General features: G+C 67.5%; 52 protein-coding genes and 1 riboswitch (2 of these 53 running past the window's edge). Of the genes, 21 read left to right on the forward strand and 31 right to left on the reverse strand.

Translation table 11 applies throughout. The annotated features are described in order from the left end of the window. Together ACFC4D_RS42765 and ACFC4D_RS42770 are read left to right on the forward strand one after the other, a co-directional pair. Positions 1-1170: the 3' portion of a glycosyltransferase family 39 protein gene (locus ACFC4D_RS42765; RefSeq protein WP_376072192.1), read on the forward strand. It extends 912 nt beyond the left edge of the window; the window shows 1170 of its 2082 coding nt (coding positions 913-2082); the start codon falls outside the window, past its left edge; its stop codon occupies positions 1168-1170. 386 nt (positions 1171-1556) lie between these two features. After that, complete coding sequence (locus ACFC4D_RS42770) at positions 1557-1709, forward strand: hypothetical protein (protein ID WP_376072195.1); 153 nt, start codon at positions 1557-1559, stop codon at positions 1707-1709. 1 nt (position 1710) lies between these two features. Here ACFC4D_RS42770 and ACFC4D_RS42775 read toward each other — a convergent pair whose 3' ends face one another. The 7 genes from ACFC4D_RS42775 to ACFC4D_RS42805 are packed head-to-tail and all read right to left on the reverse strand — an operon-like array spanning position 1711 to position 10798. Continuing rightward, complete coding sequence (locus ACFC4D_RS42775; RefSeq protein ID WP_364649708.1) at positions 1711-2325, reverse strand: TetR/AcrR family transcriptional regulator; 615 nt, start codon at positions 2323-2325, stop codon at positions 1711-1713. Between the two features lie 6 nt (positions 2326-2331). After that, positions 2332-3117, reverse strand: a complete 786-nt coding sequence (locus ACFC4D_RS42780) for an enoyl-CoA hydratase family protein (RefSeq protein WP_376072197.1) — start codon at positions 3115-3117, stop codon at positions 2332-2334. A gap of 31 nt (positions 3118-3148) precedes the next feature. Beyond that, positions 3149-4312, reverse strand: coding sequence for an acyl-CoA dehydrogenase family protein (locus ACFC4D_RS42785; RefSeq protein ID WP_364649713.1), 1164 nt, complete (start codon positions 4310-4312; stop codon positions 3149-3151). Positions 4313-4315: 3 nt separating this feature from the next. Further along, positions 4316-6313: an acetyl/propionyl/methylcrotonyl-CoA carboxylase subunit alpha gene (locus ACFC4D_RS42790; protein WP_376072200.1), complete on the reverse strand. Its 1998-nt coding sequence runs from the start codon at positions 6311-6313 to the stop codon at positions 4316-4318. Between the two features lie 8 nt (positions 6314-6321). Continuing rightward, a complete protein-coding gene (locus ACFC4D_RS42795; RefSeq protein WP_376072202.1) occupies positions 6322-7926 on the reverse strand; it encodes an acyl-CoA carboxylase subunit beta in 1605 nt (534 codons plus the stop codon). Beyond that, entirely contained in the window at positions 7923-9071 is a 1149-nt protein-coding gene (locus ACFC4D_RS42800; protein WP_364649845.1) for an acyl-CoA dehydrogenase family protein, read from the reverse strand. The genes ACFC4D_RS42795 and ACFC4D_RS42800 overlap by 4 nt, the downstream gene beginning before the upstream one ends. A gap of 11 nt (positions 9072-9082) precedes the next feature. Next, a complete protein-coding gene (locus ACFC4D_RS42805) occupies positions 9083-10798 on the reverse strand; it encodes an acyclic terpene utilization AtuA family protein (RefSeq protein WP_376072205.1) in 1716 nt (571 codons plus the stop codon). A gap of 165 nt (positions 10799-10963) precedes the next feature. Here ACFC4D_RS42805 and ACFC4D_RS42810 point away from each other — a divergent pair, with 165 nt between their 5' ends. Next, positions 10964-11119 (forward strand): hypothetical protein, encoded by a 156-nt coding sequence (locus tag ACFC4D_RS42810; protein ID WP_364649725.1) that lies wholly within the window; start codon positions 10964-10966, stop codon positions 11117-11119. Positions 11120-11129: 10 nt separating this feature from the next. On the opposite strand, the gene ACFC4D_RS42815 is transcribed toward ACFC4D_RS42810, so the two are convergent. From ACFC4D_RS42815 to ACFC4D_RS42840, 6 genes are all read right to left on the reverse strand, one after another. Next, entirely contained in the window at positions 11130-11897 is a 768-nt protein-coding gene (locus ACFC4D_RS42815; protein WP_364649848.1) for an adenylate/guanylate cyclase domain-containing protein, read from the reverse strand. Between the two features lie 565 nt (positions 11898-12462). Next, positions 12463-13224, reverse strand: coding sequence for an ABC transporter permease (locus ACFC4D_RS42820; RefSeq protein WP_364649728.1), 762 nt, complete (start codon positions 13222-13224; stop codon positions 12463-12465). Continuing rightward, the gene (locus ACFC4D_RS42825) at positions 13224-14168 is read right to left on the reverse strand and encodes an ABC transporter ATP-binding protein (RefSeq protein ID WP_376072209.1); all 945 of its coding nucleotides are present in this window, start codon (positions 14166-14168) and stop codon (positions 13224-13226) included. Before ACFC4D_RS42825 ends, ACFC4D_RS42820 begins: the two co-directional genes overlap by 1 nt. A gap of 101 nt (positions 14169-14269) precedes the next feature. Beyond that, positions 14270-15022, reverse strand: a complete 753-nt coding sequence (locus tag ACFC4D_RS42830; RefSeq protein WP_375963724.1) for a thiazole synthase — start codon at positions 15020-15022, stop codon at positions 14270-14272. 4 nt (positions 15023-15026) lie between these two features. Next, positions 15027-15239 (reverse strand): sulfur carrier protein ThiS, encoded by a 213-nt coding sequence (gene thiS / locus ACFC4D_RS42835; RefSeq protein ID WP_364649737.1) that lies wholly within the window; start codon positions 15237-15239, stop codon positions 15027-15029. Then, a complete protein-coding gene (locus ACFC4D_RS42840; protein WP_376072211.1) occupies positions 15236-16420 on the reverse strand; it encodes an FAD-dependent oxidoreductase in 1185 nt (394 codons plus the stop codon). Before ACFC4D_RS42840 ends, thiS begins: the two co-directional genes overlap by 4 nt. A gap of 193 nt (positions 16421-16613) precedes the next feature. On the opposite strand from ACFC4D_RS42840, the gene thiE reads away from it, so the two are divergent. Further along, the gene (thiE, locus tag ACFC4D_RS42845) at positions 16614-17318 is read left to right on the forward strand and encodes a thiamine phosphate synthase (RefSeq protein ID WP_375960913.1); all 705 of its coding nucleotides are present in this window, start codon (positions 16614-16616) and stop codon (positions 17316-17318) included. 3 nt (positions 17319-17321) lie between these two features. On the opposite strand, the gene ACFC4D_RS42850 is transcribed toward thiE, so the two are convergent. Together ACFC4D_RS42850 and ACFC4D_RS42855 are read right to left on the reverse strand one after the other, a co-directional pair. Then, on the reverse strand, positions 17322-19502 hold the full coding sequence (locus ACFC4D_RS42850; RefSeq protein ID WP_376072214.1) for a molybdopterin-dependent oxidoreductase: 2181 nt from the start codon (positions 19500-19502) through the stop codon (positions 17322-17324). Between the two features lie 3 nt (positions 19503-19505). Continuing rightward, positions 19506-20171 (reverse strand): NUDIX domain-containing protein, encoded by a 666-nt coding sequence (locus ACFC4D_RS42855; protein ID WP_376072216.1) that lies wholly within the window; start codon positions 20169-20171, stop codon positions 19506-19508. A gap of 133 nt (positions 20172-20304) precedes the next feature. Here ACFC4D_RS42855 and ACFC4D_RS42860 point away from each other — a divergent pair, with 133 nt between their 5' ends. From ACFC4D_RS42860 to ACFC4D_RS42870, 3 genes are read left to right on the forward strand one after another with little or no spacing between them, the layout of a single operon-like run. Beyond that, positions 20305-21636 (forward strand): hypothetical protein, encoded by a 1332-nt coding sequence (locus tag ACFC4D_RS42860; RefSeq protein WP_376072219.1) that lies wholly within the window; start codon positions 20305-20307, stop codon positions 21634-21636. Continuing rightward, on the forward strand, positions 21633-22607 hold the full coding sequence (locus ACFC4D_RS42865) for a glutamate ABC transporter substrate-binding protein (protein WP_375960921.1): 975 nt from the start codon (positions 21633-21635) through the stop codon (positions 22605-22607). Before ACFC4D_RS42860 ends, ACFC4D_RS42865 begins: the two co-directional genes overlap by 4 nt. Beyond that, entirely contained in the window at positions 22607-24922 is a 2316-nt protein-coding gene (locus ACFC4D_RS42870) for a tetratricopeptide repeat protein (protein ID WP_376072221.1), read from the forward strand. The genes ACFC4D_RS42865 and ACFC4D_RS42870 overlap by 1 nt, the downstream gene beginning before the upstream one ends. 238 nt (positions 24923-25160) lie before the next feature. Here ACFC4D_RS42870 and ACFC4D_RS42875 read toward each other — a convergent pair whose 3' ends face one another. The 3 genes from ACFC4D_RS42875 to fgd form a co-directional block, all read right to left on the reverse strand. Further along, positions 25161-26357 (reverse strand): acetate kinase, encoded by a 1197-nt coding sequence (locus ACFC4D_RS42875; protein ID WP_376072224.1) that lies wholly within the window; start codon positions 26355-26357, stop codon positions 25161-25163. Further along, complete coding sequence (pta, locus tag ACFC4D_RS42880) at positions 26354-28432, reverse strand: phosphate acetyltransferase (protein WP_375960927.1); 2079 nt, start codon at positions 28430-28432, stop codon at positions 26354-26356. The genes ACFC4D_RS42875 and pta overlap by 4 nt, the downstream gene beginning before the upstream one ends. A gap of 102 nt (positions 28433-28534) precedes the next feature. After that, positions 28535-29575, reverse strand: a complete 1041-nt coding sequence (fgd, locus tag ACFC4D_RS42885) for a glucose-6-phosphate dehydrogenase (coenzyme-F420) (protein ID WP_375960929.1) — start codon at positions 29573-29575, stop codon at positions 28535-28537. A 163-nt stretch (positions 29576-29738) separates the two neighbouring features. On the opposite strand from fgd, the gene ACFC4D_RS42890 reads away from it, so the two are divergent. Beyond that, positions 29739-30497 (forward strand): HAD-IIA family hydrolase, encoded by a 759-nt coding sequence (locus ACFC4D_RS42890; RefSeq protein ID WP_375963727.1) that lies wholly within the window; start codon positions 29739-29741, stop codon positions 30495-30497. A 12-nt stretch (positions 30498-30509) separates the two neighbouring features. Here ACFC4D_RS42890 and ACFC4D_RS42895 read toward each other — a convergent pair whose 3' ends face one another. The 5 genes from ACFC4D_RS42895 to ACFC4D_RS42915 form a co-directional block, all read right to left on the reverse strand. Further along, a complete protein-coding gene (locus ACFC4D_RS42895; protein ID WP_376072227.1) occupies positions 30510-30956 on the reverse strand; it encodes a MarR family winged helix-turn-helix transcriptional regulator in 447 nt (148 codons plus the stop codon). Then, entirely contained in the window at positions 30953-31591 is a 639-nt protein-coding gene (locus ACFC4D_RS42900; protein WP_376072229.1) for a type 1 glutamine amidotransferase family protein, read from the reverse strand. Before ACFC4D_RS42900 ends, ACFC4D_RS42895 begins: the two co-directional genes overlap by 4 nt. A 99-nt stretch (positions 31592-31690) precedes the next feature. Further along, entirely contained in the window at positions 31691-32905 is a 1215-nt protein-coding gene (locus ACFC4D_RS42905; RefSeq protein WP_375960935.1) for an O-succinylhomoserine sulfhydrylase, read from the reverse strand. Beyond that, a complete protein-coding gene (locus ACFC4D_RS42910) occupies positions 32902-33324 on the reverse strand; it encodes a rhodanese-like domain-containing protein (protein ID WP_375960937.1) in 423 nt (140 codons plus the stop codon). The genes ACFC4D_RS42905 and ACFC4D_RS42910 overlap by 4 nt, the downstream gene beginning before the upstream one ends. Before the next feature lie 16 nt (positions 33325-33340). Then, positions 33341-33456, reverse strand: a riboswitch (SAM riboswitch). Positions 33457-33516: 60 nt separating this feature from the next. Then, positions 33517-33954: a hypothetical protein gene (locus ACFC4D_RS42915; RefSeq protein ID WP_375960939.1), complete on the reverse strand. Its 438-nt coding sequence runs from the start codon at positions 33952-33954 to the stop codon at positions 33517-33519. 289 nt (positions 33955-34243) lie between these two features. On the opposite strand from ACFC4D_RS42915, the gene ACFC4D_RS42920 reads away from it, so the two are divergent. Together ACFC4D_RS42920 and ACFC4D_RS42925 are read left to right on the forward strand one after the other, a co-directional pair. Then, entirely contained in the window at positions 34244-35632 is a 1389-nt protein-coding gene (locus tag ACFC4D_RS42920; RefSeq protein ID WP_375960941.1) for an FAD-dependent oxidoreductase, read from the forward strand. A gap of 90 nt (positions 35633-35722) precedes the next feature. Continuing rightward, positions 35723-36601 carry an amidohydrolase family protein gene (locus tag ACFC4D_RS42925; RefSeq protein WP_376072232.1) on the forward strand — a complete coding sequence of 293 codons (879 nt, stop codon included), beginning with the start codon at positions 35723-35725 and terminating at the stop codon, positions 36599-36601. On the opposite strand, the gene ACFC4D_RS42930 is transcribed toward ACFC4D_RS42925, so the two are convergent. Continuing rightward, complete coding sequence (locus ACFC4D_RS42930) at positions 36588-37070, reverse strand: DUF456 domain-containing protein (RefSeq protein WP_364649792.1); 483 nt, start codon at positions 37068-37070, stop codon at positions 36588-36590. The genes ACFC4D_RS42925 and ACFC4D_RS42930 overlap by 14 nt on opposite strands. A gap of 120 nt (positions 37071-37190) precedes the next feature. Here ACFC4D_RS42930 and ACFC4D_RS42935 point away from each other — a divergent pair, with 120 nt between their 5' ends. Together ACFC4D_RS42935 and ACFC4D_RS42940 are read left to right on the forward strand one after the other, a co-directional pair. Further along, entirely contained in the window at positions 37191-38288 is a 1098-nt protein-coding gene (locus ACFC4D_RS42935) for a CaiB/BaiF CoA transferase family protein (protein ID WP_376072234.1), read from the forward strand. 227 nt (positions 38289-38515) lie between these two features. After that, positions 38516-39079, forward strand: coding sequence for a hypothetical protein (locus ACFC4D_RS42940; protein WP_375960947.1), 564 nt, complete (start codon positions 38516-38518; stop codon positions 39077-39079). A 153-nt stretch (positions 39080-39232) separates the two neighbouring features. Here ACFC4D_RS42940 and ACFC4D_RS42945 read toward each other — a convergent pair whose 3' ends face one another. Beyond that, a complete protein-coding gene (locus ACFC4D_RS42945) occupies positions 39233-39778 on the reverse strand; it encodes a YceI family protein (protein ID WP_364649801.1) in 546 nt (181 codons plus the stop codon). A gap of 101 nt (positions 39779-39879) precedes the next feature. Between ACFC4D_RS42945 and ACFC4D_RS42950 the strand changes: the two genes are divergently transcribed. The 4 genes from ACFC4D_RS42950 (at position 39880) to ACFC4D_RS42965 (ending at position 45932) form a co-directional block, all read left to right on the forward strand. Then, on the forward strand, positions 39880-40701 hold the full coding sequence (locus ACFC4D_RS42950; protein WP_376072236.1) for a helix-turn-helix transcriptional regulator: 822 nt from the start codon (positions 39880-39882) through the stop codon (positions 40699-40701). Positions 40702-40767: 66 nt separating this feature from the next. Next, positions 40768-43392 (forward strand): LuxR C-terminal-related transcriptional regulator, encoded by a 2625-nt coding sequence (locus tag ACFC4D_RS42955; RefSeq protein ID WP_375960951.1) that lies wholly within the window; start codon positions 40768-40770, stop codon positions 43390-43392. Between the two features lie 184 nt (positions 43393-43576). Next, the gene (locus ACFC4D_RS42960; RefSeq protein ID WP_376072238.1) at positions 43577-44434 is read left to right on the forward strand and encodes a hypothetical protein; all 858 of its coding nucleotides are present in this window, start codon (positions 43577-43579) and stop codon (positions 44432-44434) included. A 427-nt stretch (positions 44435-44861) separates the two neighbouring features. Next, complete coding sequence (locus ACFC4D_RS42965; RefSeq protein WP_376072241.1) at positions 44862-45932, forward strand: hypothetical protein; 1071 nt, start codon at positions 44862-44864, stop codon at positions 45930-45932. A gap of 17 nt (positions 45933-45949) precedes the next feature. On the opposite strand, the gene ACFC4D_RS42970 is transcribed toward ACFC4D_RS42965, so the two are convergent. From ACFC4D_RS42970 to ACFC4D_RS42980, 3 genes are all read right to left on the reverse strand, one after another. Next, the gene (locus ACFC4D_RS42970; RefSeq protein ID WP_375960957.1) at positions 45950-46441 is read right to left on the reverse strand and encodes a hypothetical protein; all 492 of its coding nucleotides are present in this window, start codon (positions 46439-46441) and stop codon (positions 45950-45952) included. 154 nt (positions 46442-46595) lie between these two features. After that, on the reverse strand, positions 46596-47156 hold the full coding sequence (locus tag ACFC4D_RS42975) for a methylated-DNA--[protein]-cysteine S-methyltransferase (RefSeq protein ID WP_375960958.1): 561 nt from the start codon (positions 47154-47156) through the stop codon (positions 46596-46598). Positions 47157-47239: 83 nt separating this feature from the next. Then, positions 47240-47551, reverse strand: coding sequence for a hypothetical protein (locus ACFC4D_RS42980; protein WP_376072244.1), 312 nt, complete (start codon positions 47549-47551; stop codon positions 47240-47242). 61 nt (positions 47552-47612) lie between these two features. On the opposite strand from ACFC4D_RS42980, the gene ACFC4D_RS42985 reads away from it, so the two are divergent. Then, positions 47613-49106: a PLP-dependent aminotransferase family protein gene (locus ACFC4D_RS42985; RefSeq protein WP_375960962.1), complete on the forward strand. Its 1494-nt coding sequence runs from the start codon at positions 47613-47615 to the stop codon at positions 49104-49106. A 98-nt stretch (positions 49107-49204) separates the two neighbouring features. Here the strand turns inward: ACFC4D_RS42985 and ACFC4D_RS42990 are convergent, their stop codons facing one another. Continuing rightward, positions 49205-50494 carry an adenylosuccinate synthase gene (locus ACFC4D_RS42990; RefSeq protein ID WP_364649829.1) on the reverse strand — a complete coding sequence of 430 codons (1290 nt, stop codon included), beginning with the start codon at positions 50492-50494 and terminating at the stop codon, positions 49205-49207. Between the two features lie 273 nt (positions 50495-50767). Here ACFC4D_RS42990 and ACFC4D_RS42995 point away from each other — a divergent pair, with 273 nt between their 5' ends. Together ACFC4D_RS42995 and ACFC4D_RS43000 are read left to right on the forward strand one after the other, a co-directional pair. Continuing rightward, a complete protein-coding gene (locus ACFC4D_RS42995; protein ID WP_364649832.1) occupies positions 50768-51430 on the forward strand; it encodes a hypothetical protein in 663 nt (220 codons plus the stop codon). Between the two features lie 39 nt (positions 51431-51469). Beyond that, complete coding sequence (locus tag ACFC4D_RS43000; protein ID WP_375960967.1) at positions 51470-52252, forward strand: site-2 protease family protein; 783 nt, start codon at positions 51470-51472, stop codon at positions 52250-52252. A gap of 6 nt (positions 52253-52258) precedes the next feature. Here the strand turns inward: ACFC4D_RS43000 and ACFC4D_RS43005 are convergent, their stop codons facing one another. Then, the gene (locus ACFC4D_RS43005; protein WP_376072308.1) at positions 52259-53353 is read right to left on the reverse strand and encodes an aromatic acid exporter family protein; all 1095 of its coding nucleotides are present in this window, start codon (positions 53351-53353) and stop codon (positions 52259-52261) included. A 58-nt stretch (positions 53354-53411) separates the two neighbouring features. Continuing rightward, positions 53412-53846: a DUF3151 domain-containing protein gene (locus ACFC4D_RS43010; RefSeq protein WP_376072247.1), complete on the reverse strand. Its 435-nt coding sequence runs from the start codon at positions 53844-53846 to the stop codon at positions 53412-53414. A gap of 81 nt (positions 53847-53927) precedes the next feature. On the opposite strand from ACFC4D_RS43010, the gene ACFC4D_RS43015 reads away from it, so the two are divergent. Further along, on the forward strand, positions 53928-56261 hold the full coding sequence (locus ACFC4D_RS43015) for a hypothetical protein (protein WP_376072250.1): 2334 nt from the start codon (positions 53928-53930) through the stop codon (positions 56259-56261). Between the two features lie 249 nt (positions 56262-56510). After that, positions 56511-57157, forward strand: partial view of a fused (3R)-hydroxyacyl-ACP dehydratase subunits HadA/HadB gene (locus tag ACFC4D_RS43020; protein ID WP_364636192.1) — the 5' portion only. It continues 400 nt past the right edge of the window; only the first 647 of its 1047 coding nucleotides appear in the window; its start codon is at positions 56511-56513; its stop codon lies beyond the right edge, outside the window.

The raw sequence follows: 57157 nt of genomic DNA on the forward strand, positions 1-57157 counted from the left end.
CGCATGTTCGAACCGCAGCAGGGCGGGCAGATCGCCTGGCTCATCCCCGCGGCGCTCGTGCTCATGGTCGCGGCACTCGTCCTGCGCGGCAAGGCCGCTCGCACCGATCAGCGGCGCGCGGGGCTCATGCTGTGGGGCGGCTGGCTGCTGGTGACCGGACTGGTCTTCAGCTTCATGAAGGGCATTTTCCACCAGTACTACACGATCGCCCTGGCTCCGGCGATCGCCGCATTGGTCGGCATCGGCGCGGTCATGCTGTGGCAGGAACGCGAAAAGCGCTGGGTGCGTGTGGCATTGGCACTCGCCCTGGGCGTCACCATCGCCACGGCGTGGATGCTGCTGTCCCGCAGCAGCTCCTTCCAGCCCTGGCTGCGCTGGACCGTGGCGACGGTAGGCGTCGTGGTCACCCTGGCGCTACTGGTCCGGCTGCCCCGCAAGGTGGAAATCGCGGCCGCGAGTGCCGCGGTGCTCATCGGCCTGGCCGGACCGATCGCCTACACGGTCGACACCCTCGGCACCGGCCACGAGGGACCGATCCCCAGCGCGGGCCCGAATGTGCGCGGCGGCTTCGGTTTCGGCGGCGGACGGCATGGCGGAGGTGGCGGGCCCTGGCAGAACGGCGGCACGGCCCCCGGCCAGAACGGCGGCATGCGCGGTCAGAACGGCACCGCACCGGGTCAGAACGGCGGTATGCCGGGCATGAACGGTGGGATGCATTCCGGTGGAGCCCGGAACGGCAGCGGTATGCCGGGTGGCGAAATGGGCGGTGGCGCGGGCAATTTCATGATGGCCAGCAAGCCGAGTGCGAAGGTCACCGCGCTGCTGTCCGCCAATGGGGATCAGTTCACCTGGGTGGCGGCGACCATCGGCTCGAACAGCGCCGCGGGATTCCAGCTCGCCACGCAGCTGCCGGTCATGCCGGTCGGCGGGTTCAACGGCAGTGATCCGTCGCCGACGCTGGAGCAGTTCCAGCGGTACGTGACCGATGGGGATATCCACTACTTCATCGGCGGCGGCGGTATGGGTGACGGCGGTGAGGGCCGGATGGGCGGTTCGAACCGTTCCGGCTCGCACAGTTCCGAGATCACCAAGTGGGTGCAGGAGCATTACACGGCGCAGGAGGTGGACGGGGTGACCCTCTACGACCTGACCGCGCCGAAGCCCGCCTAGCCCCGCATACGAAAGAGCCCGTTCCGCGCGATTGCGGGACGGGCTCTTTCGTTTGCTACGCCTGACTCAGGCGAGGCACTGCGCCTGGATCAGGCGAGGCCCCACGCGTGCAGCAGGTAGGTGATGTTCGACGCGATGCTGGTGACAACGTTCGCGAGATTCAGTGCGGCAGAGCCGAGATCGATGATGGGCACAACAATGTCCTTCGCGGATCGGGTTCAATTCAACCCTGCACGCTAGGCTCCCGGACAAGCGTCCAGCAATGATGCAGTTCACGTATTTCCGCTGATCAGCCGCGATGTCGCCCACTCGAAAACAATATTGTGACCCGCGCCACTCCCCTACCCTGAAATCGGCACCCGGCAATCCGATCCAGGGACTGTCATATGAACGATCCACTCCCCCTCAGCGATGAACGCCGCGAAGCCTTCTGGCGGCGAGCCGGTTGGACACCGGACCTGCCGGATCTCGAACGCGAGCGCATCGAACACCGCTGGGATGACGAATCGATCGATATCGCAGAGGTTTTCGGCTGGTAGCTCAGCGCGGCGCGTGCAGCGCGATATGCAGCGTGGCGGCCCACTGCTGCACGATCTCCTTGCGGCGCAACGAGTCGTCGGTGAGGATATCGGCCAGTCCGAGACCGCGCGCCAGATCCAGCGTGGCCTGAACCAGATGGTGCGCAACGGGATCGGAGTCGTCCACGCCCAGCGCCTCCACCGCCATGCGATGCGAGACCCGGCCGAAGCGCGCCTCCATCGGCACGATGAGCTCGCGCAGCGCGGGATCGGCGGCGGCATGCGTCCACACCTGGAGCGCCGCCTTGAAGAACGTGGTGGTGTAGCCCTCCACCAGCGCGGTCACCACGGCCTCGGTGCGGCCCTGCCCCTCGGCCACCTCACCGATGGCCTGGGCGTCGGCGAGCGATTGCGCCATGCGGGTGTCGAACATGTAGTCCAGCGCGGCGGTGATCAGATCCTCGCGGGTGGGGAAGTGATGCTGTGCCGCGCCGCGGGACACCCCGGCGCGCTCCGCCACCACGGCGACCGTCGCCGCCGCCCAGCCGGTCTCGGCCAGGCAGTCGATGGTCGCCTCCAGCAGCCGCTGCCGGGTGGCCCGGCTGCGGTCCTGCTTGGGTTCGTGGGGTGTAGCCATGAGTAGTTATTCTGCCCAGCTCGGCGGGCGACGCTGAAAGAAGGCCGTCATGCCCTCGATCACATCGGGGGTGCCGAAGAAGCTGCCGGACCGCTCGGCCAGGGCCTGCGCGGAGCGGTCGACCTCGGCCAGGATGGCGGCGGTGGCGAGTTTCTTGCTCTCCGCCAGACCCTGCGGGGAACCCTTGCGCAGCTCTCCCACCAGGCGTTTCACCTCGGCTTCCGGATCATCGGCGGCAATGCTGATCAGGCCGGTGCGCTCGGCTTCGGCGGCGTCGAAGGTCTCCCCGGTCTGGAAGTATCGGGCCGCCGCGCGTGAGGTCAGGCGCGGCAGCAGCGTCAGCGAAATCACGAACGGCGCGAGCCCGAGCCGGGCCTCGGTGAGGGCGAAACTGCTGCCGCGACCCGCGACCGCGATATCGCACGCGCCCACGATGCCCATACCGCCCGCGCGCACATTGCCGTCGATCTGCGCGATCACCGGCTTGGGCAGGTCAAGGATGTCGCGCAGTACCCGCACCATCCAGCCGGTGCGGATACCGGCGGCGGCCGCCGGATCGGCGTCCAGCGCTTCCTTGAGATCCGCTCCGGCACAGAAGGTATTGCCGGTGTGGGTGAGCACCACCCCGCGCACCGCAGTGTCCGCGGCGGCCTGTTCCAGGCCCGCGAGCAGCTCCGTCACCAGTTTCGAGGACAGGGCGTTGCGATTGTGCGGGGAGTCCAAGGTCAGGACGGCGAATCCGTCCCGTACCTCGTAGCCCACGTACGGCGCGTCGGGGGTGGCGTCACTCATCGAATTTCCTTACGGGTCAAGAGAAGACGGCTCAGTACGACCGGGGCAGGCCGAGTGAGTGCTGTGCGACGAAGTTCAGGATCATCTCGCGGCTGACCGGGGCGACGCGCGCGATGCGCGAGGCCGCCAGCATGCCCGCCAGCCCCACATCGGAGGTGAGGCCGGAACCGCCGTGCGTCTGGATCGCCTGATCCAGCGCCTTGATACTGGCTTCCGCCGCAGCGTATTTCGCCATATTGGCGGCCTCGGCGGCACCGAAGTCGTCGCCCGAGTCGTACAGGAACGCGGCCTTCTGCATCATGACCTTGGCCAGTTCCAGTTCGATCTTCACCTGTGCCAGCGGATGCGAAATGCCCTGGTGCGCACCGATCGGCACGCCCTTCCACACCGCGCGCTCCTTGGCGTAGGTCACCGCGCGATCGATGGCGTAGCGGCCCATGCCGATCGCCATGGCCGCGCCCATGATGCGCTCCGGGTTCAGTCCCGCGAACAGCTGCGCGATGGCGGCGTCCTCCTGGCCGACCAGGGCGGTGGCGGGCAGGCGCACATCATCGAGGAACAGCGTGAACTGGTTGTCCGGTTCGATGATGTCCATCTCCTGCTTCGTCTTCACGAAGCCGGGGGCATCGGTGGGGACGATGAACAGGGCGGGCTGGAGGTTGCCGGTCTTGGCGTTCTCGGTGCGCGCCACGATGAGCACGGCCTCGGCCTGATCGACACCGGAGATGTAGACCTTGCGACCGCTCAAGATCCAGTCCTCGCCGTCCTTGCGGGCGGTGGTGGTGATCTTGTGCGAATTGGAGCCGGCATCGGGTTCGGTGATACCGAAGACCATCTTGCCGGTGCCGTCGGCCAGCTTGGTCAGCCAGTACTGCTTCTGCGCGTCGGTGCCGTACTTGGTGATGATGGTGCCGCAGATGGCCGGGGAGACCACCATGAGCAGCAGTCCGCAACCCTGTGCGGCGAGCTCCTCCTGCACCAGCGCCAGCTCGTAGATGCCCGCGCCGCCACCGCCGTACTCCTCCGGCAGGTTCACACCGAGGAAGCCGAGTTTGCCCGCCTCATCCCACAATTCGTCGAACGGCTCACCCTTGCGGGCCTTGGGTCCGGCGTAATCGCGGAAGTTGTATTTGGCGGCCAGCTTGGCCACGGCCTCGCGCAGGGCCTTCTGCTCATCGGTTTCGATGAAGCTCATCGTCTACTCCTGGTTTTCGCTGTCATCGGACTGGACCACGGCGAGCAGGGCGCCCACTTCGACCTGCTGACCGACCGTCACATTGAGTTCGGTGAGCACACCCGCGGCGGGCGCGGCGATGGTGTGCTCCATCTTCATCGCCTCCAGCCACAGGATGGGCTGGCCCTTCTCGACCCGGCTGCCCAGCTCCGCACCGAGGCGGATGACCGCGCCCGGCATGGGAGCGAGCAGTGAACCCTCGGCCACCTGATCGGCCGGATCCTCGAAACGCGGCAGGCGGCGCACCGAGACCGGGCCGAGCGGGGAATCCACGGCCACCAGATCGCCGTAGCGGGCGATCTCGAAGCGGCGGCGCACGGCACCGCGCTCACCGGGCACCAGCAGAATCACCAGATCCGGTGTGGCCTCGACCAATTCGAGACCCGGATGGCCCTCGACATCGAGACCGGCGCGCGTGATGCGGTAGCGCACCTCATGCTTACCGCTCACGCGACTCTCGTAGGACTTGGACTGCGGTTGCGACGGCAGATTGCGCCAGCCGCTCGGCACCCCGAAACCGACCTTGGCGTTCCTGCGGTTCGCGGCCGAATCCGCCAGTGCCGCAGCCACAATGGAGAGCTGCTCGGATTCCTCGGACACCAGCGGCGCGGACAGCTTGTCCAGGCCGTGCGTGGCGAAGAAGGCGGTATCGGTGTCACCGGCCAGGAAGGCCGGATGCCGCAGCACCCGCACCAGCAGATCGCGATTGGTCACCAGACCGTGAATCTTGGCGCGTTGCAAGGCCGAAGCCAGGATGTGCGCGGCCTCGTCACGGGTCTCGGCGAACGAGATGACCTTCGACAGCATCGGGTCGTAGTGCACGCCGACCACGGAACCGTCAACCACACCGGTGTCCAGGCGCACGCCCGGTTCGGTCAGCACGGTGAATTCACCCGTGGTGCCCGGGATGTCGAGCTTGTGCACCGGACCGCTCTGCGGCTGCCAATCGTGCGCCGGATCCTCGGCGTACAGGCGCACCTCGATGGAGTGCCCACGCATGCCCGGCTGCGTCGCCGGCAGCGGGCGACCGGCGGCGACCTGCAATTGCAGGCGCACCAGATCCAGGCCGGTGACCTGCTCGGTGACCGGATGTTCCACCTGGAGACGGGTATTCATCTCCAGGAAGAAGAAATCGCCCTTCTCGTCGGCCAGGAATTCGACGGTGCCCGCACCCTCGTAACCGATGGCCTCGGTGGCGAGCTTGGCGGCCTCGAACAGGCGCGCGCGCATCCCGTCGATCTTCTCGACCAGCGGGGACGGGGCCTCTTCGACGACCTTCTGATGGCGGCGCTGAATCGAGCACTCGCGCTCGCCGACCGCCCACACCGTGCCCTGGGTGTCGGCCATGACCTGCACCTCGATATGGCGGCCGGTCTCCAGGTAGCGCTCACAGAACACGGTCGGATCACCGAACGCCGATTCCGCCTCGCGCCGTGCGCCTTCCAGCTGTTCGGTGAGGTCGGCGAGATCGCGCACCACGCGCATACCGCGCCCGCCGCCGCCCGAGGACGCCTTGATGAGCACCGGCAGCATATCCGCGGTGACCTCGGCCGGATCGAGCTCGGCCAGCACCGGGACACCGGCGGCGTCCATCATCTTCTTGGACTCGACCTTGGAGCCCATCTGCTCGATGGCGGCGACCGGCGGGCCGATCCAGGTCAGACCGGCTTCCAGTACGGCGCGCGCGAATTCGGCGTTCTCGGAGAGGAATCCGTAGCCGGGGTGGATGGCGTCCGCACCGGCGGCCAGCGCGGCCTCGATGATCAGTTCACCGCGCAGGTAGGTCTCACCAGGAGTGTTTCCGGGCAGTCGAATGGCCGAATCCGCTTCCGCCACATGCGGTGCGGCGGCGTCGGCGTCGGAATACACGGCGGTGGTGGCGATTCCCATGCGGCGGCACGTGGCGAATACGCGCCGCGCGATCTCACCGCGGTTCGCGACCAGAACGTTCGTTATGTCCATACCGGCACTCACATTCGGAAGACGCCGAAGCCCTCGGCGCCCTTGATCGGGGCATTGTGGATGGCGGACAACGCCATTCCCAATACCGTGCGGGTGTCGCGCGGGTCGATGACGCCGTCGTCGTACAGGCGGCCCGACATGAACATGGGCAGCGATTCGGCCTCGATCTGCGCCTCGATCATGGCGCGGATACCGGCGTCGGCCTCCTCGTTGAACGGAATGCCCTTGGCCTCATTGGCGGCCCGGCCCACGATGGAGATGACGCCCGCCAGCTGCGCACCGCCCATGACGGCGGATTTGGCGCTGGGCCAGGCGAATACGAAGCGCGGATCGTACGCGCGACCGCACATGCCGTAGTGCCCTGCGCCGTAGGACGCGCCCATGAGCAGCGAGATATGCGGGACCTTGGAGTTCGACACCGCGTTGATCATCATCGCGCCGTGCTTGATGATGCCCTTCTGCTCGTACTCCTTGCCGACCATGTAGCCGGTGGTGTTGTGCAGGAACAGCAGTGGCGTGTTCTTCTGATTGGCCAGCTGGATGAACTGCGCGGCCTTCTGCGCTTCCTCGGAGAACAGCACGCCGCGCGCATTGGCGAGAATGCCGACCGGGTAGCCGTGCAGTTCGGCCCAGCCGGTGACCAGGCTGGAGCCGTACAGCGGTTTGAACTCGTCGAAATCGGAGCCGTCGACCACGCGGGCGATGACCTCGCGCGGATCGAACGGGATCTTCAGATCCGTCGGCACGATGCCGACCAGCTCTTCCTGATCGAACAGCGGCTCGATCACCTCGGCGACCGGACGCGGAGCCGGACCCTGCTTCTGCCAGTTCAGGCGGCGAATAATGGAGCGGCCCAGGCGAATAGCGTCCTGCTCGTCGGCGGCAAGGTAGTCCGCCAGACCCGAGACGCGGGCGTGCATCTCCGCACCGCCGAGCGATTCGTCATCGGATTCCTCACCGGTCGCCATCTTCACCAGCGGCGGACCGCCCAGGAACACCTTGGAACGCTCCTTGATCATGACCGTGTAATCGGACATGCCCGGGATGTACGCGCCACCGGCGGTGGAATTACCGAAAACCAGTGCGATGGTGGGGATTCCGGCCGCCGACAAACGGGTGAGATCGCGGAACATGCGACCGCCCGGAACGAAGACCTCTTTCTGCGTCGGCAGATCCGCGCCACCGGACTCCACCAGGCCGATGACCGGGAGCCGGTTCTCCAGCGCGATATCGTTCATGCGCAGGTTCTTGCGCAGCGTCCACGGGTTCGAGGTGCCGCCGCGCACGGTCGGATCCGGTGCGACGATCATGCATTCGACGCCCTCGACAATGCCGATACCGGCGATGACGCTCGCGCCCACGTGGAAGTCGCTGCCCCAGGCGGCCAGCGGGGCCAGCTCCAGGAACGGTGAATCCTCGTCGATGAGCAGTTCGATGCGCTCGCGCGCGGTCAGCTTGCCGCGCTTGCGATGTCGCGCCATCTTGTCCGGGCCGCCGCCCGCGACATTCTTGGCGTATTCGGCCTCGACCTCGCCGAGCTTGGTCGCCATGGCCTCGGCGGCGGCCTGATAGTCCGCCGACTTCGGGTCTACGGTGCTGCGCAGAATGCTCAAGACTGGAACCCCAATCGCTTTGCCGCCAGGGCGGTCAGGATCTCATTGGTGCCGCCGCCGATACCGAGAATGCGCACATCGCGGTACTGGCGCTCGACCTCGGACTCGCGCATGTAGCCGAGCCCGCCGAACAGCTGAACCGCCTGGTGCGCAACCCATTCCGCGGTCTCGACGGCGGTGTTCTTGGCGAAGCACACCTCGGCGATGAGATCGGTCTCGCCCTGTGCGGCGCGCTCGGCGATATGCCGGGTGTAGACGCGGGCCACATCGATGCGGCGCGCCATCTCCGACAGCGTGTTCTGCACGGACTGGCGGCTGATCAGCGGGCGGCCGAAGGTCTCCCGGTCGCGGGTCCACTGGAGGGTCAGGTCCAGGCAGCGCTGCGCCTGCGCGTACGCCTGGACCGCCAGGCCGACGCGCTCGCTCACGAAAGCACTTGCGATCTGGGCGAATCCGGAGTTCTCCGCACCGACCAGGTTCGACACCGGTACGCGCACATCGACATACGAGAGTTCGGCGGTATCGGAGGCCAGCCAGCCCATCTTCTCCAACTTGCGGCTGACCGTGAAACCGGGCGTGCCCTTCTCCACGATGAGCAGCGAAACACCGGCCGCGCCACTGCCTCCCGTGCGCACGGCCGTCACGACGTAATCGGCGCGCACACCCGAGGTGATGTAGGTCTTGGAGCCGTTGACGATGAACTCGTCACCGTCGCGCACCGCGGTGGTGCGCAGATGTCCGACATCCGAACCGCCGCCCGGTTCGGTGATGGCGAGCGAACCGATCTTCTCGCCCGCCAGGGTCGGCTTGGCGAAACGCTCGATATGGTCGGCGTTCCCCGAGGCGATAATGTGCGGCACCGCGATACCGCAGGTGAACAGCGAGGCGAACAGACCACCCGAACCGCCCGCGTAATGCATTTCCTCGCACACGATGGCGGCGTCGATGGGATCGCCGTCCGAACCGCCGCCCGATTCCGGGAACTGGATGCCCAGCAGGCCCAGCGCGCCCGCCTTCTTGTGCAGTTCGCGCGGGATCTCACCGTCCCGCTCCCAGCCGTCCAGATACGGGAGCACCTCGCGCTCGGCGAATCCGCGCACGGTGGCACGCAATTCGCGCCGCTCCGGCGTCTCCCAGGGGTTCACGTAGGTCGTGCTCATGGCAGCAGCTCCACAGGAATTTCGATGTGCCGAGCCCGAAGCCATTCCCCGAGCCCCTTGGCCTGCGGATCGAAACGCGCCTGATAGGCCACGCCCTCCCCGAGCAGACCCTCGACAATGAAGTTGATCGCGCGCAGATTCGGCAGCACGTGCCGGGTGACCGGCAGTTTCGCGGTTTCCGGCAGCAGCAGGCGCAGCTCGTCCACGGTGAGCGCGTGCACCAGCCAGCGCCACTGCTCATCGGTGCGCACCCAGACGCCGATATTGGCATTGCCGCCCTTATCGCCACTGCGCGCCAGCGCGATGGTGCCGAGCGGGACGCGCTTGGTCTCACCCCGCGGAAGCGGCTGCGGCAGTGCGGGTTCGGGCACCTCGGCCAGTTCCAGGGTTTCCCCCGCGGGCGCGATGTCCACCGTGCCGCCATCGGGCAGCACCGCGATATGCGGAACTTCCTTCGCATCCACGTAGCCCGGTGTAAATACGCCGTACGGGCCGCCGTTTCCGGGCGGGGCCGTCAGCGAGAAGCCCGCGTAGCTGGCCAGGGCCAATTCCACTGCCACGCTGGAGAATCCGCGCCCCACCTTGTTCGGGTCCGGATCGCGCACCACACAGCGCAGCAGCGCGCTGGCCTGCTCCTCGGTCTCGGCGTCCGGCCGGTCCAGGCGGGCCAGGGTCCAGTCCAGTTCGGCGGGCCGCACCGGCAGCCAGGCTTCCAGCTGTCGTTGCGCCAGTTCGGCTTTGGCCTCGATATCCAGGCCGGTGACGATGAACTCCATCTCATTGCGGAAACCGCCGATGGTGTTCAGCGAGACCTTGGTGCGCGGCGGCGGCGCTTCACCCTTCACACCGCTGATGAGCACCCGATCCGGGCCGTCCTGGGAGAGTTCGATGGTGTCCAGGCGCGTGGTCACGTCCGGTCCGGCGTAGCGCGCGCTCTGGATCTCGTACATGAGCTGGGCTTCGACGGTGTCCACGGTGACCGCGCCGCCGGTGCCGTCATGCTTGGTGATGACACTGCTGCCGTCGCGGCGCACCTCGGCGAGCGGGAAGCCCGGCCGGTTCAGATCCGCGATCTCGGTGAAGAAGGCGAAATTGCCGCCGGTGGCCTGGGTGCTGCATTCGATGACGTGCCCCGCCACCACCGCGCCCGCCAGCGCGTCGTAATCGGTTCGGCCCCAGCCGAAATGCGCGGCGGCCGGGCCGACCACCAGGGCGGCGTCGGTGACGCGCCCGGTCACCACGATGTCCGCGCCCGCGTTCAGGCTTTCGGCGATACCCCACGCGCCCAGATAGGCATTGGCGGTGAGCGGCGCGCCGAGGCCGAGTTCGCCCGCGCGCGGCAGCAGATCGTCACCGGTCACATACGCGACCTTCGGTGCGAGACCGAGCTTTTCGGCCACCTCGCCGACCCGCTGGGCCAGTCCGGCCGGATTCAATCCGCCCGCGTTGACGACGATCTTCACGCCCTTTTCCAGGGCCAGTCCGAGATTGCTCTCCAGCTGTCGCACAAAGGTTTTGGCGTAGCCGAGATTGGCGTCCTTCATGCGATCCCGGCCCAGGATCAGCATGGTGAGTTCGGCCAGATAATCGCCGGTGAGCACATCGAGCTGCCCGCCCTCGAGCATCTCGCGCATGGCGCTCATCCGGTCCCCGTAGAAGCCGGAGCAGTTGCCGATCCGAATGAGGTCCGGATCGTCGCCGAGCTGACTCATTACTGGGCCTCCCTGTGCACCCGCATGGCGCAGCGCCATCGCTGCGGTCGGTTACAGGGTCACATCGCCCCAGAAAAAAATCAAGCCTGCGTGCTTGTTAATTGGCTGAGAGCTTCGGCCGGAGCCCCCGAGACCGGCCCGAACCCCGCCAGGCACACTATTGCGGTGTCCAAAGACGTCGCCATGATCGTGCTGCTAGCCCTGGCCGGATTCCTCTACGGCGGGGCCTACTCGACCTGGAAGACCGCACGCCCGCTCGCGATCGCACTCGGCGTGGCCGGAGTGCTGGCGACAGCGGGCGCAGTGCTCTATCTCCTCTAGATACCGCCTACTACTCCGCCTCCAGGCGGAAGATGCGCAGATCCTCCGGCACACCGCTGAGCGGGGCCGCGAAAAAGCTGCGCCGATACGGCCGGACACCGAAACCGAGCTCCTCGAGCGTCTCGGGCTTCAGGGACTCCAGCGTCACCGCCGACATCATGGTGTTGCCGTTACCGCCCGCCGCCATCACCCGCGCGGCGATCGTGACATCCACGCCCAGCCAATCGCCGCCGATCTCGCGCGGGGTGCCCGTGTGCAGGCCCATGCGCATCTGCGGGCGATAGCCGTTGACATTCACATTGGTGAGATTCTCCTTGGCCGCCACCGCGGCTCGCACCGCACGATCCGCGGACGGGAACACCGCCATCAGACCGTCACCCATGCGCTTGATGACCTGACCGCCGCGATCGGCGATCGGCGGCTCGATGGCCTTGGCCACCCGGCGCAGCAGTTCCAGGGTCTGTTCGTCACCGGCGGCCAGCGACCAACTGGAGAAGGCCACCAGATCGGTGAACATGATGGTGATCTCCTGGGTGCCGCGCCCCTTGCCGACGCGCTCCAGCATGGCCTGCCAGACCTGCAACGCGCCCAGGCCCAATTCGCGTGCGGCACTGGGTGAATCGCCGACCAGTTTGTCCGCGGCGCGGGCGACGGCACGGGCACCGCCCGGACCGGAAACCGAGAGCGGATCACCGAAAGCCGGGTCACCGGGCAGGTTTTCGCGGGCCTTGCGGACCAGGCCGATCAGATCACCGCGCTGATTCGCGGCATTGACCAGTGCCGAAAGCTGCCCGCTCGGGAAGCGGCGGCGGCCGTTCGCGGCGTCGGTGTCGTCGAGGGAATCATCGACCGATTCGGTCGGGACCAGCGGAATCACCACGTCGGGGTCGATGCGGGGTGCGCGCGACTCACGAGCACGGGATCCATTCGCCTCCCGCGACCGCTTGCGATCGGTTCCCAGTCCTTCCGAGCGGGGGGCGTCGGATGCGCGCTCGCCGCCGTCGGAGGGTCGTTCGCTCACGCCCAGAGCGTATCTCAGCGCTTGATCTCCGGATGGATTAATGACTGCCACCTGACACCTTCCGATCGGTCCGAGCGGCCACATCATTGGGCCCGCCGATGTACGAGTGTTTTGGTTGCTGGGCCGATGCTACCCAGCTCCGGAGGGGTCCGCCAGACACTTGCGACCCGATTCGACGGTATTCATACAGTGTTTCCCGGCACACCCGGAGCGAGAGTCCCCCGACCACCGGAAACGACATCGGCCCGATACGGATTTCTCCGTATCGGGCCGATATTCGCCGCCGAACCGGGCAGTGGCCGGCGGCATCCCCGGGCAGGGTCTATGCGTCGCGCTTATTGACTACGAACAGCGCGGCTCCGAAAACGATTCCGACGAACACGGCGAAGTACAGCAGACTGCCCCACGGGCCCCAATGCCAGTTGGAACCGGCCGCGTCCGCACCCGCCGAATAGAAGTGACCGGCGTTCGCGAAAGGCATGAACGCGCCCACATTCCGGCCGAAGCTGCCGAACGCGCTGAGCAGGGTTTCCAGCACGGTCGGCCACAGGATGATCAGCGAGATCGCCGCGGCGCTCTGCCGCACCAGGACGCCGACGCCCACGGCCAGCACCACGGACAGGAAGGCGTAGATCGGGACGCCGTAAATGGCACGGGCGTTATCGGCATTGGACAGCACCAGGGCCGCGCCGCCCTCCGAACCGCTGATCGCCTTTGCCAGCAGGAAGGAAAGCAGGGTCAGCACGCCGATCAGGACCGCGCCGAAGGCGCCGATCAACAGTGCTTTGGTGATCAGGACCTTATCCCGCGCAGGGGTTGCTAGAAATGTGCTGCGAATGGTGCCGAACCGATACTCGCTGGTTATCGCGAGCGCCGCCAAGATCATCAACACCAGTACGCCGAAGCCGCTCACGCCACCCACGACGGTGGTCACGTGCAGGGGCGGGGTATCGGCCTTGGGCGAGCGATTCACCGCTGCCACCAGGGCCGCGAAGCCCAGACCCAGCGCCACGATGATCGCCGAGCACCACCACGGGGACCGGGTCGAGGTGAGTTTGATTCGTTCCGCCGCGAGTACGCCCATCAGAGCGCACCTCCCATCACCTGGTCGAAGCCTTCGCCGTGGTACTCCACCGCACTGCCGGTCATGCGCATGAACGCCTCCTCCAGCGACGCGCGCTGCGGTGACAGCTCGAAGAGCGTTATGTCATTGGAGCCGGCCAGTTTTCCGACCGCGTCCGAGGTGACGCCCGCGACCACCAGGGCCGGGCCGTCATTGTCCGCGCCCGCCTCACGCACCGTCATGCCATTGGAGGTGAGCAGGCCGCGCAATTGATCCAGCTGCGGACTGCGCACGCGCACAGACTGTTCCGACGCCTTCTCGATGAAATCCTTTGTGGTGGTGTCGGCCATCAACTGGCCGCGGCCGATCACGATGAGATGCTCTGCGGTCTGCGCCATTTCGGACAGCAGATGGCTGGAGACCAGCACCGTGCGGCCCTCCGACGCCAGCCGCTGCATGAAACGGCGAATCCACAGAATGCCCTCGGGATCCAGGCCGTTCACCGGCTCGTCGAACAGCAGCACCTTCGGATCACCCAGCAGCGCACCCGCCAGGCCGAGCCGCTGCGACATGCCGAGCGAGAAACCGCCCGCGTTCTTATTGGCCACCTCCGCGAGGCCGACCAGGCGCAGCACCTCCTCCACGCGTGCCGCCGGAATGTCATTGGACGCCGCCAGCCAGCGCAGATGTGCGCGCGCCGAACGATTCGGATGCACCCACTTGGCATCGAGCAGCGCGCCGACCTCGGTCAGCGGACGCTTCAAATCGCGATACGGCCTACCGTCGATGAGCGCGGTACCGGACGTCGGTTCGTCCAACCCCAGAATCATCCGCATGGTGGTCGACTTACCCGCCCCATTCGGGCCGAGAAAGCCGGTCACCAACCCCGGACGAACCGTGAACGACAGATCCGACACCGCGACGGTCTGCCCGTAGTGTTTGGTCAGGCCCCTCAGTTCGATCATGGGGACCAGTCTTCCCGAAGATCCGGTCCCGCACTATCGACCAGAGGTCGCGCGTCCCCTCAACCTCGAGGATGATTCGACCCCCAAGGGGGTCATCCGGGTCAGAGCGCAGGTGAGGAGGCTTGCGCCCAGAAACGTTTCGGGATGCGGCCCGCCTCGCGCGCCAGCCAACCGGCCTGGACGGCGTTCGCCATGGCCGTCGCCATGAGGGCGGGCTTGCGGGCGCGGGTGACCGCGGTGGCGAGCAGGACTGCGGCACAGCCGAGTTCCATCGCCAGGGCGGCATCGCTGGCGGTGCCGATACCCGCGTCCAGAATGACCGGGACGCCCGCGGCGGCCACGATCATCTCGATATTGTGCGGATTGCCGATGCCCAGGCCGGTGCCGATCGGCGAGCCCAGGGGCATGACGGCGGCGCAGCCCGCATCCTCGAGACGGCGCGCGAGCACCGGGTCATCGGTGGTGTACGGCAGCACGGTGAAACCGTCGTCCACCAATTGCTCTGCGGCATCGACCAATTCGATGGCATCCGGGAGCAGGGTGCGCTCGTCCGCGATGACTTCCAGCTTCACCCAATCGGTTTCGAGCGCCTCGCGGCCCAGGCGCGCGGTGAGCACGGCCTCGGCGGCGGTGCGGCAACCCGCGGTATTGGGCAGCGGGGCGATCTCCAGGCGCTTGAGCAGATCCAGCACGCCGGTGCCGCCCGCGGCGTCCACGCGGCGCATGGCGACCGTGGTGAGCTCGGTGCCCGAGGCGATCAGGGCCTCCTCCAGCACCGCGAGATTCTCCGCGCCGCCGGTGCCCATGATGAGCCGCGAACCGAAACTGCGGCCCGCGATCACCAGCGGATCGATGCCGCTAGCCACCCTGCACCGCCGTCAGCACCTCGAGCTCCCAGCCGCGCCCGACCTGCTCATCCCAGCGCGACTTCGGGAACAGCGCGCCGTCCACCGCCACCGCCACGCCCTGACACGGCAGATTCAACTGCTCCAGCACCTGGCGCACCGTCGGGGCCTCGGCGAATTCGTGGTCCTCACCATTGACGGTGATACCGACCGGAACTGCGGTCATCGGACTCCTCCTGAAGAGATGGGGGCGGAAGTGCGGAAGCGTCCCGGATCGGCGGATCGCGCCTCGGGGAGCTGAGCATCGGCGAGCAGGGACAACACTGCGTCAACCGTGACGGGGGTATCGAGAATTCCATTGCGGCCATGCCCCGTCGCCGCGATCACGCGCTCATCGAGATAACCGATGAGCGGCAGATTGTCCGGCGATCCCGGCCGCGAACCCGCGGTGGCCTCGGCGAACTCGTACTCCCCGATACCCGGCAGGATCGCCTCGGCATCGGTGATGAGATCCCGCACGCCCGCCACGGTGACAGCCGTATCGAACCCCTGCTCGTATTGCGTTGCGCCCAGCACGATTCCGTCACTGCGCGGCACCAGATAAATGGGCCGCCCGTGCACGCGAGCGCGAATCACACTCTCCGGCGGCGTCGGCGCGCTGGGCCGCCGCCGCAACCGCAGAATCTCACCCTTCACCGGGCGAACCGGCAGCCCCGGCCACAACTGGGCGGCAGCCGCCCCGGCCGCGAGCACGACCCGATCGTGCGACAGATCCGCGAGCGAGTTCACCTTCTCAGCGCGAAACTCAACGCCACTCGCCGCACAAGCGATGCGCAGCGCGTTCACCAGCGCGCGATTGTCAACGGCGGGTTCGGAATTCGCGAGCAATCCGGCGCGCACGGTACGAGCCAGACCGGGTTCGAGCGCCCGAACGCCACCGCGATCCAACAACCGCAGATGCTCGCCACCGGCCCCGTCTCCCTGCGCGGACATCTCCGGGATATCGCCGGTTCGTGCGGTCGCGGACGTGGACAGTGCACGCGCGCTATCCAACGTGGGCAAGGGCTGGGCATTCACCCAATCAGCGATAGTGCGCAGATCCGCCGCGTCGGCGGTGTCGAGAGCGACCGTGAGCGTGCGCGTCGCGGTGAAGAGTTCGGTAGTCGCATGGACTTGCAGGCGAGCCGCGAACTCAGGCCACCGCGCCAGCGAAGCGGCCCCGAACGCAAGCGCGGCCTCCTCCCCCGGCCACCCCTCCGACAGCGGCGCGAGCATCCCACCCGCCACCCACGAGGCCCCCGACCCACTCGCCGGATCGAACAGCGTGACCGCCCACCCCACCTCGGCGGCACACCATGCCACCGAAAGCCCGATCACACCGCCGCCCACGACGGCCAGAGTCCGCACTACATCCACCTAACTGTGTTCGATTGCGCCGCCTCCGGCGGCGCGGTTCGCGGCCCTCGAAGCCCCGGCGGGCCGCGAATCAGAAGTTCGGCATGGCGGGGCCGGTGTCTTCGAAGGCAACGAGCAGTGGCCCCGCACGCAGGTCACACCGTTCGTTTCGCCTCACCACGGTAGCGCGACTAGCGTCGGGGACGTGCAGCCCTCCCACCCGAACCGGCCCGCCACACCGCGCGAACGCCTGGCCAGCGCACGCCTGTACCTGTGCACGGATGCCCGCCGGGATACCGGCGACCTGGCCGCCTTCGCCGATGCGGCCCTGGCCGGGGGCGTCGACATCATCCAGTTGCGGGATAAGGGGTCGCCCGGGGAGAAGGAGTTCGGGCCGCTCGAGGCCAAGGCCGAACTGGGTGCGCTTGCCGAATTGAAGGCCGCCGCCCGCAGGCACGGGGCACTCGTGGCCTGCAACGACCGCGCGGATATCGGGCTGGCGGCGGGCATCGACGTGCTGCATCTGGGCCAGGGGGATCTGCCGCCCTGGTACGCCCGAAAGATCCTCGGGCCGGATGTGGTGATCGGCCGCTCAACCAATAACCGGGCGCAGGCGGGGCTCGCCGCCATCGACGAGCACATCGACTACTTCTGCACCGGGCCCGTGTACGCCACGCCGACCAAGCCGGGTCGTCAGGCGTCCGGGTTGGAGTTGGTGCGCTCCACCGCCGAATCGCATACCGCGCGGCCCTGGTTCGCCATCGGCGGCATCGACGATCAACGCCTGCCGGAGGTGCTGGCGGCGGGTGCGACCCGAATCGTGGTGGTGCGGGCCATTACCGCAGCCCGCGATCCGGAATCGGCGGCCCGTGCGCTCAAGCAGCAGGTGCTGGACAACCTCGCCAACTGAGCCTCAGCTCAGCGGCACCGGGTCCAGGCGGATCTGGACGCCGTTGAGGTGGGACATGCCCGCCAGGCGTTCGACGTCGGCGGGGTCGGTGGACATGAGGTGGTTGGGGTTGGCTCCGCCGGCGGCGTTGGCTCGATGCCAGCCGCCGTTGTGGCCCCAGCCGTGCGGGATGGCCACCGAGCCTTCGATCATGTCTTCGGTGAGGTGGGCGGTTACCTCTATGGAGCCGTGCGGGGAGGTTACGCGGCAGCGGGATCCGTCCGAGATGCCCGCTACGGCTGCGTCTTTGGGGTTGATGCGGGCGGCTTGGGTGCGGTCGCCGCGCATGAGGAGTTCGGAATTGTGCATCCAGGAGTTGTGGGATTTGAGTTCGCGCATGCCGATCACACGGAGGGGGTAGGACGGGTCGGCGGGGGCGGCGGTCAGGTCGCGGAGTTCGGCGAGGATTTCGGCGGGGGCCAGGTGAACTCGGTTGTCCTTGTGCTGCACCACTTCTCGCAGGACACCGGTCGTGATGGAATCCGCGAGGACCAAGCCGTGCGGGTGGCGGCGGAGCATTTTCAAGCTGAGACCGCCGCGGCGCAGGCCGAAGAGGTCGCCGTAGGGGCCGGTGCGGACGGCCAGATCGACCAGCAGACGCGGGGTGGGGCGGGCCGCGCGCCCGCCGGGTAGACCGCGCAGGCGGCTGAGCAGACCACCGGCGGCCTTGGGGCCGATGACGAAGGGCTGCACGCCGATTCGGGTCGCGATGGCATCGATGATCCGCCATTCCTCGCGGGCCTCGCCGTACGGTTCCAGGACCCGCTCGGTGTACTGCGTGTACGGGGTGGGCGCGAGCGCGGTGAACGGCAGCGGGATGTCATCGCGTTCCAGGAAGGTGGTGGCGGGCAGGATGTAGTCGGCGGTGCGGTTGGTCTCGTTGACGTACAGATCGATGGAGACGTGCAGGTCGAGCTGCGTCATGGCGGCGGCCAGTTCGCGGCCGTTCGGCACCGAGGAGACCGGATTGCCCGCCGAGGTGAACAGGGCGCGGAGCTGTCCGGGGCCGGGGGTGGTGATCTCCTTGGCCATGATGGCGGCGGGGAAGGTGCCAAGCACATCCGGGAAACCGCCTATGCGGGAACGGTTCTTGCCGTATTTGATCAGGCCGAGTTGCGCGTTCAGTTTGGAGACGGCGACCAGTTCCCTGCCGAACACCGAACCGCCGGGCCTGTCCAGATTGCCGGTGACCAGCGCCAGCACATCGATCAGGAATGCGACCAGGGTGGCGTGGCGGCCCAGGCAGGTACCGGTGCGGCCGTACACGGCGGCGGAGTCGGCGCGCGCCAGATCGCGCGCGAGGGCGCGCACGGCATCGGGCTCCAGCCCGGTCACCGGCGCGGTCGCTTCCGGGGTGAATCGCGCTACGGCAGCGCACAATTCGTGCGCACCGGCCGATTGGTGGCGGATCGCGTCCGCGTCTTCCAGACCTTCCGCGAAAATGACCTGGAGCAGGCTCGCGAGCAGCCAGGCGTCGCCGTCGGGACGCACCCCCACATGTTCGAACAGCTGCGCGGTCTCGGTGCGGCGCGGATCGACCACCAGCACCCGCCCGCCGCGTTTGGTGATAGCCGTGAGCTTCTCGCGAATACGCGGCATACTCATCGCACTGCCGTGCGACACAACGGGATTCGCGCCCAGCATGAGCAGGAAATCGGTGCGGTCCAGATCCGGCACCGGTACCGAGGTCAGCGATCCGTACAGCAGTTCGCTGGCGACGAAACGATTGTTGATGTCCTGCGAGCCCGCCGAATACACATGCCGCAATCCGGCCGCGAGCTGAAAACCCACCAGCCACAACGTATGTGAATAGGAGAACGAGGAGGGATTGCCGAAATACCAGCCGAGACTCTCGCGCCCGTGCGCGCCGATGATGGTGCGCAACCGCGCGCCGATATCGTCGAGCGCCTCGTCCCAGGTGACCCGCTCGAACCCATTCCCGGTGCGCCGCAAGGGATACAGCACCCGATCCGGATCATTCTGTATCTCGCTGAACGCGATCCCCTTCGGACATGCGTTCCCCTTCGAGAGCGGATGCGACTTATCGGCGCGCAGTCGCACCAGCCGCCCGTCCTCGACGGTAGCGATCAGTCCGCAGAGTGGTTCGCAGATCCGGCAGTACGTGGGAATCTCACGCTCGCTCACGCCTCAAGACAACACCTGAGCCAGCGTGAGGTACAACACATTTCCGGCCAGATCATCGATGTCCGCGCCCGCGCCGATCCGGGCATCTCGGGCATTGCCATTGCCGTCCGTGCGCAACCAGAGGAACTCCGCATCGGGCAGTTCCAGGGTGCGTGGCAATGCGGCCGCCACCGCCGCCGGATCGTCCAATCCGTCCAGGCTCACCCGCGCCGGGGTGGCGCGCAGCAGCGGCCAGGCGGCCTCGAAACCCGGGTGCAGCGGGCGGGCGTCCACTTCGGCCTCGGGCACCCACGCCAATTCGGTGCTCTCCAGATTCGCCTCGGTGCGCAGCCGGGTGGCCGCGTCCGCGATAACCGTGGTGTACGTCCAGCCGCTGGCGGCGGTGGCGGTCACCCGCGAGGCCCGCACCCGGATGGATCCGGCGGTGATGCCCGCCTCCTCCTCGGCCTCGCGGACGGCGGCGTGCACGCTCGTCTCATGGCTGTCGCGGGCGCCGCCGGGCAGTGCCCAGGTACCGCCCTGATGACTCCAGGCCGCGCGATGCTGCAGCAGCACCGCCGACCCGCCATCGGCCAGCGGGGCGCGCAGCAACAGTCCGGCAGCTCCGAATCGACCCCACTGTCGGGTGCCATCCGGGCTTTCCGCCCAGCCGTCGCCGTCACCACGCATGCTCGCATCCCATCCTCGGACCCGTGCCGTACAGAGATCCGGGTGTTCCCGCGTCACGGCACAGGTACGTCCACAATAAGCTCATCCGAGTGCTACAAGTCGATCGTCCGGTTTCGGTCAGTGGGAGGTGAACATGGTTCGCACCGAGCAGTTGCGGCTGGACGAGCTGTCCCCCCGCGCGGCCGCGGCGGCCGTGCGCGAACGGCTCTCGACCACCGAGATGCGGCTGTTCGCACAGTCCTCACCGGCCAAATTGATCGCCGTCGGACTGGTGCTGCTGGGCATGTGCCTGGCGGCGGGCGTGGTCACCGCGAGCGCGGTGAACAATCGGCAGCACGCGCTCGATGTGCTTTTGGATCAGAGTGAGCCGGACGCGTACTCGGCCCAGCGGCTGTACACCGCGCTGTCGGTGGCGGACGCCTCGGCGGGCACCGCGTTCATCTCCGGCGGGCTCGAACCCAAGGCCGTGCGCGATCGCTACAACCAGGCGGTCGGCGAGGCCGCGGCCGAACTGGTGACGCAGTCCAATCGCAGTGGCGGAGACGGGGATACGCATCTGCGCACCGGCATCTCCACCGGACTGCCGGTGTACTGCGGCATCGTGGAGACCGCGCGCGCCAACAATCGCAGCGGACTGCCGGTCGGGGCGGCCTACCTCAGCGAGGCGTCGAACCTCATGCAGGGCACCGTGCTGCCGATGGCGCAGGAATTGCAGGAGCATCGCGCCGCCGCCATCACCAGCACCCAGCGCAGTCATGTGCGACCGCCGTGGCCCGCCATCGTGACGCCGCTGCTGGCGGTGGCGGTGCTGGTCGCGGCGCAGTGGTTCCTGTTCCGGCGCTGGCACCGGGTGCTCAATGCCGGACTGCTGCTGGCCACCGGGACCATGGTGGTGCTGCTGGGCTGGACGGTCATCGCCGGATTCATCTCCGCCGTCGACACCACCGACTCCCGCGATTCGGGCAGCATTCCCACCGCGGCGCTCACCGAGAGCCGCATTCTCGCCCAGCAGGCGCGCACCGCCGAAACGCTGAAGCTGGTGCGGCGCGATACCAGCGCCGAATACGACAAGACCTTCGACCAGGCCGTAGGCAAACTGCAGGCCATTCTGGCGGGATATTCCAGCCACGCGCCCGGCGCGACCGAGGTGAAGACCGCGAGTTCGGCGCTGGATCGCTGGAAGGCCGCGCATCAGCGCATGAACGACGCGCTCTCCAAGGGCGACTTCATCGGCGCGGGCGCGGTCGCCACCGGACCGGGCGCGAACGAGGCGACCGCCCAGGTCGACGCCCTCGACACCGCCCTCGGCAACGGCATCACCGATACCCGGAACGAATTGCGCGCCAACACCTCCCACGCCGCGCGCACCCTCGATCTGCTCGCCCCGGGCGCACTGGTGCTGAGCACCGCCGCCGCCGTATTGGTCGCCGCGGGACTGTGGCCGCGACTACGGGAGTACCGATGAACCGACACTCGGCGCTACGAACCATCGGTGTGATCGCGGCCGCGCTCGCGGTCGTGAGCGGCTGCGCGGACGGGGCCGCGCCCGCACCGTCGAGCCATGTGCCCAGCTATATGGAACCGCCGCTGCCCTCGGGAGCCGTTGCGGCACAGACGCAGACGCCGCTGCCGCCATCGGTGGACAACTGTGGGGATCCGACGGCGAGCCTGCGACCGGCGAGCACCGCCGGGCCGAGCGTGGACGCCATTCGCGCGCGCGGGCGACTCCTGGTCGGATTGGATCCGGGCAGCAATCTGTTCAGCTTCCGGGATCCGACCAGCGGGGCGCTCACCGGATTCGATGTGGACATCGCACACGAACTGGCGCGGGATCTGCTCGGGAATCCGGATGCCATCGAATACCGCATTCTCGGATCCGCCGATCGCGAGCGCGCGCTCCAGGAGCACACCGTCGACGTCGTGGTGAAGACCATGACCATCAATTGCGAACGGCGGCAACGGGTCACCTTCTCCACCTCGTATCTGCAGGCCCATCAGCGGGTGCTCACGGTGCGCAATTCCGGCGTCTCCGGGCTCACCGATCTGGCGGGCAAACGACTGTGCGTGGTGCGCGGCACCACCTCGCTGGATCTGGTGCGCATCCAGCAGCCCGCGGTCTCCATACTGACCGTGCCGAGCTGGGCGGACTGCCTGGTGGTGCTGCAGCAGCGACAGGTCGACGCCATCAGCACCGATGACACGCTGCTGGCCGGACTGGCCATCCAGGATCCGGCCATCGAGGTGGTCGGGCCGAACCTCAGCACCGAGCAGTACGGCATCGGAATATCCCAGGGCTCGGACGATCTGGTGCGCTTCGTCAACGGCACCCTGGAACGCATTCGCTCCGACGGCACCTGGAATCGCCTCTACCACCGCTGGCTGGCCACCGAGCTCGGCGACGCCGCCATTCCGCCCGCGCCGAGGTACCGCGACTGATGCACACCCCACAGGAGCCCGACCCGACCCAGGCCACCGAGCGCGTGGCCGAACCCACCCAGGCCACTACGCGGCACGAGGAGGCCGAATCGGCTGCCACCCAGCAGCATTCGGCCTCCGGCACGGCGGTGAGCACCGGGCGCACGCCCACCCGGCCCTCACAGCGCACCGCGCGAATGGCGCGGACGCGCCCAGTGGTGCGACGGCTCGGGGCCGGACTGGTGCCGATTCCGGCGGTGGAACAGGTTGATCCGGAGAAGGCGGTGCTCGCCGATCCGATGGTCGCGGAGGGCCGCCGATTCTGCTGGCGCTGCGGCAAACCGGTGGGACGCGCCACCGCGGCGCATCCGGCCGCCACCGCCGGGACGTGCGAGACCTGCGGTGCGCCTTATGATTTCCGGCCGTCGCTGCAACCTGGGGATCGCGTCGCGGGACAGTACGAGATTCAAGGCTGTATCGCGCACGGCGGACTCGGCTGGATCTACCTGGCCATCGACCGCAATGTCAGCGACCGCTGGGTGGTGCTCAAGGGCCTGCTGCACGCCGGTGACGCCGAGGCGCAGGCGGTGGCTGTGGCCGAACGGCAATTCCTGGCCGAGGTGGTGCACCCGAGCATCGTCAAAATCCACAATTTCGTGGAACATCCGGGCTCGGACGGCTCCCCCGTCGGCTACATCGTGATGGAGTACGTCGGCGGGCATTCGCTGCGCGATCTGCTCGAACAGCACACCCGGCCCGAACGCATGCCGGTCACCGAGGCCATCGCGTACCTGCTGGAAATCCTTCCGGCACTGGACTATCTGCATTCGGTGGGCCTGGCCTACAACGATCTCAAGCCGGACAACATCATGGTCACCACCGACCGGGTGGAACTCATCGACCTCGGCGCCACCGCACCCTTCGAAGCGTACGGAAACCTGTACGGCACCAGGGGATTCCAGGCACCGGAGATTCCGCAGACCGGACCCACCATCGCCTCGGACATCTATACGGTCGGCCGCACCCTGGCGGTGCTCACCCTCGACCTGCCCATGGAGAAGGGCGCGTACGTCGAGGGCATCCCGGCGGCGAAGGATCAGCCGGTGCTGGCCCGGCACCAGTTCTTCCACCGGCTGCTGCTGCGCGCCACCGATCCGGATCCGGATCGCCGCTTCGGGTCCGCGCGACTGCTCAGCGGTCAGCTCACCGGTGTGCTGCGGGAAATCCTCGCGGTCGAGACCGGCAATGAACATCCGCAGCTGTCAACGCTTTTCAGCCCGCCGCGCACCAGTTTCGGCACCGCGGAATTGGTGGCGCAGACCGATGGACTCATCGACGGCGTCGAACGCGGCACCCTGCTGCGTCCCCGCGATGTGGTGGCCGCGCTGCCGGTACCGCTGGTCGATCCGACCGACCCGTCCGCGGCGCTGCTGGCCGGGGCCGCGCACCCCGAGGCCCGGCACGCGCTGGACGAACTGCGGCACGCGCGCCAGCGCGCGGCGGCCGAACCCGGCGGCGCACCGGAGACTTTCGAACTCGAGGTGACCCTGGCCGAGGCGCGCGCCCATCTCGATCTGGAGGAACCGGCCGCCGCCCGTATGCTGCTGCGCCGCCTCACCGATAATGGGGAACCGCCGTCCCAGGATTGGCGCGCGGACTGGTACCTGGGCATGATCGAACTGCTGGAACAGGATTACGAACGCGCCTTCGCGCGCTTCGATGCCGTGCTCCAGGCCATCCCGGGTGAGATAGCGCCCAAACTCGCGCTCGCCGCCACCGCGGAACTCATTCTGCAACACTGGGATTCACCCGATCCGGAGGAATGGCGCGCCTACGCCGAGAACTACTACGCCACCGTCTGGCGCACCGATCGCGGTGTGGTCAGCGCGGCGTTCGGCCTGGCCCGGCAACTCGCCGCCGCCGGGGATACCACCGCTGCCGTGCACGCCCTGGACGAGGTGCCGCCCGCCTCACGACACTATTCCGAGGCCCGGATGACGGCGGTGCTCATGCTGCTGGCCAGCACGCCGGTCGCACAGCTCGACGAAAGCACGCTGCACGTGGCAGCAGCTCGCGTACAGGCGCTGCCGCCCGGCGAGAGCCGCACCGCGCAGCTGCGCATTCTGGTGCTGGGCACCGCATTGGGCTGGTTGCAGGCGGGGAACGCCCCGAAAACGGGTGATGCCAAGATATTCGGCGCACCATTCACCGAACGGGATCTGCGGCGCGGTATCGAAACCGGTCTGCGCGGTCTGGCCCGCTTCGCGCCCGGGCGCACCCACCGGTACGCGCTGGTGGATCTCGCCAACGCGGTGCGCGCCAAATCCTGGTTCTGAGAGCACAGCGGCCCGGTTCCGGGAAGACCGGAAGGCCCCGTGCCGCACTGCGTACCTTCGGAGGCAGCCGAGAGGATCCGGGTACTGGCGAGGGAGGGTCAGTACCCAGCGCAGTTGTGCGTTGGGCGGCACGGGTTCCGGTGGATCCGCGCTCGGGGGGAACCGGATCCGAGTAGCACTCTGGCAGACCGATCGTGATGTTTTGGTGAAGATGCCCGGAAAGCGGCTGCCGCGCTGGTCAGCCCACCAGGCGAGCCGCCGCGCGCGCGATGGCCAACTCCTCGTTGGTCGGCACCACCAGCACCGCGACCTCCGCGCCCGCCGGTGAGATGTACCGGGCGGAGCGATCTTTGGCGGTATTGCGGGCCGGATCCACCTCGATGCCGAAACGCTCCAGATCCGCCAGCGCGGCCGCGCGCACGGCGGCGGCATTCTCACCGACGCCGGCGGTGAAGGTGATGGCGTCCACCCGGCCCAGTTCCACCAGGTACGCGCCGATATAGCGGCGCAGGCGATGAATGTAGACGTCGAACGCGAGTTGGGCCGCGGCGTCTCCGGTCTCGATGAGGCGGCCGAGTTCGCGGAAATCGTTCACCCCGGACAGGCCCTTGATACCGGACTGCCGGTTGAGCAGGGCATCCACATCGTCCACATTCATATCCGCGGTGCGAATCAGATGGAAGATGATCCCCGGATCCAGATCCCCGGACCGGGTTCCCATGACCAGCCCCTCCAGCGGGGTCAGGCCCATCGTGGTGTCGACCGCTTTCCCACCGCGGATGGCGGAGGCGGACGCGCCGTTACCCAGGTGCAGCACAATCTGATTCAGCTCGGACGGGTCTTTACCGAGGAATTCGGCGACCTGCCCGGAGACGTATTCGTGCGAGGTGCCGTGGAAGCCGTACCGGCGCACGCCGTGCGCGGCGGCGACCTTCGCGTCGATGGCATAGGTCTTGGCGGCGGCGGGCAACCCGTGGAAGAAGGCGGTGTCGAACACCGCCACCTGCGGGACATCCGGCAGCAATTCGCGCGCGCTCTCGATGCCCACCACATTGGCCGGATTGTGCAGCGGCGCAAGGGAGGACAGGTTCGCGATGGCCTCGACCACCTCATCGGTGATCAGGGTCGGCTCGTAGAAGACCTCACCGCCGTGCACGACGCGATGCCCGACCGCGCGCAGGCCCTCATCGGCCAGATCGTGGCCGCTCTCGGCGAAGATGTCGAAGACCAGGCGCAAGCCCGCGGCATGATCGGGCACTTCCCCGTCATGCTCGAAAGTCTTGCCGTCACTCTGGTGTTCGATGCTGGGCGAGCCCTCGGCGACCGGTTCGCCGATCCGCTGCACCATCCCGGCCGCGACCACATCGGCCGATTCCGGGTCCAGCAGCTGGTATTTGATCGACGACGACCCGGAATTGATGACCAGGACCTTCACTTCGCCTCCCCCTGCGCCTGAATGGCGGTGATGGCAACGGTATTGACGATATCGGCGACCAGCGCGCCACGCGACAGATCGTTGACCGGCTTGCGCAGACCCTGGAGCACGGGGCCGATGGCCACCGCACCGGCGCTGCGCTGCACCGCTTTATAGGTGTTGTTGCCGGTATTGAGGTCCGGGAAGATGAAGACCGTCGCCTGCCCTGCCACCGCCGAATCCGGCAGTTTGGTGCGCGCCACGGTCGGCTCGATGGCGGCGTCGTACTGGATCGGACCCTCCACCAGCAGTTGCGGTGCGCGCTCGTGCACGAGTTTGGTTGCGGTGCGCACCTTTTCGACATCAGCGCCGGAACCGGATTCGCCCGTCGAGTAGGACAGCATCGCCACGCGCGGATCGATGCCGAACTGGGCGGCGGTGCGGGCCGACGAAATAGCGATATCCGCAAGCTGATCCGAGGTCGGATCCGGCACCACCGCGCAGTCGCCGTACGCCAGCACGCGATCGGCCAGGCACATGAGGAACACGCTGGAGACCGTGGAGACGCCCGGTTCGGTCTTGATGATCTCGAAGGACGGGCGAATGGTGTGCGCGGTGGTGTGCGCGGCGCCGGACACCATGCCGTCCGCGACGCCCATATGCACCATCATGGTGCCGAAATACGAGATATCGGCGAGGTATTCGCGGGCGCGGTCCACCGTCATGCCCTTGTGCGCACGCAACCGCGCGTACTCCTCGGCGAATTCGTCGCGCAGCGGGCAGGTGCGCGGATCGAGCACCTCGGCGGCCTCGATATCCACGCCGAGTTCGGCGGCGCGACCGCGCACCGCCGCCTCGTCACCGAGAATGGTGAGGTCGGCGATCTTGCGCTGCAACACCCGGCCCGCCGCGCGCAGAATGCGATCGTCATCGCCCTCGGGCAGCACGATGCGCTTGCGATCATTGCGGGCGCGTTCGATGAGCTGATACTCGAACATCTGCGGCGTCACGATATTCGGGATGGGAATCTCGATCTGCTGCAACAGCTCTCGCGCGTTCACCCGCTCCTCCATGAGCGCGAGCGCGGTATCCACCTTGCGGATGCTGGACAGCGATACCCGGCCGCGGGTGCGGGCGGCGGCCTTGGCGGTGGCGAAGGTGCCCAGATCCGTGGACAGGATGGGCAGTTTCGGCTTCAGACCCGCCATCAAGCGCGCGATGGACGGCGCGGGCTGCATATCACCGTTCATGATGATGCCCGCCAGCGACGGAAAGCCTTCCGCCTCATGTGCGTTCACCAGCGCCAGCAGCACGTCGGAGCGATCGCCGGGCGTGATGACCGCGACGCCGTCGGTGAGCCGCTCCAGAATGTGCTCGGTGGTCATACCGCCGATGATCACGTCGAGGGCCTCGCGGTGCAGCAATTCCGGGTCGCCGCTGTAGATTTCACCGCCGATGGCCTGGCACAGCTCCTCCATGGTGGGCGCCTGCAACAGCGGCACCTCCGGCAGCGTCCAGGACGGCACCGCGGCGGCCTTGGCCAGCGCGGCGGTATCGGCCTCCAGCTGATCGGGATCGCAGCGATTGGCGATCACCGCCACCAATTTGGCGTGCTCGGAAACGAGTTCGGTGCGGCACAGCTCCACCAGCTGACCCAGTTCGGCGGGCGTGCGCTCGGAACCGCGCACCACCAGCAGTACGGGCGCACCGAGATTCACCGCGATGCGGGCATTGAAGCGCAGTTCGCTCGGGCTCGCGACATCGGTGTAATCGCTGCCCAGGATGAGCACGGCATCGCACTGTTTGGCCATGGCGTGATACCGCATGACGATCTCGCTGATCGCGGCGTCCGGATCGGCGTGCACCTGTTCGTAGGTGACGCCGATGGACTGGTCGTAATCGTCATCGGCGGTGGAATGTTCGAGCAGCAGCTCGAGAATGTAGTCGCGTTCGGTCGCGGATCTGGTGATCGGCCGGAACACTCCGACTCGCGGTGTCGTCGCGGCAAGCGCCTGCAGGACGCCGAGCGCCACCGTCGACTTGCCGGTGTCACCCTCGGGCGACGCGATGTACACACTGGAAACCGGTGAGGCCATAAAACAAGAGCGTACCGACCGGAATATAAAGATTTCCCGGGTGCGGCACCGACGTGCCGAACATCATGCGCCGCCGGTGACGCACCACACCCGGGAAGCGAACTACAGCGCGCGCAGGCGCGGGGCCAGATCGCGCTTGAACAGATCGAGGAAGCGCAGCTGATCGTGACCCGGGGCGTGGAAGACCAGGTGGTTCAGGCCCGCGTCCAGGTACGGCTTGATCTGCTCGACGGCCTGATCCGGATCGCTCGCCACAATCCAGCGCTTGGCGATCTGCTCGATCGGCAGGGCATCGGCGGCGGCTTCCATCTCGATCGGATCGGTGATGGAGTGCTTCTGCTCCGCGGTCAGCGACAGCGGGGCCCAGAAGCGCGTGTTCTCAAGGGCCAGTTCGGGATCGGTGTCGTAGGAGATCTTGATCTCGATCATGCGATCGATATCGTCGACCGTGCGGCCGACCTTGGCCGCGCCCTCGGCGACCGCGGGCATGAGCTTCTCGGTGTACAGGTCCATACCCTTGCCCGAGGTGCAGATGAAACCGTCACCCGCACGGCCCGCGTACCTGGCCACCAGCGGACCACCCGCCGCGATGTACACCGGGATGCCGCCCTTGGGCACGTCGTAGATGGACGCGCCGACGGTGCTGTAGTACTCGCCTTCGAAATCGACGCGATCGCCGGTCCACAGCGCGCGCATCAGATCCACCGATTCACGCAGGCGCGCGAAACGCTCCTTGAACTCCGGCCATTCGCCCTTGTATCCGGTGGCGATCTCATTGAGCGCCTCACCCGAGCCGACACCCAGCATCACCCGATTCGGGTACAGGCAGCCCATGGTGGCGAACGCCTGCGCGATCACGGCCGGGTTGTAGCGGAAGGTCGGGGTCAGCACCGAGGTGCCGAGCAGAATCCGCTCGGTGCGCTCACCGGTCGCGGCCATCCACGCCAGCGAGAACGGGGCGTGCCCGCCATTGTGCCGCCACGGCTGGAAATGATCGCTCACCGTCGCACTGTCCAGGCCGTGCTGTTCGGCCGCGACCGCGATCTCCACCAGCTCTCGCGGACCGAACTGCTCAGCCGACGCCTTGTATCCGAGTTTGAGGTCTGTCACCGCGCCACTCCTTCGCCTTGTGCGCTTGGTCATGCGGGCCAACCTCCCGCGCCGCCGTTCGGATTCCCGGTTTACGGCTCCCTTCGCACCCTAGTCAGCGATGTGGCGGGGGTCGCACCCACCCGACACAACGGGGATAGCGGACAATTGGCCCGTGACCTCTTCCGAAGAACCGATCCTGTCCTACCTGACCGACATGGACGGGGTTCTCGTACACGAGAACCACATGGTGCCCGGAGCCGACCAGTTCCTGGCCGAACTGCGCGATAACAACATCCCGTTTCTCGTGCTGACCAACAATTCCATCTACACCGCGCGCGATCTGCAGGCCCGGCTCCGGCACACCGGACTCGATATCCCGGTCGAATCGATCTGGACCTCCGCGCTGGCCACCGCAACCTTCCTCAAGGAGCAGCGGCCGAACGGAACCGCCTATGTCGTAGGCGAATCCGGGCTCACCACGGCGCTGCACGAAATCGGCTACGTGCTCACCGACAGCGATCCGGACTACGTCGTGCTGGGCGAGACCCGCACGTATTCGTTCGAGGCGATCACCACCGCCATCCGGCTGATCTCGGCGGGTGCGCGATTCATCGCCACCAATCCGGACCCCACCGGACCCTCGCGCGAGGGCATCCTGCCCGCCACCGGTTCGGTCGCGGCGCTCATCACCCGGGCCACCGGCAAGGAGCCGTACTACGTGGGCAAGCCGAACCCGCTCATGATGCGGTCCGCGCTGCGCCGGATCGGCGCGCATTCACAATCCACCGTCATGATCGGCGACCGGATGGACACCGATGTCATCTCCGGTCTGGAGGCCGGTATGCGCACCATTCTGGTGACCACCGGCATCTCCACCCAGGCCACCGTCGAGCAGTACCCGTACCGGCCAACCGCCGTACTGCACTCGGTCGCGGAACTGGTCGGCAAGACCAAGTCCCCGTTCGAGGTCTGAAAGACGCCGCGGTTACTCGGATTCGATGGCTTCGAGCGCGGCCGACAGGTCCGTGAGCGAATCCACGATCCGGGTGAAGCGCTCCATGCCCAACTCGGCCACGAGCCGCGCGGCCCACTCGGCGTGCTGCGGGTTGATCCGCCGCACCGCTGCACGACCCTCCTCGGTACCGGCCACCAGCTTGGCGCGTTTGTGTTGCGGATTCGGGCGATACTCGGCAAAACCCTTCTGCACCAGCAGATCCGCGATGCGCTGCACGCTCTGCCTGGTGATGCCCATCTCGCGGGCGATGCCCGCCACCGGCAGCGGTTCGTGCAGCACCGCGCCCAGCACCTGCCACCAGGCCGCGGTGAGCCCGGCCGGATTGGCCAATTCCTCTGCGATGGCGAGGAATTGGCCGTTCAGCTTGAAAGACGTGATCGCCGCCGTACTGAAGAGTTCCTGTTCGGTGCGGGTCATGCCGTCGCCACGGCGCGGCTCTCCTCGTATTCGGCGAGCGTGAAGAAGCCCGCCGGATCATTCTTGCCGTAGAGCAGGTACCACGCCTCGAGGATGTGCGGTTCGAAGATATCCAGGCGGCCCAGGATGGCGCGGGCGAAATCGACCGGCAGGGTGCCACTGGCGGTGATGAGATCACCGTCGGTCACCGCGGGCTCGTAGACGAAGCCCTCACCACCCGAATATCCGCTCATGGCAAGGTATTCCGCCGCATTGCTGGTGTGCTTGCGGCCATCCAGCAGACCCGCGCTCGCCAGGCCGAAGGTCGCACCGCAGATGGCGGCGACCGGGACACCGGCGGCGAGGAATGCGCGCGCCTTCTCGGCGAAGGCGTTCAGCTCACCGCTTTCCCAGGTGGCCGAGCCCGGCAGGATCAGCATGGCGCTGTCGGCGGGCGAGAGTTCATCGAGGGTGAGATCCGGCGTGACCCGCATACCGCCCATGGAGACGACGGAATCCTTTGTGGCCCCGACGGTTCGGACCTGCCACTCGCCGGGCTCGCGATGCCACAGCGGGCGGTTGATATGCGCGGTGGCGAAACCGGGCTCCCAATCGGAGAAGGTGTCGTATACGGCCAGGTGAACTGTTTTCGTCATGACAGCATCCTGTCATGTTTGACAGTATGCTGTCAATGCTTCGTCCCGAAACGACGAAGGGCCGGAACCATGACGGTTCCGGCCCTTCGAGCTTTACGGTCAGCCCAGTGCGCGACCGAGATCGTTCAACAGATCCTCGACATCCTCGAGACCGATCGAAATCCGCAGCACGCCATCGGAAAGACCAATGGCCGCACGGCCCTCCGGGCCCATGGCGCGATGCGTCGTGGTCGCCGGATGCGTGATCAGCGTCTTGGAATCACCGAGGTTGTTGGAGATATCGATGATGCGCAGGCCGTTGAGCACCTCGAAAGCGCGCTTCTTGGCCGCTTCGGGCTGCGCCTTCAATTCGAAGGTCACCACGGTGCCGCCGCCGGACATCTGGCTCCGGGCCAGTTCGTACTGCGGATGCGACTTCAGGAACGGGTACTTCACCCAGGCCACGGCCGGATGCTGTTCCAGGAACTCGGCGATGCGCAGCGCCGACTCGGTGGACTGGCGCACGCGCAGCGGCATGGTCTCCAGACCCTTGAGCAGCGTCCACGCGTTGAACGGGCTCAACGCCGGACCGGTATGGCGCATAAGGGTTTTCACCGGGCCGTCGATGTACTCCTTCGACCCGAGAATCGCGCCGCCGAGCACCCGGCCCTGACCGTCGATGTGCTTGGTGCCGGAGTAGACCAGCACATCCGCGCCCAGATCGAAACCGCGCTGCAGCAGCGGGGTGGCGAAGACGTTGTCCAGCACCACCTTCGCGCCCGCCTTATGCGCGAGATCGCACACCGCGCGCACATCGACCAGCGATTGCATTGGGTTGGAAGGGGTTTCGAAGAAGACGGCCTGGGTGGGCACCGACAGCGCCTCTTCCCACTGCGCCAGATCCTCACCGTCGACGAACACGGTCTCCACACCCCAGCGCGGCAGGATCTCATTGGCCACCACGAAACACGAGCCGAACAGGCTGCGCGCGGCCACCAGGCGATCACCCGCGGCGAGCAGCGCGCCCAGCGCGGTGAACACCGCGGACATACCGCTCGCGGTGGCGAAGCACGCCTCCGCGCCGTCCAGCAGGCGCAGACGCTCTTCGAACATGGCGACCGTCGGATTGCCGTAGCGCGAGTACACGAAGTGCTCGATCTCGCCGGTGAACGCGGCCTCGGCGGCCTCGGCGCTCTCGTAGACGAAACCCGAGTTCAGGAACAGCGCCTCGGAGGTCTCGTCATAGCCGGAACGGCGCGTACCACCGCGCACACCCAGCGTGGCCGGGCCGACGCCCTCGGGCAGCGGCCGCTCGAACGAACCACCGGTGATCATGACTGCCTCCACGGAAGCCCATCGGCGCGCCAGCCTTCGCTGCCGCGGTGACCCTGCGCGTCCAGCGCGCCTTCGAAACCCTCGAGGACATTGAAAGAAGGGGAGATGCCGATCGCCGTGGCGGCGGTGGCCGCGCCGATGGAGCGCTGGCCGGAGCGACAGATGAAGATCACCGGCGCTTCCGAATCCGCGGCGCGCTCACGCAGAGCCTGCTGAAGTTGGTCCGTGAAGCGCGAATTGGGGGTACCGCTGGTGTCCACCCATTCGATCAGCGCGGTCGGCCGCCCGATGCCATTGGTATCGGGGACACCGACGAAACGCCATTCGGCTTCGGTGCGCACATCTACCAGCACCGCATCCGGATTGTCCCGCAACAGCTCCCACGCCTGCTTCGGCGTGATATCGCCCGCGTAGCTCACTTGTCGACCTCCTGTGAATCCGCACTTGCCGCACCGTTGCCCGATGCGCGGCCAGGTCGTCACCCGGAGCACCCCGCCGCGGAGGAGGGTTGCCGACCAGCCAGCCGGGGCTTGGCGCTGGTACTCATGACCTGGGATGAGATTGACCGAAAAATGGGCTACCTGTCAAACCGTGCGGGGTGTCGCGGCGGATCAGGAATCGCAGACCAGCCACAGACTGCCGGAACGGGTGAAGTGCCAGGTGGAGGTTGATTCCTTCCCGGCCGTATCGAAGGTGACCTGGGCGGTGGCCTTATCGCCGGACACCGCCGGATCGGTGAGTTTCACGAAGTCGAAGGCGGTGCCGTCACCCGCCTTGGCGGGGGCGAGCGGGGAGCGCTCCTCGCTGAATCCGTCGCAGACCACGCGGGGGTCCAGTGTGCCGGTGGCGCTGCGGGATTGGAGGAACTTGCGCGAGGCCAGGTCGAGCCGGTCCGAATCTGTGACATTCTTCTCAACCGGTGAAACCAGGGCGGCCACCACGATTCCGATGATGACCAGCACCAGCACGCCCGCCGCCACCAGGAACGGCAGCAGACTGCGCGCACTGCTCTGATCGATCGGTATCTGCTGGTCGTCGCCTTGTTCCATGACTCGATCATGCCCGGTCACGGCGGTGGCATCGGTCGCGACACCGGCATTCCGGGCTGCTGGACGTCCGCACAGTCGCGCGGCACCGGCGCGGGCGGGGGCTTCCGCCCACCGATAGAATCAGCAGAATTTCCGGACGAAAACGGAAATAGCAGGACCACGCAGCAACGCTGCAGCTTCGGGGATTCCAATGAAGGGCACCCCGGAGCGAGGGCGTCAACTTAGCCTAAGCTAAGAAAGACGGCTGAGACTTGACGGCAAGATAGTTCAACCAAAGGGTGCGCCAAGAATGACCGAACAAGCAGCGACCCGCCCGCTTCGTATAGCGATCGTGGGCGCCGGCCCGGCCGGAATCTACGCGGCGGACGCGTTGATGAAATCCGACGCCGACGTGAGCATCGACCTGTACGAGCGGATGCCCGCGCCGTTCGGCCTGATCCGCTACGGCGTGGCCCCCGACCACCCGCGCATCAAGGGCATCATCACCGCCCTGCACAAGGTGCTCGACAAGCCGCAGGTCCGCCTGCTCGGCAATATCGACTACGGCGTCGACATCAACCTCGAGGATCTGCAGCGCTTCTACGACGCGGTGATCTTCTCCACCGGCGCGAACGCCGACCGCGCGCTCGAGGTCCCGGGCATCGAACTCGACGGCTCCTACGGTGCCGCGGACTTCGTGTCCTGGTACGACGGCCACCCGGATGTGCCGCGCGAATGGCCCCTGGAGGCCGAGAAGGTCGCGGTCCTGGGCGTCGGCAACGTGGCCCTGGACGTGGCGCGCGTGCTCGCCAAGACCGGCGACGAACTGCTGCCGACCGAGATCCCGCCGAACGTGTACGAGGGCCTCAAGCAGAACAAGGCCCTGGAAGTGCACGTCTTCGGACGCCGCGGCCCGGCGCAGGCCAAGTTCACCCCGCTCGAGCTACGCGAACTGGACCACTCGCCGACCATCGAGGTCATCGTCGATCCCGAGGACATCGACTACGACGAGGGCTCCGAGGCCGCACGCCGGCACTCCAAGCAGGTCGACATGATCTGCAACACCCTCGAGCAGTGGGCCATCCGCGACGTCGGCAACCGCCCGCACAAGCTCTTCCTGCACTTCTTCGAGAACCCGGCCGAGATCCTCGGCGCGGACGGCAAGGTCGTCGGCCTGCGCACCGAGCGCACCGCGCTCGACGGCACCGGAAACGTCAAGGGCACCGGCGAATTCAAGGATTGGGACGTCACCGCCATCTACCGCGCGGTCGGCTACCTGTCGCAGAACATCCCCGCCCTGCCGTTCGACGATCAGGCGGGCACCGTGCCCAACGAAGCCGGTCGCGTGCTCATCGACGAGAACGCCGACGGTGCGGCTCGCTTCATGCCGCAGACCTACGTCACCGGCTGGATCAAGCGCGGACCCGTCGGCCTCATCGGCCACACCAAGGGTGACGCCAACGAGACCATCGCCTGCCTGCTCGACGACGCCGCGAACTTCACCGCGGCCGCCGAACCGGAACTCGATGCCGTCACCAAGTTCCTGGAGGACAAGGGCGTCCCCTTCACCACCTGGGCCGGTTGGTACCGCCTGGACGCGCACGAGCGCGCCCTCGGCGAGCCCGAAGGCCGCGAGCGGGTCAAGGTTGTCGAGCGCGAGGACATGCTGCGCGCCAGCGAACCGGACAAGGTTTCCTGATCAACCTGGTTCCCCTCGACTGACCTGGCCCAATCCGACAGGTGGACAAGGTTTTCCGCACTTGTCACCGTTGTGAGGCATGCTGATCACGTGTTCGATGCCCATCTCCACATCTTCGACCCGCGGTTCCCGCTGGCCGAGAACGAGGGCTACCTGCCCGACCCGTACACCGTCGCCGATTATCGACGCCGCATGCAGCGCTTCGATATCGACGGCGGCGCGGTGGTCAGCGGGTCGTTCCAGGGCACCGATACCAGCTATCTCCGGGCAGCCCTCGCCGAACTCGGCGAGGGCTGGGTCGGCGTCGTCAATCTGAACGAGGACGCCACCGACGCCGAGATCCTGGAACTCAACCGCGCGGGCGTGCGCGCGGTCCGGTTCAATTTCAAGCGTGCGGGCGGCGATATCGTCGGGCTCACCATGCTCGCGCTGCGGGCCTACGAGCTCGCCGGATGGCATGTCGAGCTGTACATCGACGGGTCGATGCTCGGCTCGCTCGAACCGGTCATCACCAAACTGCCCAAACTGTCCATCGATCACATGGGCATGTCCGACGATTGCCTGCCCTACCTGCTGAATCTGGTCGACCGCGGTGCCAAGGTGAAAGCCTCGGGCTTCGGGCGCGTCGCCATGAATGTCGGCATGGCGCTGCGCAAGGTGCACGCGGTGAATCCCGAGGCGCTCATGTTCGGGTCCGATCTGCCGGGCACCCGGGCCGGGCGGCCGTTCCTGGACTCCGATATGCGGATCATCTCCGATTCGGTCGGCAACGATCTGCACAAGGTGCTGGACGACAACGCGCGCGCCTTCTACGGACTGCCCGCCAAGGAACGCCGCATCGAGGATCCGACGCCGACCGTGCCGCTGTTCGGACCGGAGTCGCCGACGCTGCGACTACACCGTTCCGAACTGCCGCTGCCGCCGCCGGACACCCTGCCGCTACCGCGGATCGACCCTAGGTCGCGATAGCGGCGATCAGCCAAACACCCGCTGCCAGAAGCGCACCGAACAATTCGACCAGCATGGACAGGCCGACGCCCTTGAGCGCGTGCACCGTCGACCGCCAGGCCGGTTGCTGTTCGCGCAACCGCTGCAACTCCGAAACATAAACTCCCAGAACGAATCCCAGGATCAGCCCGACCACCGGCACCACGAAGAAGCCGATGATGCCGAGCACCGCGCCCAGCAGCAGCGACCGATTCGGCACGCCCGCCTCACGCAGTTTGCGGCCCGGCCAGGTGTATTTGATGATGCCGCTGATCACCAAAAACGTTGCGCAGGCGGCGAATACACCCCACGCCGTGGCACCGCCGGTCATGATCGCCCAGACCAGGATGGCCGCCAGAATCAGGATCACGCCGGGCAGAATCGGCACGATCACCCCGAGCAGGCCGACAAGTATCGCGAGGCCGACCAAGACCTCGCCCGATGCACTCACTGTGGATCCTCCCGCTCGTACTCCCCCGCATTGTCGCTCATCCGGACCCGTCGCGTTATTGTCGTTTGGTCAACACCGGTGTTGTGGCCGGTGCGCTGGAACGATGAACCGAGGTAGGGCGTGAGCACTCCATCCACCGCCAAGCAGGGCCCGCTCGCGGGGGTCCGGGTAGTTGAACTCGCCGGGATCGGCCCCGGACCGCATGCGGCGCTGCTGCTCGCGGATCTGGGCGCGGACGTGGTGCGGGTACAGCGGCCGAACCAGCTGCCCGGCTTCATGGAACGGGCACAGTGGCGCGGGCGCACCATCGTCGAGGCCAATCTCAAGGATCCGGCCGATATCGAGAAGGTGCTCGGGCTGATCGAGAAGGCCGACGTACTCCTGGAGGGCTTCCGGCCCGGCGTCACCGAGCGCATGGGACTGGGACCGGACGTCGCGCTGGAGCGCAATCCGAAACTCGTCTACGGCCGCATGACCGGCTGGGGCCAGTACGGTCCGCTCGCCGATCGCGCCGGGCACGACATCAACTACATCTCGCTCACCGGCGTGCTCAATGCCATCGGGCGCAAGGGCGAACGCCCGGTGCCGCCGCTGAACATGGTCGGCGACTTCGGCGGCGGGTCCATGTTCCTGGTCTTCGGCATTCTGGCCGCGCTGGTGGAGCGGCAGTCCTCGGGTAAGGGTCAGGTCATCGACTCCGCCATGATCGATGGGGCGCTTGCCCTTTCGCACATGATCTGGGGCATGAAGGGCGTCGGCCTCTGGTCCGATGAGCGCGGCACCAACCTGCTCGACACCGGTATGGCGTTCTACGACACCTACGAGACCTCCGACGGCAAGTACATGGCCGTCGGCTGCATCGAACCGCAGTTCTACGCGGAAATGCTGAAGGGCCTGGAGATCGATCCGGAGGGCCTGCCCTTCCAGATCGACCCGAACGGCCAGGACGAACTCCGCAAGATCTTCACCGAGAAGTTCAAGACCAAGACCCGCGACGAGTGGTGGGCCATCTTCGAACACACCGACGCCTGCACCACCCCGGTACTGACCTTCACCGAAGCCGAACAGAACCCGCACATCCAGGCGCGCACCGGCCTGATCGAGATCGACGGCATCGTCCAGCACGCCCCGGCCCCCCGCTTCTCCCGCACCCCGGCCGGCATCCCCACCCCGCCCCCGAACGAGGGCACCCCGATCGAAACCGTTTGGGCCGACTGAGCGATACCCCTTCGCGGGGTAGGCGCTGGCATTCGAATCGAATGCCACCGCCTTTTTTCATAGCCGACAGGCATGGAAGGCGTGATAGCGGTGGCAGATCACAGCACATGAACAGCTATTTAGCTTGAGTAGTGACCTCGCCAACCGATAGCTTCGAACAGCGCCGGGCCGACTGTCCCAGTCGGATTCGGGCCACATCGAAACTTGCAACCATCGGGGGAAATACCATGCTGTCTCGTCGCTCGACCATGCTCGCAACCCGCATCGCCACCCTGTGCGCGCTGCCTGTTGCCGCCGCCGTCATGCTCTCCGGCACCGCCCAGGCCGCCGCGGTCGATGCCCCGGTTCCGGCGACGCAGATCGACGCTCCGGCGGGGCCGGATCTGACCAAGGTGGGTAATGCCGCGCTCGTCGGCGCGGGCATCGGCGCTGTGGCGGCGGGTGTTCCGGCCGCGGTCATCGGCGCGGCCGGTGGCGCGGTCGCCGGTGGCGTCGTCGGCGCGGGTGCCGGATTCCTGGTCGGCATCGGGGCTCCCGCTCTTGCCACCCTGACCGCCGCCGCTGTCGGCTGCGCGACCACCGGTTGCGTTATCGATGTTCCGATCTTCGTGGCCGGTCTGGCCGCCGAGGCAGCGGGGGCGGCCGGTGGCATCGCGCTCGGCGCGGCGATCGGTGCGGTCGGCGGCGGTGCGCTCGGCGCGGCCGCCCTCGGCCTGCCCGCCGCGGCGGTCGGCGCGGGCATCGGCGCCGCCATCGGCGCGGGCGCGGGTGCCGCCGGAGTCGCGGGCTGATCCACGATCCGCGCGCGCCGTACGGAAACGGCGGCGCTGACGAAAGACGAAGCGGCGGCACCCCTTTCGGGTGCCGCCGCTTTCATATGGTCGGAACTGATGCCGACTTCCGTTGTCGGTGATCGGCTTCCGGCCGGGAAGCCGATGGGCCGATCAGGCGGAGGGCTCGACCAGCTGGATGTCGAGTTCGATGGCGATCTTGTCGCCGAGCATGGCGGTGGGCAGGCCCGCGGCGATATTGAACTCGCTGCGCTTGATGGTGCCGGTGGCGGTGAAGCCGGCGTGGTGCTTCTGGTCACCGGGGAACAGCTGGACGCCGCCCCACTCGACATCGAGGGTGACGGGCTTCACGACGCCGCCGAGGGTGACCTCACCGGTTACCTCGAACTCTTCGGCGATGTCGACCGGCTCGGTGACCTTGAAGTGCAGGGTGGACAGGTTGGCGGTATCCAGGATGTCGGCGCTGCGGACGTGGCCGTCGCGCATTTCGTTGCCGGTGTCGAAGGAGTCGAGGAAGATGGTGGCCTCGATGGTGACGGCCTTACCGGCCTCGTCCACCACGAAGGCGGTCTCGAACTTGTTGAAGCGGCCGCGTACCTTGGAGATGCCCAGGTGGCGGGCGGTGAAGTTCACCGAGGAGTGGTTGGCGTCGAGGTCCCAGGAACCGGAGGCCAGGCGGGTCTGCTCAGAAGTCGTCATGTCCACTATTCAAGCGGACCCCAGTCCGGTTAGCCACACCGTCTTGATCCTGGCACTGGCAGGGCTGGGATAACGAAGCCTGGAACAGGCACTATGGATATGTGTCCAGATCCGAGTTCGCCGAATTCCTGATCGCGCGCCGCGCGCAACTGCAGCCCGAAGACGTCGGCCTGCCCGCGGGGCGGCGGCGCCGCACCCCCGGACTGCGCCGCGAGGAGGTCGCCGCGCTCGCCGGTGTCAGCTCGGACTATCTTGCCCGATTGGAACAGGGCCGGGACAGCAACCCCTCCAGCTCGGTACTCGGCGCGATAGCGGATGCCTTGCGGCTCAACGAAGTTGAGCGTCACCACTTCGGCAGGCTCGCCATGAGCATGGAGCAGAAGGCCAGCTGCCCGTCCGCCGGACAGGCCCGGGAACAGGTCTCCGACACCATGCGCGCGGTCATCGACGCACTGCACCCCACGCCCGCCTTCGCCCTCGGGCGCTGGCTCGACATCCTGGCCTGGAATCCGTCCTGGCGGGATTTCGCCGAACCGCTCGGCATGCTCGACGACTCCGTGCACGGCAATTTCGCCAACTACGTCTTCACCCATCCGGATGCACCGAAATACGTCCGGAACTGGTCCGATGCCGCCGATATGCTGGTCTCGGCGCTGCGCAACACGCAGACCCGCTTCCCGGATGACCGCAGTCTGGAAGCCCGCATCACCGCCCTGCAGCGCTATCCGGAATTCGCCCGGCGCTGGCGTGAGCACCTGGTCATCGACTACCGCACGCACGTGCTGATCATCGAACATCCGCAGCGCGGGCAGGTCGAGGTGGAGATCGAATCACTGGATCCGCTCGCCGATCTGACCATCCAGGTCTGGCTGGTCGACCGCCGGAAAGCGCACGCCCCCGGATTGCGGCTGGTCAACGAATAAACCCTCACATTTCAGGCTATTTCGTTCCTCCCGCTCACAAAGGGCGAGCGAACTACAGTTGAAGCCATGGCTCGGAATTGGCCGATGGTCGAACGGGAGAGCGAGCTCGAGGCGATCACCGCCGCACTGACCGGCGATGAATTCGTCGGCGCGGTGCTCACCGGCGACGCCGGGGTCGGCAAGACCACCCTCGCCCGCCTGGCCACCGCGGCGGTGAACGGCAGCACCGGAAATATCCGCTGGGTGGCGGGCACCGAATCTGCCCGCAGCATTCCGCTCGGGGTGTTCGCGCATATGGTCGGGGTGTACACCGCGCACGATCCGGTCACCTTCATGGCCGCCGCGCGCGAAGCGCTGCTCGCGGACGGGCACACCATCATCGGCGTCGACGACGCGCATCTGCTCGATCAGCTTTCCGCCACACTGCTTTTGCAGCTCGCCATCGACAAGGCCGCGCATATCGTCGCCACCGTGCGCAGCGGGGTGCCGGTCCCGGACGCGGTGACCTCGCTGTGGAAGGACGGGCATCTGCTGCGCATCGATCTGTCGCCGTTCACGCAGCGGCAGAGCGTCGAACTGGTGGAGAACATGCTCGGCGGGCAGTTGGAGGGGTTCACCAGCAATCTGATGTGGGAATCCTCCGGGGGGAACGCGCTTTTCCTGCGGCACCTGGTCGAGGGCGCATTGGAGGCCGGGACGCTGCGGCAGGTCAACGGGGTCTGGCAATTGCGCGGAAGGGCCGCTGTCACTTCACAATTGGCGGCGCTGCTGGAGGATCGGGTGGAGCAGCTGCCCGAACCGGTGCTGCGGGTGCTGGAACTGCTCACCTTCTGCGAACCCATCGATTTGGACGTACTCGCCGAACTCACGGGCGAACAGGCCGTCGAAACCGCCGAATCACGCGGTGTCATAAGGATTGTCGAGCACGGGCGGCAATTGCTGGTGCGGTACAACCATCCGCTGTTCGGGGAGGTGATCCGGCGGCGGCTCGGCATCGCCTCGGCGCGGCGGCTGCGCGGGCGGCTGTTCACCTCGCTCAAGGAAAGGCCGATCAACTCCGCCTCCGATCGCATCCGATTGGCCGAATTGGCTTTGGACAGTGATAAATCCGCGGATCTGGAACTGTTCGAGGCGGCCGCCGCCGATGCCATCGGATTGGCGAATCTGCCACTCGGAGAACGCTTCGCCCGCGCGGCCGTGGAGCGCGGCGGCGGCGTCGAGGCGGCGGACCTGCTGGCGCGCGCACTGCTGTGGCAGGGACATCGCATCGAGGCCGAACGCACCCTCGCGGCGTTCGATCCGGATCAGCTGAACGAGGTGCAGCTGGCGCGCTGGGGCTCCACCCGCGTCTCGAATCTGCTGTGGTCCATGGGCGATGCCGACCGGGCCGACGAAGTGCTGGAATCGGTGCGCAGCCGGGCCACCCATCCCAAGATCGTCGCCATCCTGGACGGGGTGGCCTCCGCGTGCGCGGTCAACGAGAACAAACTCGACGAGGCGTTCGCGTACGCCGAACCCGTCATGGCCGCGAAAGACGTTCCGCCCTGGGCGGTGTGGTGGGCGGCGTTCGGTGGCGGACTCGCGCTGGCGCTGATGGGACGCGGGGAGGCAGCGCGGCAGTACGCCGAACGCGGGCATGCCATCGAATCGCATATCGACGGGCTGAACCGATTCATGTCCACGCACGCGGAGGTGCTCGCACTCACCTTCACCGGGGATATGGATGCCGCACGGCGTTGTGCCAGTAGCAATTACACGTACTCCTCGCCCGGGCAGTACCTGGCGTGGGGCATGACCAAGATCCTGCAGGGCACCGTCGACGTCGCGCAGGGGCGGTTTCCCGAAGGCATCGACAATCTCGAACAGGCGCTCGCGGCACTGACCACCGAGGGCAAGGCCGCCTGGATGTTCCCCGCGAGACTGCAACTGGCGGAAGCGTATTCGGCGCTGGGGCGGGCCTCGGAGGCCGCCGAATCCATCGCGGCCGCCGAGGAACGCGGCGGCAGGCACAGCGCGGTGTACGAACCCATGCTGGAGATCGCCAAAGCCTGGCAGGCGGCGGCGGAAGGCACTGCGACACCGGCGATTCGGCTCGCACTGGGCGCCGCCGACGCGGCGGCGCGATCGCATCAGCACGCCATCGAGGCCATGGCGCTGCACACCGCCGCGCGCTTCGGGGATCATTCGGTGGCGGGACGACTCGCCGATCTGGCCGCCCGGGTGGACGGACGGCTGGTGCAGGTGCAATCGCGGCACGCGGTGGCGGTCGCCGCCCACGACGGGGCCGGATTGGATACCGCCGCAGCAGAATTCGAGGCCATGGGGGTATTGCTATCGGCGGCCGACGCCGCCGCGCAGGCCGCGTCCGCGCATGAGCGGGCCGGTGATCGGCGGCGGCTGCTGGAATCGGCCGCCACCGCGAATCGGCTCGCGGCCGCATGCGGTGGGGCGAGTACGCCCGCGCTGCGGCAGTCCGCGCAACCGCTACCGCTCACCGCGCGCGAACGCGAGATCGCGAATCTGGTGGCGGCGGGGCTGTCGAACCGGCAGATCGCGGATCGGCTGACCGTTTCGGTGCGCACCGTGGAGGGGCATCTGTATCGGGCGTGCATCAAGCTCGATGTCACCGATCGCGAGGCGCTGGCCGAGTTGATGCTCGGTGGGGCACCTTCCGGCAAATTGGAGCCGTGAGCTGCCGAAGCATCTTGAAAATGCTTCTACCAGCGATTGTGGGATATATCTCGAGCATCACCGTCAGGTAACGAATCGATTGATTCACATCTGGAATCACCCGTTTCCTTTCAGCTAACATCCCCGCCGAGTGGCCGCTCCCGGCCACGGGGACAGTTCCGATCTGATGAGGGTGGTTTTCGGCGTGACTCGTCGGCATGACATGAATACCGGCGTTCGACGCGCCATCCGGCCCGCACTCGGCGCACTGCCGCTGGCCGTCGCCATCGCGTGCGCGGGCGTCGCACAGGCCATTCCGCAGCCCGGCGTGACCACCGGCCCCGCGCAGCCCGCCGCGCCGAGCGCGGACACCACGCGCCAGCCCGGCACCACGGTCGCGCCGCCCGCACCGCAGGTCAATTACGCGGTCCCGCAGGACCATCGGCCGGTCCCGGTCGAGACCGAGCCCGCGCCCGCCGTCAACTGGCAGCAGCTGCACGCGCCCGAACCGGTCGCACCGGTGGCCCCGATCGCGCCGCCGCCGCGCACCGTCCGCATCGGCGACTTCACCACCGCCGCACCCGACGCGCTGCCGGACGCCATCCTGAACCCCGTCAATGACGCGGCCGCGGGCACCGAAGCCGCCCTGTCCACCGGCCTCCAGTCGGTCGGCATCAACCCCTCCCGCTCGGACAAGATCGCCGCGGGCACCGCGGGCGGCGCGGTCCTCGGCGCGGCCATCGTCGGCATCCCGTCCGCCATCGGCGGCGCGATCGGCGGCGGCCTCATCGGCGCGGGCGTCGGCGCCGGCATCGGAGCCGGTATCGGCGTCGCCATCGTCGCCGGAACGGCCGTCGCGGCGGGCGTTCCCACCGGTGGCCTCGGCGCGGTCATCGCCGCCCCCGCCGCCGTCCCCGTCATCGGCGGCGGCGCTCTCATCGGCGCGGGCGTCGGCGCTGCCGCGGGCGCGGCCCTCGGCGCGGCGGCCATCGGCATCCCGGCCGCCGTCCTCGGCGGCGTAGCGGGCGGAGCCGCGGGCGGCTTCCTCGGCGGCGCGTTCTAACCCGAACCGAACAACCTGGCTGCCCGCGCCCCACCGGCGCGGGCGGCACCGAATCCGCCGGGCGGACAACGTGTATCGGCCCGGCACAGCGGTGGCCAACGTCCAATCATGGGCTTGTGGCACCGGAACGCGGCGCAGCGGCCAGGGCGAGCGGTCAACCAAGCAGCTCAGCGCTCAATTCGACACGCGGGCCGAGAACTCCAGAGCACCAGCGAGTCTCGGCGTGCCGGGGTGCGAGGTTTTCAACCCGGCACCTGCCTCGACGATCAGCGCGCACGATCTAACCGCCAGCTCAGCGGCATCCATGGCCCGAGATAGCCAGCGGGAACCGAATCAGTGAGCGGTCGGGGCATCGGAAGCGGCTGGCGCTCGTCAATTTCATATCGCTCGGTCAATCGATTCAATCTGATGAGGGTGGTGATCCGGCGTGAACCGTCGGCAGCTCGTGAACAAGACGGCGGTTCGCCGCGCCATGATCCTCGGCACGCTGCCGCTCGCGTTCGCCGTGGCGTGCTCCGGCACCGCTGAAGCACCCAGTGCGGCACCGGTATCCAGCCCGTCGGGCAGTTCCGGCACGGATGCGCAGCCCGGCGTGCTGCCGCCGGGGAGTGCTCCCGGCGGTGATCTCGCACCCGGTGCGGTACCGGGGATCACGCCCGGCACCCTGGCACCGGGAGCTCCGGGCGCGCAGCCCGGCGTGCAACCGGGACAGCCCGGAACCGCTTTCCCCACACCGCAATTCGGTGCCGGACAGTCACAGCCCGGCGTGACGTATCCGGCGGCCGATCGTGCGGGCGCGCGCCCCGGTCCGATCCAGCCGGGTGTGACGACCCCCAATCGCCCACCCGCACCGGCACAGCCGCAACCCCAGCCGCAGGCGGATTACGCGGTCCCGGCCAACTTCCGGCCCATCCCGCAGACGACACCGGCCCCGCCGGTGGATCTGCAAACGTTGCACGCGCCGACCGTCGTGCAGCCGGTCGCCCCCATCGCGCCGCCCCCGCGCACGCTGCGACTCGGTGACTTCACCTCTCCCGTACCGGATGACGTGCCCAATCCGGCACTGGACACGGTGAACAATGTCGCCGCCGGTGCCGAAGCCGCCATCGCCACGGGCTTCAACTCCATCGGCATCAACCCGAGCCGCTCCGACCGCATCGCGGCCGGAACCCTCGCCGGTGTCGCGGCGGGCGCGACGATCGGCGTGATCGGCGCGGGCGTCCCCGCCGCCATCGCGGGCGCGGTCCCCGGTGCGGTGGTCGGCGCGATCATCGGCGGCGTCGCGGGCGGAGCCCTCGGCACCATCGGCGCGACGGTCCTGCCCTGGACCGCCCCCATCGACATCCCCGGCGGTATCGCGGGCGGCACGCTCATCGGCGCGGCGGTCGGCGGCGCTGCCGGAGCCGCAGCGGCGGGTATCCCGGCGGCCGCCCTCGGCGGTATCGCGGGCGGCGTAGCAGGCGGCGCGGTCGGCGGTTTCCTCGGCGGCGCGTTCTGACCTGATCCGCCCTCGGGTCACATCGCGCTGAGAGATCGCGCGTAGTTGAGTTGGTGCATGACCATCGGGAAGGTCTGCTGGTCTTGGACCGGGATCATGGTGGAGTGGAAGCGGCCGCCGCCGGTTACGGTGACCTGGACATATCCGGCGATTACTCGTTCCTTGATGAGGAGGAAGAGTAGGCCGAGGAAGCAGAGGGGGAAGAAGAGGATGGCCAGCACCACGGCGTAGGCGGGGATGCGTTCGGCCGTTTGGGACATATCGGTCGCGGTCCAGATGGCACCGCGCAGCGGCAGCGTTCCGGACGGAGTGACCACCGCGCCGTCGACCACCGCGATATCGCCGATGGCGATCAGGAAATTCGGGGCGGGCTGTGCCACGGGCTGCGGCCAGACCTGTTGCGGTACAGGCAATCCGGGAGTCTGCGGGTACGGCATTCCCGATCCGGTCCCGGGTGCGCCGAATGCCGCCGGGTCATTGAATGGTCGTTGCTGGTACGGATCTGTCACGTGCGCCCTCCCTGATGTCACGCGGGATCCCCACCCGCGTCGCTTCGCACGATCGCCGGATGTGTGCCATCCCGCGCGATCCAGATCATTCTCATCCCGAATCATGGGACGCGCCCGGCGTTCTCACAGATCAGCGGAGCGGTGTTCCCGCGAATCAGAACAGCGTGGGCTCGCCGAAGCCGGGGGTGCGCTCGATTTCGAGCAGCCGCTGTTTGGTGTTGATGCCGCCGGGAGCCGAGAAGCCGTGCAGGGCATGGTCGGCGGTGAGGACGCGGTGACAGGGGACGATCAGGGGAATGGGGTTGCGGCCCAGGGATTGGCCTACGGCTTGCGCACCGCCGGGAGCGCCGATGCGGTTGGCGATATCGCCGTAGCTGAGGGTGTGGCCGGGGTGGATGGCCCGGGTTACCGCGTAGACGGCGCGATCGAAGTCGTTGAGCGGACTCACATCCAGCGGAATCCAGTCGAGATCGTCCAGGTCCCCCGCGAGGTGGGCGCGGATCTTCTCGATGGCCGCGGCGATCTCGGGTGTGGGTTCGGCTTCGCGGACGTCGTAGACGCGGTGCCTGCGCAGGATGTACGCGCGAGTGTCTTCCGGATCCGCCTCGGGAAGGGCGAAGCGCAGCACACCGGCGGCGCTCCAGGCGAGGGCGCAGGTGCCGATCGCGGTATCGAAGAGCGCCGCCGAGGCGAGCGGGCGGTCCGGGTGCGACATAGAGCCAGTGTGCACCGGGGTACCGACAAGTCCAGTTCCGGATGGCCAGCATCCATGAGCGGCAGGCACTTCAGACCAGTTGCCTAGAACTGGACTGTTTCCTCACGGCAGGGGATCTTCGCCAGATGCGGCAGTGGTGAGCGGCCGCGCCCGGTCAGCCGGGTCCGCCGGGCGACCAGCACGGCCGGTGGCTCGTCCTGATGCGCGTAGGCGGCGGCGAGGTCGGCGTACTGCCTGGCCCCGTCGTATTCCGCGACCGACCAGTCCGACATCGGCGCATGCGGGCGGTACTTCTCCAGCAGTGCACCCCAACGCTCATCCGGCGTGGGAGCGAACCGGTACACGATTCCGGCGAAGGCCGCGACAACCAGCAGGGAGATGAGCATTGCGATCATTATTCGATGGTGGCCCCCGCTGGACTTGAAGAAAATATCCAGTACCCGGATACTGGCCTTTATGGCGATACGAGTGATCGGGGCAGCCAGCCTCACCCGCGACCTGGGGCGCTGGCGGCAGGACGAGCCCGGCTCCCCGGCGGCCGAGACCAAACGCAGCAGCAGGCCCGCGTACGTGGCGCTGGCCGAGAGCATTCGACTGCTCATCCACGACGGCCGCGCACCCCTGGGCGTCGCGCTGCCCAGTGAGCGCGATCTGGCCACCAGCCTGCATGTCAGCCGCACCACGGTGACCTCCGCGTACGCGCTGCTGCGCGAACACGGCTATCTGATCAGCAGGCAGGGTTCACGCAGTACGGTCGCGCTGCCGCCGACCGTGGTGCACGACGGCACCAAACCCGCGCGCAGCCTGCTCGCCATGATGGCGCAGCCCGAACTCCCGACCATCGATATGACGTACGCGGCCATGTCCGCGCCGATCGAGATGACGGACGCGTACACCACTGCGCTGCAAGGACTTCCGACATATCTGGGCACGCACGGCATGGACCCGGTCGGCATGCTCATGCTGCGCGAGGCGCTGGCCCGCCGGTACACCGAACGCGGCCTGCCGACCGATCCGGATCAGATCCTGGTCACGCTCGGCGCACAGCACGGGCTGCGATTGCTGCTCAATGTGCTCACCACACCGGCCGAACGCGTGCTGATCGAGCACCCTTCGTACCCGAACGCCATCGAGGCGATCCGCGACGTCGGCGCGCGCCCGGTGCCGGTGCCATTGCGCCCGGACGGCTGGGATCTGGATGGAATCCGCAGTGCCGCAAGGCAAACCGCGGCCAGCGTCGCGTATCTGGTGCCGGATTACCACAATCCGACCGGGCTGCTGCTGCCCGCCGAGGGTCGCGCCGAACTGGCCGCTATCGCCCGCGAAACCCGCATGACGGTGATCGTCGACGAATCCATGGTCGACCTGCATCTCACCGATCACGAAATCATGCCGCCCGCAGCGTCATTCGCGCGCGGTTCGGAGATCGTCACCATCGGTTCGGCCTCGAAATCCTTCTGGGGCGGTCTGCGCGTCGGCTGGGTGCGCGCGAATCAATCGCTGATCACCAAACTGCTCGGCACCCGCTCCACGGTGGACCTGGGCACCCCGGTGATGGATCAGCTGGCCACGGTGCATCTGCTCCAGCACGAGGACGAAATCCTCACCGTGCGAAGGGAACAACTGCGTTGCCGCCGCGCGGCGATGCTCGAGGCACTCGCCGAGGACCTGCCCGATTGGCGGGTCTCCCCCGGCGCGGGCGGCATGTCACTGTGGGCGCAACTCCCCGCCCCGGTCTCCACCGCCTTGGCCGCGACGGCCCCGAACCACGGCGTATTACTCGCCGCCGGACCGCGTTTCGGCGTGCAGGGCGCGTTCGAGCGATTCCTCCGACTGCCATATACGCACGAGGAAGCCGACATTCGTGTCGCGGTGAAATCGCTCGCGGCGGCCTACGCGTCATTGACCCCGCACGCGGCCGAACCACTCGCCCCGCTGACCTGCTACTGAAGAACCCCCGCTGAAATGAGTCACCCCCGTTGCGTTTTCACGCAACGGGGGTGGAATTCTCAGACAGAGAAACGATCTCGGGATCTACTCCCGCGCTCTCAACTCAGGATGTCGTGGCGCACGATCGTCTGATCGCGGCCCGGGCCGACGCCGATGCAGGACATCCGCGCACCCGAAAGCTCTTCCAGCCGCAGCACGTACGCCTGTGCGTTCGCGGGTAGGTCGTCGAAAGTCCGCGCCCCGGAGATGTCCTCCCACCAGCCCGGCATCTCTTCGTAGATCGGCTTGGCGTGGTGGAAATCGGTTTGCGTGGTGGGCATTTCGTCGAACCGCTCACCGTCGATCTCATAGGCGACGCAGATCGGGATGGTGTCCAGGCTGGACAGCACGTCGAGCTTGGTGAGGAAGTAGTCGGTGATGCCGTTGACGCGGGTGGCATAGCGGCCGATCACGGCGTCGAACCAGCCGGTGCGGCGGGCGCGGCCGGTGGTGACGCCGACCTCGCCGCCGGTCTTGGCCAGGTACGCGCCGGACTCGTCGAAGAGTTCGGTCGGGAACGGGCCGGAGCCGACGCGGGTGGTGTACGCCTTCAGGATGCCGAGCACGGTCTCGATCTTGTTGGGGCCGATGCCCGAACCGACCGCCGCGCCGCCCGAGGTCGGGTTGGAGGATGTGACGTACGGGTAGGTGCCGTGGTCGACGTCCAGCAGGGTGCCCTGCGAACCCTCCAGCAGCACGATCTCATCGCGCTCGAGCGCCTGGTTGAGCAGCAGGCGGGTATCGGAGATGCGGTGCTTGAAGCCTTCGGCCTTCTCCAGCACCTCGTCGACGACCTGCTGCGGGTCCAGCGCGCGCCGGTTGTAGATCTTCACCAGCACCTGGTTCTTGAATTCCAGTGCGGCCTCGACCTTCTGGGTGAGGATCTTCTCATCCAGCACGTCGGCGACACGGACGCCGACGCGGGCGACCTTGTCCTGGTAGCAGGGCCCGATGCCACGTCCGGTGGTGCCGATCTTCTTATTGCCGAGGAAGCGCTCGGTGACCTTATCGATGGCCACGTGGTACGGCATGATCAGGTGCGCGTCGGCCGACAGCAGCAGGCGGGAGGTGTCCACGCCGCGCTGTTCCAGGCCCGCGAGTTCGGTGAGCAGCACGCCCGGATCGATCACCACGCCGTTGCCGATGACGTTTGTCACACCGGGGGTGAGAATGCCGGACGGAATCAGATGCAGTGCGAAGTTGTCGCCATTGGGCAGCACCACGGTGTGACCCGCGTTATTGCCGCCCTGATAGCGCACAACCCATTGGACGCGGCCACCGAGCAGGTCGGTCGCTTTGCCCTTGCCCTCGTCGCCCCACTGGGCGCCGATCAGCACGATTGCCGGCATTAGAAGACTCCTACGGGTTCGACGCGCAGCATCGGTGATGCTGCAGCTACCCGCCGTCAGAAGGCGGTGGCCGGAGGCACAGTCTAGTAGATGCTCGAATACGCCCAGGTTCGCGACCCGGCACGGGACGAAACCGACGTAACGGGTGGGCTTCGAAGGCGGCGCCGCAAATGAACCGGGGCTATGGTGGCACGGGGAGTCGGGCCGGTAAGACGGCCCGCAGGAGCGCAGTGAGGCGATGGTGTTGTCAGGTCAGAGGAGGGTGTACGGCAGTTGAGTACCCATGTTCTCCGCTGCGACGGCGCACCCGTACCGATCGCACTCGCTTCGCTACCGCTCACCCAGACTTCCGCCATACCGGACACCAATGTGCTGGACGAGTTGCTGCCCGTGATGGCCGCCGACAGTCTGCCGCGGCTCATCGTGCTCGGTGAGGACGCCGGACTCGCGGCCGTGCTCACCCATCTGATGCGCACCGAACGCCTCGGCGTCGAAATCGGTTACGTCCCCGTCGACCGCACCTACGGTTCGCGCGCCTACGAAACCGGCACCGGATCCGCCGCCGCCAAGCGCGCGCTGGAAGGTAAGCCGACCGAGACCCCGCTCATTCGCGATGACACCGGCAAGGTGCTGATCGGCCGCGCCACCCTGGTCGGCGAGAACGGTGAGAAGCTCGAAGGCGAAGCGTACGTGGACGACACGCGGTTGTTCACCGGTAAGGTCTCGGCGCTGCTGGTGTCACCGACACTGGAGATGCCCGGGCTGCACGCCAGCGCGCAACGCGGGATCCTCGGTAAGAAACGCTGGGCGCAGGGGCGTGCCATGCAACTCGGCACGCGCGGCGCGATCGTCACCCGGGACGGCATCACCACCGATAAGCCGGTGCGGCGATCCACGTTCTACCGGCATCATGAGCCGTGGTTGCTGGTCCGCTGATCTTCACCCGGTGCATCCGGGGTCCATTCAAGGAGTCCGATGAGTAGTCCTCGCGCGATCGGCCGTGCCTCGGGGGCGGTGCGCCCGAGCCCGGTGTTCCTGCTCGTCGTCGCGATCGCGGTGGCGGGCGGGGTGGTGGCCTGGACCGCGGATCTGCTGTCCAATCAGGCGAAATTCGGGGTTTTCCTGATGGTGGTGGCGGGCTGGGTGGTGTCCATCTGCCTGCACGAGTTCGCGCACGCTTTCGTCGCGTATCGCGCCGGGGACCGCGAAGTCGAGTTGCGCGGGTACCTCACCTTGAATCCGCTCAAATACAGTCATCCGCTGCTGTCGATCGGATTGCCGCTGCTGTTCATCGCGATCGGCGGGTTCGCGCTGCCGGGTGGTGCGGTCTACGTGAACTCGAACAGTTTCAGCGCCAAGATCCGGCGGATTCTCAGTGGTGCGGGACCGGCGTCCAATCTGCTGTGCGCGATCGTGCTGTTGATCATCGTGAAGCTGTGGGGCAGTTCGTATTCGCATGCCGCGTTCTGGTTCGGGCTGAGCTATCTGGCGTTCCTGCAGATCATGGCCACCGTACTCAATCTGATCCCGGTGCCGGGCACGGACGGGTACGGGATTCTGGAACCGTCGCTGAGCTATGAGACGCGGCGATCGATGGATCAGATCAAGCCGTACGGGATTCTGATCCTGGTCGCGCTGCTGTTCGTGCCGCAGATCAATATCGCGTTCTTCAACGGGATTCGGGCGCTGTTCGAACTGTCGGGCGTGCCGTCGATCTGGTCGGATTTCGGTTCGACGCTGACGCGTTTCTGGCGCTGAGCCGACTCAATCGACCGGTGTCACATAGGGATTCGGGACGGTCGGCGGGAGCATGGCGATCGAGGAAAGCCTGCGCATCCCGCACACCTGCATGAGGTCCACCACGATCGACCGGATCTGCGCGAACACCACGTGCGCGGAGATGCCCGCGCCGTCCACCAGATCCTTGGTCGCGCCCTTGGCGACCGTGCGCAGCACGCGGGTGGCCTCGGCGGCATCGGGTTGATCGCCCGGATCCGCGAGCACCATCTGGCGCACCATATCCACGGCCTGGCCGAGCCGTTCGACTTCGAGAGTCAGTCGCGGATCCAGGATTTCGTCATCGCGCACCAGGGACAGGGCGCGGCGCAGCAGGACTCGCGAATTGCGGACGGCATTGTCCAGCGGGTCCGCGACCTCGCGCAGGCGTTCCAGGCGGGCGCGCGAATTCCAGTACAGCGGTGAGATTCTGCTGATCTCGCGACCGCCCTCGAGGGTGCTGCGCAGGGTGTCGAGATTGCTCTGGGTGCCGCGTACGGCCTCCAGCGCGACCTTGATCTTCTCCGCGTCATGCTCCAAAAGCCCCGCGGCGCACTCGGTCAGCGAGGTGCCCATGACGCCGAGAATGTCCGCGGCCTGCTGCCGGGCGCGGCGCACCGGATGCAGCGGAATCGCCGCCACCACCACGATGCCGACCATGCCGCCGACCAGTGCGTCGATGATGCGCAGATTCGAATTGCCGCTCGCCGGCGGCAGCAGCGTCGCCACCAGCACCGCCGAGGACGCGGCCTGCATGGTGATGACCGGGCCGCCGTCCAGGAATACGGCCGTGCACATGGCGAAGATGACCAGCACCGAGATCTGCCAGATGCCCGTCCCCGCCCAGGAGACGAACAGATCGCCGATGCCGATGCCGACCGCGACGCCGACGATCAATTCGACCGCGCGGCGCAACCGCGCGCCGAACGAGACGCCGATCGAGATCATGGCGGCCATCGGCGCGAAGAACGGTTGCGGATGGCCGACGATATTGTGCGCGATGAACCAGGCCACGCCCGCGCCGACCGCGCACTGCACGATCGGCAGCAGCGAGGACCGCACCCGCTTCGCGGCGGTGCGCATGCGCGTGACGCCGCTGTCCTTGGCGGCGTCGAACGTGGTGCCTAGGCCACTGCTCAAATCAGTCGAGACCGAGTTCGGCGGCGGCGCGCGGGTCGCAATCCTCGAGCAGATCCAGGCAGCGCGCGTACTCGTCGGTCTCGCCGATGGTGCGGGCCGCGCGGGCCAGCGCGCCGACGCTGCGCAGGAAACCCTGATTGGGTTCGTGGCTCCACGGCACCGGGCCGAAACCCTTCCAGCCGTTGCGGCGCAACAGGTCCAGGCCGCGGTGGTAGCCGGTGCGGGCGAACGCGTACCCGGCGAGGGTGTCGGCGTTCACCTCGTTATCGCCACGCTCGAGGGCGCCTTCGGCCAGATAGGCCCAGGCGATGGAGGCTGTCGGATGCGCGGCCGCGACCACTACCGGGTCCTGCTTGTTCAGCAACGCGTCCTCGGCGTCGGTGTTTTCCGGAAGCAGTACCGGCTGGGGTCCGAGCAGATCACCGAAGGAGGTCATGCCGATCATTCTGCACCGACCGCGCGAATGCTCAGTAGGCTGACCGTCGAATCACAGTTCCGCCGAACCGAGGGGTAGCGCGTGTCCGACTCGAACGACGACCAGCAGCCACAGGACCCTGCCCGCCAGGCAGCTCCCGGCAAGGGCGCCGACAAGGACACATCAGCCGCCCCCGAAACCGCGGCCACCGAGGTGATCCACACCGCCAAGCCGGGCTTCGCCACCATCAAATACGAGCCCGCCCAACCGGTCTCCGAAGGCCCCACCACCCGAATCCCCGCCACCCCCCGCCCCGAGCACACCCCGGGCGGACAGCAACCGACCGCGAATCAGGGTGCGCCCGCCGCGAATCAAGGTGCCCCCACGCAGTCGGGCGCGCCGCAGAGCGCGCCGAGCTCGCCCGCCCCCGCACCCGCGAACCAGAACGAAGCCAACCGGCCGGGCGCACCCGGCCAACCGGGCGAAATTTCCCAGCGCGGGGAAGCGAGTCAACAGCCCAACACGGCGAACCAGCAGGGCGCGGCACAACAGGGCGGCCCGGCCAACCAGCAAGACCCTGCGCGACAGGGCAGCCCCGCGAACCAGCAAGGCGCGGCGCAGCAAAGCCGTCCGGCCGACCAGCAGGGCGCGGCGCAACAGAGCCGTCCCGCCGACCAGCAGGGCTCAGCGCAGGGTGCGCCTGCTCCGCAGGGTGGCGCGCAGCCGAGCGGAGCGGGCGAGGCTTCGGGTCGTGGCGCGAACGCGGCGGACTCCGGAAACCCGCCTCCCTCAGCGGATGTCACCACTCAGTTCAAGGTCGTCCCCCGCGCGGACGCTTCCGGCGCGCAGGCGGGCGGCCCTTCCGGTCAGCCGAATAACGCTGCCGGACAGCCCGTTTCGCCCACCGGTCAGCCCGGCGACGCCTCCGCCGCGAGTGGCGGCACGTCGGCCGCCGGCGGACAGGGTACTTCCGGCGACGAACAGCCGGGAGCGGATGCCGCTGCGGCCGGGGGCGTGAGCGAATCGGCCGATGCGGGAACGAAGGACTCCGCCGATCAGGATGCGCCCCAGGGACCTGACGAAGTTTCGGGGACTGGCGGGGACGCCGGGTCGCCGGATTCGAAAACCGTTGTGATGAAGCAGGTTCCGGCGGGGGCGGAGGATGCCACCACCATGTTGCCGGTGGTCACTCCGGATCAGGCGACCGAGAAGATGCGGGTTTCCGGGCCGCAGGGGCGGGCTGTGAGCAAGCCGCCCGCTTCGCCTCGGATGAATCAGGGGCCCAGGAATGTGGGGCCGCGCGGGGGTGCGCCGGATCAGGGTGGAGCGGTCGAGGAGACTCGGCCCGCGCCGCCGCGTCCGCCGCACGCGCCGCGTCGGCCCGCCAGTGCGCCCTCCCCCGCCGATATGCAGCCGACCGCGCCCGCCGTGCCGATTCGCGGGCCGAGGGCCATGCCGCCCGGGCCGCAGCGGGTCGGACCCGGCGCACCGCCGCAGGGACCGAACGGGCAGGGCGGACCCGGACAGGGCGCGCCGCAAGGGCCCGGTGGACCTGCGCAAAGTGGACCCCAGGGGCCGGGTGGACCGGGACAGCGCGGGCCTCAGGGACCCGGCGCTCCCGTCTCGGGCGGACAGGGACAAGGCGGGCAGCAGAGCCAAAGCGGACCCGGACAGGGTGGACCGCAAGGCCAGGGTGCACCCGGACAGATTGGGCCACAGGGTAAGGGTGGACCTGCCCAGGGTGGACCGGGCGGCGTGCCGATGACCAAGCCGGGTGGCGTTGGGGCACCGGGGTTGGCCGGGGCGGCGGCGGGTGGAGCCGGTGGTGCGCAGGGAGGGGCGGGTGTTCAGGGGGTTGGACAGCGGCCTCAGGATGGGCAGTGGGGTCAGGAATCGCAGCGGCCTCAGGATGGGCAGGGTGCGCCGCGGCCGATTGCCACGCCGCAGCGGGTGCCCGCGGCGGGTGAGAGCGATGCCGCGCCCGCGAAAGCCGGTGCGGGAAGCAAGAATCGGGTGCTGTTGCTGGCGGGGATCGCGGCGGCGGTGGTGATCGCGGTGATCATCGGCATCGTGGTGATGGTGGCCGGCGGGTCGGACGATTCGCCGGAGACGCAGGTGAAGGGCGCTATTTCTACCTACACCGATGGGCTGGCGACCGGGGATCTGGAGAAGTTGCGCGGGATCACCTGCGGTGCGCAGCATGACTTCTATCAGAAGATCTCGGCTGATCAGTTCGCCGGTGTGTATCGAACTTCCAAGGAGCAGAAGAGCATTCCGGTGGTGAAGAGTGTGGATGCCATCCGCATCACCGGTGATGCCGCGCTGGCGCAGGCGACCGTCTACACCGAGGCGGATCCGTCCAAGCAGTCGGCGCGCACCTTCGACCTGCAGCGCACCTCCGATGGGTGGAAGGTCTGTGATCCGGCCAACGGATAGCGGATCTCGACTAACGGATCGGACCCTCGCGCAGATGTTCTGATCGGGCGGGTGTCGCATTAGCGCCCCTGCCCGCGATGAACATCACATACACCTGGTCAACAGTCCGACTCGCCAGTAATATGGCGCAGATTGTCTGGGCCAGCCACGATGGGGTGTCGGCGCCTCCACCGGCGGTAAGCCGTGGTTTTGTGCTGACACCGATCGGGCACGGTCCTACCGGGTTTCGATTGTGCAGGGAGCTGAACCATGCCGGAGACGGCCGAGGCGATTGCCGCCACCACCGCCACCGATCTGGTCGGTCGGCATTTTCGCGTACGTGACCATTACGACGTCGGCCGGGAGAAGATCCGGGAGTTCGCACGCGCCGTGCGCAACCACCACCCCGCCCACCACCGCGAGGACGATGCGCTCGCGCTCGGTTACGCCGGGCTGCTGGCCTCGCCGACCTTCGCGTCCGTCATCGGCGCCGCCACCACCCGTTCGCTGATCGGTTCCGTGCTCACCGAGTACGACGTCTCGCAGTTCATGCAGACCGATCAGATCTTCGAGTACCACCGCCCGATCCTGGACAACGACCTGCTGTCGGTCGATGTGCTGATCGAGCAGATCCGTTCCTACGGCGATAACGACTTCCTCACCGTCAAGGTGACCATGAGCGATGCCGACGCGCTGCCGGTGCTGGTCGCGACCACCACCATCGTGGCCCGCAAGGGTGTCGAGATCGATCCGGCCGCCGTGGAGACCGTTTCGGGCGTGCTCATGCACGGCCATGTCCCCGAGGATCAGGCCACCGATCCGACCGGGCTCATCCTGCTCGCGCCGGAGGATGTCGCGGAATTGCGCGATCCCGCCCCCGCGCTGCCGGTGCAGACCACCCCGACCGCCGCGACCCT

The organism is Nocardia sp. NPDC056000, assembly GCF_042269265.1.
Lineage (GTDB): Bacteria > Actinomycetota > Actinomycetes > Mycobacteriales > Mycobacteriaceae > Nocardia.

Excerpts from the sequence above, each read along its gene's own strand:
- ACFC4D_RS42770 (WP_376072195.1), top strand. The coding sequence starts at position 1,557 with ATGAACGATCCACTCCCCCTCAGCGATGAACGCCGCGAAGCCTTCTGG.
- ACFC4D_RS42775 (WP_364649708.1), bottom strand. The coding sequence starts at position 2,325 with ATGGCTACACCCCACGAACCCAAGCAGGACCGCAGCCGGGCCACCCGG.
- ACFC4D_RS42780 (WP_376072197.1), bottom strand. The coding sequence starts at position 3,117 with ATGAGTGACGCCACCCCCGACGCGCCGTACGTGGGCTACGAGGTACGG.
- ACFC4D_RS42785 (WP_364649713.1), bottom strand. The coding sequence starts at position 4,312 with ATGAGCTTCATCGAAACCGATGAGCAGAAGGCCCTGCGCGAGGCCGTG.
- ACFC4D_RS42790 (WP_376072200.1), bottom strand. The coding sequence starts at position 6,313 with ATGGACATAACGAACGTTCTGGTCGCGAACCGCGGTGAGATCGCGCGG.
- ACFC4D_RS42805 (WP_376072205.1), bottom strand. The coding sequence starts at position 10,798 with ATGAGTCAGCTCGGCGACGATCCGGACCTCATTCGGATCGGCAACTGC.
- ACFC4D_RS42820 (WP_364649728.1), bottom strand. The coding sequence starts at position 13,224 with ATGGGCGTACTCGCGGCGGAACGAATCAAACTCACCTCGACCCGGTCC.
- ACFC4D_RS42825 (WP_376072209.1), bottom strand. The coding sequence starts at position 14,168 with ATGATCGAACTGAGGGGCCTGACCAAACACTACGGGCAGACCGTCGCG.
- thiS (WP_364649737.1), bottom strand. The coding sequence starts at position 15,239 with ATGACCGCAGTTCCGGTCGGTATCACCGTCAATGGTGAGGACCACGAA.
- ACFC4D_RS42855 (WP_376072216.1), bottom strand. The coding sequence starts at position 20,171 with ATGCGTGGTGACGGCGACGGCTGGGCGGAAAGCCCGGATGGCACCCGA.
- ACFC4D_RS42860 (WP_376072219.1), top strand. The coding sequence starts at position 20,305 with ATGGTTCGCACCGAGCAGTTGCGGCTGGACGAGCTGTCCCCCCGCGCG.
- ACFC4D_RS42865 (WP_375960921.1), top strand. The coding sequence starts at position 21,633 with ATGAACCGACACTCGGCGCTACGAACCATCGGTGTGATCGCGGCCGCG.
- ACFC4D_RS42870 (WP_376072221.1), top strand. The coding sequence starts at position 22,607 with ATGCACACCCCACAGGAGCCCGACCCGACCCAGGCCACCGAGCGCGTG.
- pta (WP_375960927.1), bottom strand. The coding sequence starts at position 28,432 with ATGGCCTCACCGGTTTCCAGTGTGTACATCGCGTCGCCCGAGGGTGAC.
- fgd (WP_375960929.1), bottom strand. The coding sequence starts at position 29,575 with ATGACCAAGCGCACAAGGCGAAGGAGTGGCGCGGTGACAGACCTCAAA.
- ACFC4D_RS42890 (WP_375963727.1), top strand. The coding sequence starts at position 29,739 with ATGGACGGGGTTCTCGTACACGAGAACCACATGGTGCCCGGAGCCGAC.
- ACFC4D_RS42895 (WP_376072227.1), bottom strand. The coding sequence starts at position 30,956 with ATGACCCGCACCGAACAGGAACTCTTCAGTACGGCGGCGATCACGTCT.
- ACFC4D_RS42900 (WP_376072229.1), bottom strand. The coding sequence starts at position 31,591 with ATGACGAAAACAGTTCACCTGGCCGTATACGACACCTTCTCCGATTGG.
- ACFC4D_RS42905 (WP_375960935.1), bottom strand. The coding sequence starts at position 32,905 with ATGATCACCGGTGGTTCGTTCGAGCGGCCGCTGCCCGAGGGCGTCGGC.
- ACFC4D_RS42915 (WP_375960939.1), bottom strand. The coding sequence starts at position 33,954 with ATGGAACAAGGCGACGACCAGCAGATACCGATCGATCAGAGCAGTGCG.
- ACFC4D_RS42920 (WP_375960941.1), top strand. The coding sequence starts at position 34,244 with ATGACCGAACAAGCAGCGACCCGCCCGCTTCGTATAGCGATCGTGGGC.
- ACFC4D_RS42940 (WP_375960947.1), top strand. The coding sequence starts at position 38,516 with ATGCTGTCTCGTCGCTCGACCATGCTCGCAACCCGCATCGCCACCCTG.
- ACFC4D_RS42945 (WP_364649801.1), bottom strand. The coding sequence starts at position 39,778 with ATGACGACTTCTGAGCAGACCCGCCTGGCCTCCGGTTCCTGGGACCTC.
- ACFC4D_RS42955 (WP_375960951.1), top strand. The coding sequence starts at position 40,768 with ATGGCTCGGAATTGGCCGATGGTCGAACGGGAGAGCGAGCTCGAGGCG.
- ACFC4D_RS42975 (WP_375960958.1), bottom strand. The coding sequence starts at position 47,156 with ATGTCGCACCCGGACCGCCCGCTCGCCTCGGCGGCGCTCTTCGATACC.
- ACFC4D_RS42980 (WP_376072244.1), bottom strand. The coding sequence starts at position 47,551 with ATGATCGCAATGCTCATCTCCCTGCTGGTTGTCGCGGCCTTCGCCGGA.
- ACFC4D_RS42985 (WP_375960962.1), top strand. The coding sequence starts at position 47,613 with ATGGCGATACGAGTGATCGGGGCAGCCAGCCTCACCCGCGACCTGGGG.
- ACFC4D_RS42990 (WP_364649829.1), bottom strand. The coding sequence starts at position 50,494 with ATGCCGGCAATCGTGCTGATCGGCGCCCAGTGGGGCGACGAGGGCAAG.
- ACFC4D_RS43000 (WP_375960967.1), top strand. The coding sequence starts at position 51,470 with ATGAGTAGTCCTCGCGCGATCGGCCGTGCCTCGGGGGCGGTGCGCCCG.
- ACFC4D_RS43005 (WP_376072308.1), bottom strand. The coding sequence starts at position 53,353 with ATGCGCACCGCCGCGAAGCGGGTGCGGTCCTCGCTGCTGCCGATCGTG.
- ACFC4D_RS43010 (WP_376072247.1), bottom strand. The coding sequence starts at position 53,846 with ATGACCTCCTTCGGTGATCTGCTCGGACCCCAGCCGGTACTGCTTCCG.